This is a genomic window from Cellulophaga sp., from assembly GCF_039943695.1.
Taxonomy (GTDB): domain Bacteria; phylum Bacteroidota; class Bacteroidia; order Flavobacteriales; family Flavobacteriaceae; genus Cellulophaga.
Genome location: NZ_JBDVAA010000025.1, coordinates 1 through 53,623 on the forward strand (window position 1 = coordinate 1; position 53,623 = coordinate 53,623).

Sequence of the window (53,623 nt, forward strand, 5' to 3'; positions counted from 1 at the left end):
CAACAACAACAACAACAACAACAACAACAACAACAACAACAACAACAACAACAACAACAACAACAACAACAACAACAACAACAACAACAACAACAACAACAACAACAACAACAACAACCCTAAAGGTAAAAGGCCAAAACCAAAATCAAAGCCTAACCCTAACAACAAGGAAAATAACGCCAAAAGCCCGGCTAAAAAAAGACCTGTTGCAAACAAAAAAAACAATAACCCAAATAGCAACAACAACACTAACAAAAAAAGACCCACAAAAAATGCTAAGAAATAGTTTTATCATTTTTTTACTTGTACTCTTAGGAGCTTGCAACTCTAATATTGTAGAGACCAAATACAAGGCAACCAAAAATGGTGTCTGGAATAAAGATGAACCCGTAGATTTTTCTTTTAGTGCCCCAGATACAATAAACAGATATAATGTTTTTATCAATCTAAGAAATGACAACACATTTCCTTACAGTAACTTATTTTTAATATCAGAATTAAGTTTCCCAAATGGAACCATTATAAAAGATACTTTAGAGTATCAAATGGCACAACCAAACGGCGAATGGCTAGGTAAAGGCAATGGCAGCGTTAAAGAAAATAAACTATGGCTTAAAGAAAACATCGTTTTTCCAGAAAACGGCGTATATACATTACAAATATCACAAGCTATGCGTAAAAACGGAAGCGTTAATGGCGTAGCAAATTTAGAAGGCATCACAGATGTTGGGTATCAAATAGAAAAAATTAAAGAATAGCAATGGCAAAGGCTGTAAAGAAAAAAGAGAGTAAACCATTTTTAAAATTTGTAAAATGGTTTTGGATATTATTTGTAGTAGGTATAGTTTCTGCCGTACTAGTATTTCTATTAGCATCTATGGGTGCATTTGGAGAATTACCAGATTTTGAACGTTTAGAAAACCCACAAACAAATTTAGCTAGTCAAATTATATCTTCTGACGGAGAACTTTTAGGTAAGTATTATTTAGATGATAACAGAACAGATGTTGCTTATGACCAATTACCAAAACACTTGGTAGATGCCCTAGTTGCAACTGAAGATGCTCGTTATTTTGAACATTCTGGTATAGATGCACGTGGTACCTTAAGAGCATTTTTCTATTTAGGAAAAAAAGGTGGAGCTAGTACCATTTCTCAACAATTAGCTAAACAATTATTTACCGGCTTAGCTGCTAGAGGATGGCAACGTTACACTCAAAAAATCAAAGAATGGGTTATTGCAACTCGTTTAGAACGCCAATACACAAAAGAAGAAATTATAGCTATGTACTTTAACATCTATGATTTTGGCAACAATGCAGATGGTATACGTTCTGCTTCTCGTATTTACTTTGGCAAAGAACCTAAAGATTTAGATGTTAAGGAATCTGCTATGTTAGTAGGTATGTTTAAAAATTCATCTTTATACAACCCTACTCCTAAAAGAAACCCAAAGGGAACTTTAAACCGTAGAAATGTAGTTTTAGCACAAATGGCTAAATACGGCTACATTACCCAAAAAGACAAAGACTCTTTACAACAAATACCTTTAAGCTTAAACTTTTCTCCTGAAAACCACAAAGAAGGTCTTGCCACATATTTTAGAATGTACTTGCAAGGTTTTATGAACGACTGGGCGAAGAAAAACCCTAAACCAGCTTTAAAAGGAGAAAGAGAAAAATGGAATCTGTATTTAGACGGATTAAAAATCTACACTACTATTGATTCTAGAATGCAAAAAAATGCAGAAGTAGCTGTAGAAAAACATATGACAAAACTACAGGCTGAGTTTTTTGTTCAAAACACACCTGAACGCAATAAAAATGCTCCGTTTTTAGACCTAAATAAGAGCGAAATTAATAGGATTTTAGAACGAGGCATGAAATCTTCTGACCGATGGAGAGCTATGAAAAGAAATGGCAAATCTGAAAAAGAAATGAGAGCCATTTTTGAAAAGCCAATTCCAATGAAGGTTTTTAGCTGGACAAGCAAAACAAAAAACAAAGACACAGTAATGTCTCCTTTAGACTCTGTTAGGTATCACAAATCTTTTTTAAGAACAGCAATGATGTCTATGGAACCACAAACAGGACATGTTAAAGCTTGGGTTGGCGGTATAAATTACAAGTATTTTCAGTATGACAATGTGTATAGTGGATCTAGGCAAGCAGGTTCTACATTTAAACCATTTGTTTATGCTGCCGCTATAGACCAATTGCGTTTATCTCCTTGTGATTCTATTATGGATACACAACATTGTATTGCTGCTGGCAAGCACGGCAATACAGATGCTTGGTGCCCTAAAAATTCAAATGGTAAGTATTCTGGAGAAATGATGACACTTAAAAAAGCTCTAGCAAATTCCGTAAACTCTGTTACAGCAAAACTAATAGATGAAGTTGGCCCTGTTCCTGTAGTCCAAATGGCAAAAAAATTAGGTATTACTAAAGAATTGCCAGAAGTACCATCTATTGCTCTAGGTACCGCAGATATGAGTGTTTATGAAATGGTTGGCGCATATGGTGCTTTTGCAAACCAAGGTGTTTATGTAAAACCAGTAATGGTTACAAGAATTGAAGATAAAAACGGCACTGTTTTATATGAATACACCCCACAAACAAAAGACGTTATGAGCAAAGATGTTGCCTATGCCGTTGTAAACCTAATGGAAGGTGTAACCAACGAAGGCTCTGGAGCCAGACTTAGATCAGGTCATTCAAACGCAAAATTTTACGAAGAAGTTATGACTGGCCACCCTTATAAACTTAGCAATCCTATAGCTGGTAAAACAGGAACTACACAAAACCAAAGTGATGGTTGGTTTATGGGTATGGTGCCAAACCTAGTTACTGGAGTTTGGGTTGGTGGTGAAGATAGAGCAACGCACTTTAAAGGCATTAAATATGGACAAGGAGCTACTATGGCCTTACCAATATGGGGAATGTATATGAAAGCAAATTATGCAAACAAAGATTTAGGCATATCAGACAAAGCATTCACCAAACCCAAAAACCTGTCTATTAATGTAGATTGTGCTAAGGTTAGAAAAGAAATGCAACAAGATCAGCGCGTTGATGACGATTTAGAAGATCTTGATTTTTAATTAATTCTTATTTAAAATGATTAGAAAAACAGTAGCAAACGTTAAAGAAGCACTTAAAGGCGTAAAAGACAATATGACTTTTATGGTTGGTGGTTTTGGCTTATGCGGCATTCCAGAAAACGCAATATCAGAATTGGTTGACCTGAATGTTACAGGCATAACTTGTATATCTAACAATGCAGGTGTAGATGATTTTGGTCTTGGTTTATTACTTCAAAAACGTCAAGTAAAAAAAATGGTATCTTCATATGTAGGTGAAAATGATGAGTTTGAAAGACAAATGCTAAGCGGTGAGTTAGAAGTAGAATTAACACCACAAGGCACCTTAGCAGAAAAATGCAGAGCTGCGCAATCTGGCTTCCCTGCATTTTATACTCCTGCTGGCTACGGTACAGAAGTAGCAGAAGGGAAAGAAACAAGAGAGTTTAACGGCAAAATGTATGTTTTAGAGGAAGCCGCTAAAGCAGACTTTGCTTTTGTAAAAGCTTGGAAAGGTGATGAAGCTGGGAACCTTATATTTAAAGGAACTGCTCGTAACTTTAATGCAGTAATGTGTGGCGCAGCTACAATAACTGTTGCAGAGGTTGAAGAGTTACTTCCAGCAGGAAGTTTAGACCCTAATGAAATTCACGTTCCTGGTATATTTGTGCAACGAATTTTTCAAGGAAAAGACTATCAAAAAAGAATAGAACAACGTACTGTTAGAGCTAGAGAGTAATACAAAAATTGCTTATGAAACTATCGTATAGATGTCCTTCTTGCAAAGCAACAAATTACTACACACCAGTAATAGCAACCAGAGGAGATCTGCATATGAAAATCGGTGATAATTTTGACACCAATTGTAAAAATTGTAACTCTAAGGAAAAAGTACACATTAATAAAATTACAGCAGTACAAGACAAAAGGTTAATTGTTATAGGAGCTATAATTGGTCTTATAACCGCAATAATTTTATGGTCTATTTTTGGAGCTATTGGAACAGTTGCATTTGGAATTCCCATAATTTTTATGTCTGTAGAAAGTAGCGCAACTAACACCTTTAACAAATATATGATAAGACGCAGGTAGCTTATCAACTTAAATAATATTCAATTTTATAGTAACTATTATGCTAGATAAAAACGGAATAGCTAAACGTATAGCAAAGGAAGTACAAGACGGGTTTTATGTAAATCTTGGTATTGGCATACCAACGTTAGTAGCCAATTTTGTAAATAATGATATTAGTGTTGAGTTCCAGAGTGAAAATGGCGTATTAGGCATGGGGCCTTTTCCTTTTGAAGGCGAAGAAGATGCCGATATTATTAACGCCGGCAAACAAACCATTACAACGCTTCCTGGAGCTTCTTTTTTTGATTCTGCCACTAGTTTTGGAATGATAAGAGGACAACACGTAGACCTTACCATTTTAGGCGCTATGGAAGTTTCTGAAAACGGAGATATTGCCAACTGGAAAATTCCAGGTAAAATGGTAAAAGGTATGGGGGGCGCTATGGATTTAGTTGCTTCTGCAGAAAATATTATTGTTGCAATGATGCACACCAATCGCGCTGGCGAATCTAAATTACTAGACAAATGTACATTACCATTAACAGGCGTTGGTTGTGTAAAAAAGATAGTAACCAACCTTGCCGTTTTAGAGGTTACAAAAGACGGTTTTTTACTTTTAGAACGAGCACCAGGGGTGTCTGTAGAGGAAATTAAAAAAGCCACAAAAGGAACATTAATTATTAATGGCGATGTTCCTGAGATGGATATTTAAACAAAAAACTAGGCGCTTGCAACAAAAAAAAGCCATTTTACAACAATTGTTTTACAATTTTAAAGTATGCACATATATTTACATTTTATAAAGCTTAACCTTAAATTACAACTTTAAACAATATAACTATGAGTACCCAAATTTATCCTACAACACAGAAAGTAATTTACAAGAAGAACTTTTTTTCTGGAATTATTAGCCTAACAAAAAAACTATTTATGATATCATAAATGAGTTTAAAGCAAAGACATTAAAAGGAGCTGCATTTAAAATGCCGCTCCTTTTCTATTTTAAAACAGTTTTCAATAATAGATTTTTTACAATAAAAAGACAATACACCCTTTTACTACCTTCAATATAAAGAGAAATAAGAATTACCTACCTTTACTACACACACAAACTTAATTACATCACAAAATAGCCTTAAAACGCTTGATTATGTTACCTAGAGGATATAACTTAGTATAAAATTCAGTTAAAATGAAAAAAATCACACACACAACACTAATGCTAGCACTTCTCTTATTTGTTACATCTGTTTCTGCACAAATTCCAAAAGACCACAACAACAGAGAACGCTTACTAGGCAAAATTAGCAAGTCTGATTTAACACAAAACTCATTTGCAAATTGGTTTACACCTAATTATAATGACTACAAGGTAGACACAAAAACACTAAACACAATAAAAAAAGATTTAAAAGAATACAAAATAGTTGCTTTTATGGGCACTTGGTGCGGAGATAGCAAAAGAGAAACACCTCCTTTTTATAAAATACTAGAAGCCGCTAACTTTCCAATGGAAAATTTTAGCATAGTGGCTGTAGACAATGCAAAAAATAACTACAAAAAAAGTCCTGGAGGAGAAGAAAAAGGATTAAACATTACACACGTTCCCACGTTTATTTTATACAAAAATAATAAGGAAGTTAACCGAATAGTAGAATCGCCCGTAATAAGCCTAGAAAAGGATTTAAAAGCTATTGTAACAGGCAGTACTTACATTCCCAATTACGCCGATTAAAAAGCAAAACATAAAAAATCCCAAGCTGTACATACAACTTGGGATTTTTAATTTTATGTAAATAGTTACACTGTAACTTATTTTAGCTTATCCTTTAATGTTTGCAGATAAAAATTCACGGTTCATACGTGCAATGTTCTCTAAAGAAATTCCTTTAGGACATTCTACCTCACAAGCACCTGTATTAGTACAGTTACCAAAACCTTCTAAATCCATTTGAGCAACCATATTTTTAACACGGTCTGTTGCTTCTACTTGTCCTTGTGGCAATAAAGCATACTGAGATACTTTAGCTCCTACAAACAACATAGCCGAAGAGTTTTTACAACTTGCAACACAAGCACCACACCCAATACAAGTTGCAGCATCCATAGCTTCATCTGCAGCGTGCTTAGAAATAGGAATTGCGTTAGCATCTTGTGTATTACCAGAAGTGTTTACGGATATATAACCACCTGCGTGTTGTATACGATCAAAAGCACCTCTATCTACAACTAAATCCTTTAATACAGGAAATGCAGCTGCTCTAAATGGCTCTATTGTAATAGTATCACCATCTTTAAACATACGCATGTGTAATTGACAAGTAGTTACCCCTCTATCTGGTCCGTGAGCTTCACCATTAATGTACATAGAGCACATACCGCAAATACCTTCGCGACAATCATGATCAAAAGCTACTGGCTCCTCACCAGAGTTAATTAACTGTTCGTTTAAAACATCCATCATTTCTAAGAAAGACATATGTTCTGAGATCTCAGTCACTTTATAATCGACCATCTGACCTTTAGATTGAGCATCTTTTTGACGCCAAATTTTAAGTGTTAAATTCATAATGTCTATCTTATTTGTATGAACGTTGTTTTAATTCAATTTCGTTAAACTCAAGGTCTTCTTTGTGTAAAATAGCATCTCCAGGTTCTCCTTTATATTCCCAAGCAGAAACAAAAGCAAACTCTTTATCATTACGCTTAGCTTCACCCTTTTGCTCACCATCTAACTCTACAGACTCTTCTCTAAAGTGACCACCACAAGACTCTTCTCTTTCCAAAGCATCTTTTGCAAACAACTCTCCTAGCTCTAAGAAATCTGCTACACGACCAGCCTTCTCCAATTCGCTATTTAATTCATTTGCATTACCTGGAACACTAACGTTTTTGTAAAAATCTTCACGTAATTCTTTAATCTCTACCATTGCCTCTCTTAACCCTTGTGCGTTACGAGACATACCACATTTCTCCCACATAATATTACCTAATTTCTTATGGTAATAATCTACAGAATGAGATCCTTTATTATTTACAAAGAAGTTAATTTTATCTGTCACTTCCTTTTCAGCAGCATCAAACTCTGGTGTATCAGTAGGAATTTTACCTGTTCTAATTTCGTGAGAAAGATAATCTCCAATTGTATAAGGCAAAACAAAATAACCATCTGCTAAACCTTGCATTAAAGCAGAAGCTCCTAATCTGTTTGCTCCGTGATCAGAGAAGTTTGCTTCACCAATACAGTATAAACCGTCTACAGTAGTCATTAAGTTATAATCTACCCATACACCACCCATTGTATAATGTACCGCTGGGTATATCATCATTGGAGTTTTATAAGGATCTTGATCTACAATTTTCTCATACATCTGAAAAAGGTTACCGTATTTAGCCTTAACTATTGCAGCACCTAACTCATATATCTTATCTGCAGAAGCATTAGCTATATTATGAATTTTAGCCTGCTCTTTACCATATCTTTCAATAGCAGAAGCAAAATCTAAATAAACAGCTTCACCAGTTGCATTAACACCGTAACCAGCATCACAACGTTCTTTTGCTGCTCTAGATGCAACATCACGCGGTACCAAGTTACCAAATGCAGGATACCTTCTTTCTAAGTAATAATCTCTTTCATCTTCAGACAAATCGGTCGGCTTTTTCTTGCCTTCACGAATTGCTAAAACATCATCCATATTTTTAGGAACCCAAATACGACCATCATTACGCAAAGATTCTGACATCAATGTTAATTTAGATTGATAGTCTCCTGAACGTGGAATACACGTTGGGTGAATTTGAGTATAACAAGGGTTTGCAAAAAATGCTCCCTTTTTATGTATTTTCCAAGCAGCAGTTGCATTAGAACCCATTGCATTTGTAGACAAGAAATAAACGTTACCATAACCACCAGAAGCAATTACAACTGCGTGTGCAGAATGACGTTCTATTTCTCCTGTAACTAAGTTACGAGCAATAATACCACGCGCTTTACCATCTATTTTTACAACATCTAACATTTCATGACGATTGAACGGTGTAATTTTACCACGTGCAATTTGTCTGTTCATTGCAGAATATGCTCCTAATAATAACTGTTGTCCTGTTTGTCCTTTAGCATAAAAAGTTCTAGAAACTAATACTCCTCCAAAAGAACGGTTATCTAATAATCCGCCGTAATCACGTGCAAAGGGAACCCCTTGTGCTACACACTGATCTATAATATTGGCAGAAACCTCAGCCAAACGATAAACGTTTGCCTCACGAGAACGGTAATCCCCTCCTTTAACCGTGTCATAAAACAAACGGTAAGTAGAATCTCCATCTCCTTGGTAATTTTTTGCTGCATTTATACCACCTTGTGCCGCAATAGAGTGTGCTCTACGCGGAGAATCTTGGTAGCAAAATGTTTTTACATTGTAACCTAACTCTGCTAATGTAGCAGCAGCAGAACCACCTGCCAAACCAGTACCAACAACAATAACATCTATGTTACGTTTGTTAGCCGGGTTAACTAAATCTATATGGTTTTTATAATCGGTCCACTTAGTTTTAAGAGGGCCTTTAGGTACTTTAGAATCTAATACAGACATATGATACTATATTATTAATGATTAAAATAATGAAAAAGGGCTATAAAAATAAATCCTAAAGGAAGTATTATAGCATAAGCCTTACCAAAAGCCTGAAGCTTTTGTTTTCTCATAGAGCTAACTCCAGAAGATTGAAACGCAGAACTAAATCCGTGCATAAGGTGTAAAGATAAAAACACAAATGCCAAAACATAAGCGCCAACTCTTAATGGGTTAACAAACTTGTGCGTTAGCTCTTCGTAATAACGAAAGCCTTCGCCATCTGCTAATAATCCAGACATATCGCCTTGGATGTATTTTGTGTCTATTTCTGGTAACCAGAAATCAATAAAGTGAAGCACCAAGAAACCTAGTATAGCCAAACCGCTATAAATCATATTCCTACTCATCCAGCTAGAATTAGCTGCTCCATTATTTTTAGCATATTTTACTACTCTTGCTTGTCTATTTTTAAATTCAAGAATAAAGCCCATTATAAAATGATACATTACTCCAAAAATTAAAATCGGCTGTAATAAATACTGCACAGCCCAAAAAGTACCCATAAAATGAGAAGCCTCATTAAATGCGTTTGGACTAAATACCGATAAAATGTTAATAGCAAAGTGCTGAAGTAGAAAAAACATTAAAAATAAAGCAGAAAGTGCCATTGCATACTTTCTACCAATTGAAGATTTAAAAAATCCGCTCATTTGTTGTTAGTTTTTGTTCTACAAATTTACGACGCAATTAAGTTATCAACAAACTTTGCCCTGATTATGTAGCATATTTAGAATTAATTTAAAGAAAGTTAGAGTAACAATTCTCTTAATTATTATTTTTGACCGATATTCATAGAAAATTATTAAGATCTAAAAGATGGACATTGGGCTACTTTCTGTTAGTATGGCAGTATATTCTACCCGTAGAATTGCACAAGAAGCAGAAAAAAGAGGGCATTACATAGAGTTAATAGACCACACTAAGTGCTCTGTTAAACTTGGTGCAGATACACCCAAAGTATACCTTAATGAAGAAGACATTACAAATGAGTTTGATGCTATAATTCCTAGAATAGGAAACAAGGTAACAAGACACGGTGCTGCTGTTGTTAGAGAGTTTGAGTTAAATGGTGTTTTTACCACTGTAAAATCCTTAAGCATTATAAAAGCCCGTAATAAAGTAAAAACATTACAAATTATGTCTAGATGTGGTGTTCCTATTCCAGAAACATTGTTTTCTATAAATCCAAATAACATAGAATCTCAAATAGCATTACTTGGAGGAACACCCGTAATTATTAAACTGCAAGAAGGCACACAAGGTCTTGGTGTAATATTAGCAGAGACTAAAAAATCTGCCAAGTCTATTATAGATACGTTTTACAAGATGGATACGAGTATTCTAATTCAGAAGTTTATAGCAGAATCTAACGGAGAAGATATTCGCATTTTTGTTGTAGGCAACAAAATTGTTGCTAGTATGAAAAGAACTAGCGAGGCAGGTGAGTTTAGGTCTAATGTACACAGAGGTGCAACTGCACAAATGATAGAGCCAACAGCTTTTGAATGCAAAATAGCACTTAGAGCAGTTAAACAATTAGATTTAGGAGTTGCTGGCGTAGATTTAATACGATCTAAAAACGGTCCTTTGTTAATAGAGGTAAATGCATCACCTGGCTTAGAAGGTATAGAAAGTGCCACAGGAGTTAACGTTGCAGAGAAAATTATAGAATACGTAGAGAAAAATGCATTTAAAAGAAGAAAATAAAACCATTACTATTGGCACAGAAAGTGTTAAACCTGGACAAGAGAAACTGGTAAGCATAAAGATAGATAGACTACCAACAGGTACAATTATAGATATTCCTATTTACGTATTTAACTCTAAAAATCCGGGACCAACTTTATTGGTGCAAGCTGGTTTACATGGCGACGAAATTAACGGCATAGAAATAGTACGCAGAATGCTAGACAAAAAGTATTTTAATGTTGACAAAGGGAGCATTATTGCTGTACCAATTTTAAATATTTTTGGATTTATACATTTTTCTAGAGAGCTACCAGACGGTAAAGATGTAAACAGAAGTTTTCCTGGCTCAAAATCGGGCTCATTAGCAAGCAGAATTGCATATCATTTTTCTAGAGAAATTTTTCCTCAGATAGATTTTGGTGTGGATTTACACACAGGTGGTGGCAGAAGGTCTAATTATCCCCAAACAAGATATACCGCAGCAGATACAAACAGTAAAAAGTTAGCCACTATTTTTAATGCTCCTTTTACATTTTCATCAGACCTTATACCTAAATCTTTTAGAAAAACGGCTTTTACAAAAGGGATACCAACTATTGTATATGAAGCCGGTGAAAGTATGCGTATAGATGAATATTCTATTCAACAAGGTGTACAAGGTATTTTAAATATTCTGCATCACTTTAATATGCTAAATAAACCAGAAGCATTAATAGCAGAAAAAGAAGAAACAGTTTATTTAACCAACAGAAAATGGTTACGTGCACCAACAGCCGGAATGTTTTTACCAAAAATTAAAAATGGCAGCGACATAAAAAAAGGAGCTGTTATTGGCATTGTTACCGATGCTTTTTCTAAACGAAATAAAGAAATAAAAGCACCATTTACTGGTTGTGTTTTTTGTATTAATCACCAAGCTGTAGTTAACCAAGGGGAAGCCCTTTTTCACATAGGAGAATTAGCTTAATTAGGGCTAATTCTTCAATTTTAACGCCAACATCTTCAATTTTTTAATTTCGTTTTTACAAACTAATCAGTCTACTTATGCAATTAATTCAAGCTTCATCAATTTAAAACGTGTATTTTATCGATCTTAAACTGTATTCCCACAGGTTATATCTCCTCAGTCAAAATATATCAAAACAACAAACAAACTAGTTGGTTTGTTAACGAACATATGTTATTAAGAATAATTACAATTAATAACCTTTACTTAAAGTGTTAACGTAAAGACAAAATTAAGGTAATACAAACACCATAATGATTTAACAATATTGGTTGCGTTGTATAATAGTTTTGCCCTCGAGAAATAATAACCAACAACACTTTAAAAATGTACAAAAAATTATTAGTTAGGGCATTTGCATTTTCCTTAATAGGAGCAAGTATTATTAGCTGCGATCCTGAGGACGGAATTGACGGAACAAACGGAAAAGATGGTATTGACGGAATTAACGGTCAGGACGGAGAAGATGGTGAAGACTTTACACCTACTGCATCTATATTTGAAAACAAATCTAATATGAAGCCATTAATTGCCCTAGATGGACAATTTAACTTTGTAGAAGCATACTCCTTAGTAAGCTCTAGTGATGTGTTAAATTTTAACGGAACAGACTTTAGAATTGGTGGGGGCGCAGATGGTGCCGGACTAATTAAAAACGGAGAAGGATATGAGTATGTTGTAAATTTTGAAGATCATTTTGCTGTTGCAAGACTATCTTTAGATAAACAGTTTAATATTACAGATGCTACATATTTACTAAACTCTAGCGTTGCAGATTTTGCTCGCCAGTGTTCTGGCACAATGTGGGAAAAGGAAATTCACGGAGGCACAAAAGATTTGTTTTTATCTGCATCCGAAGCTTTTAATTTTGATGTAAAAGGAATAGACCCACTAATAGAAACCCCTACACCAACTGCTGATTTTGGCTTAGATGCATTGGGTGAATTTGCTTGGGAAAATGCTACACCATTACCACAAGGTGCATACGCAGGGCAAACTGTAATAGTTGGTGGCGATGATGATTCTTCTGGTTCTGAAGGTCAGGTTATTATGTACCATTCTACTGCCGGTGATGCAGATTTAACAGGAGGTAAAATATATGTTTTACGCTTAAAGCAAGTGTCAGATGGCGCTGGTGCCGTTATGGATGTAGCAGCAAATACGCAATACAACGAGGGCAACCTAGATTTTCAAGAAACGTATGATGTAGAATTTGTTGAAATAGTAAACGGTTCGAGCTTAACTATTGATGAAATGGAAACAGCTTGTAATGACGTTTTTGCATCTCAGTTTATGAGAGTTGAAGACGTAGATTACCAAAAAGGAAGTGATGCAAATGCTAGAAACGTATATTTTGCAGTTACAGGCCGTGGACCAGGAAGAGGCACATATAACGATTGGGGTACAGTTTACAAGTTAGAACTAGACCCAACTAACCCATTAGAAGGTAAATTAACGCAAGTTATAAGTGGTAATACAGATACAAATAATATGGATGGTAATTTAGCAATGCTACAAAGCCCAGACAACATTTGTGTAACAGAAAACTATATTTACACACAAGAAGACCCTAACTCTTTTAGCAGAGGACACGCTGCTTATATTTATCAGTCAGATTTAGAAGGAAACAACTCTAAAAAAGTACTAGAATTAGTTGTTAGAAACGACTTAGCTATTGATAAAACTACTAGCTTAAGTGGCGAATTTGGTTCTTTAATAGATATCTCTGATAAAATAGGCGAACCAGATACATTTATGCTAGCCTTACAGCCTCACTACTGGAAAAGTAATGATTTTGCTGGTGTAGACGGCGGAACTCAATCTTTACAACACCCTTGGTTAGGAGACACACCTTACTTAGAAGGATCTCAAATTGTAATAATAAAGGGGTTACCTAGATAAAAACAACACATATTTTTACTAAAAAGATCCCTGTATCATCTGGTACAGGGACTTTTTACTATAAAACCACAACAAATGCTTAAACACAGTTTTAAAATTATAGCTGTTCTATTTTTACTAATCTCCTCTTGCAAGCAGAAACAAAGTTATACCAAAACCACAACACCGGAAGATGTGAACTGGCAGCCGGCCCAAGAATATTACTTGGAGCAAATGACATTAGCCACAAATTTAATAGACTCTTTAAACACATTAAAGATTGATGACTCAATTGCAAAGCCTTTATTTTTTAAACTACGATTAGCTTTTAAAAAAGCAGAACCCTACGCAGGTGTTTTAAATTCGTCTGTAACACATAAAGCCAATGGCCCTGCTTTACCAATTTATAATGATGATAGTGGCAGAATAGTTGCCCCTATTGGCTTACAAAAAATTGAAGAATCTTTATTTACTGAAGAAGGCAACCAAAAAGACTTTTTAAGAGAACTCTATTACCAAAAAGGCTTTTTAAACAACTTAAAAGAAAATATTAAAAAAAGAGAATTAACACCTAAACGTTTTTTTATTGGCACACACCAACAATTAATGCGTATTGTTAGTTTGGCATTAGCAGGTTTTGACACTCCTGTTACAGGGCAAAGTATAACCGAGACTGCAGTTTCTTTAAAAAGCTTACATAAAGTATATCAATTATCATTGCAAGACTTAATTATATCTAACAATGAGCAGCTAGATCGTGATTTTTCAAAAAACATACAAAGGGCGGTAAAATATATTAATAAAAATACTGACTTTGCCTTATTTGATAGATACACGTTTATAAGGGACTATCTTAATCCAATTACTAGAAACTGGGTAGAAATAAGAAAAACATCAGAACTTTGGGACGGAAAAACAAATGCTTATCCTTTTAATTTTGATGCTCCAACTTTTTTTGAAGAAGACAGCTTTAATACCAATTACTTTTTAGATGTGAATGATAGAAATCCGTCTGAAGAAAAAATTGCACTAGGTAAAAAGTTATTTTTTGATAAAAACTTATCTAATAATCAAACAATGTCATGTGCTACCTGTCACCTACCAAGCAAAGGTTATGCAGATGGCTTATCTTTAGGCAATGACAACAACAAAGCTTTATTACAAAGAAACACCCCTACTTTATTAAACAGTATATATCAAAAAGCTTTTTTTTGGGACGGTAGAGCAAATACAATAGATGACCAAATTAGCGCTGTTTTTAAAAACGACAAAGAGTTTAATACAGATGTGCATCGTTTTTCTGGAAACATACTAAAAGACACCACTTACTCTAAATTATTTAAAAATGTTTTTGGCGTTGTACCCAATAGTAATCGAGAAACAGTAAGAGCAATATCTGTTTATGTATCTACACTAATTGGTTTTAATTCTAGGTTTGATAAAGATATGCGTGGCGAAACAAGCAATTTTACCACTCAAGAAAAAAATGGTTTTAATTTATTTATGGGAAAAGCTTTATGCGCAACTTGCCATTTTGTACCACTAACAAACGGCACAGTACCGCCTTTTTATAAAGAAACCGAAAAAGAAGTTATTGGCGTGCCAAAAACAAGCAAAAACAAAGCTTTAGATAACGACAGAGGATTTTATTGGGTATTTGAAGAAGACATACATGACAAAATGTTTAAAACACCAACTATTAGAAACATTACACTAACAGCACCATATATGCACAATGGTATTTACAATACTTTAGAAGAAGTTGTAAATTTCTACAATTTAGGAGGAGGAGCAGGTTTAGGTTTTTCTTTAGAGCACCAAACACTACCTTTTGATGAGCTTAATTTATTAGAAAGCGAGCAAAAAGACTTAATTGCATTTATGCATACACTAACCGACAATTCAGTTGCAGAAAAGAATTAAAAAAAACCAAAAACTAAATTAGTTTTTGGTTTTTTGCTTTTTATTTAAGTTTAAGTAGCCACCAAAAACAATGTTCCATTGTGAAAAGCCAAAACTTTGTTTTCCACGGTCAGAATCATTAGGTGTTGTTACAATACTAGGCAAATTTATATAACCACCTTTTAGCTCAGATTGAATAAAGAATACATCAAAAAAAGTAAGGTTTAAACCAGCTGTTGCACCAAGTCCATAACCAGACAAATGAAATTCATCGTTTCTTCCTCTGTTTAAAAAATTAGAGTTTGTTTTTGGTATTACAACACCTGCATTAACACCTACAAGCATATTAAGATCTATAATACCTCCTAAATTTGCAATAGCATCGTTTCTTCTTAAAGCTACATTTACATAATTTAAACCATCTGTGTGCTCAAGACTTAAAAAACTCTCACCATCTATCACAATATCATCATTATCATAGACACCATCATAAGCAGTTCCTGTGTTTTCTATATAGCCAGATATTTTCACTGTTTGCAAATCTCTAACAATATATTTCATATGGTCTGTACCAATAGAAACATCCCAATGGTCATTTAAAAAATACCCTACCCTAAAATTAAATTGAGGAATAGTTAACCTACTTGGGTTTAAGTGCTTGCCAACTTTCCATTCCAAATCTTCGTCCTTGGCTTTTACGTTATTTAAAACAAAATTATGATCACTTCCTTTAAATTCGATGTCAGAAGATGTGTACTCCGACTTATTCCAACCCCAATATAAATACAGTTTTCCTTTTTTAGAATCTGAGCTTATGGCAACAGCCTCTTGACCATGTGAAGCAACTGAACTTACAATGAAGAATAGTAAAAAAAATATACGCATTTTCTGTTATAAAGTTAATAAAATAAAGAGGTGCAAAATTAATGCTTTAAAAAATTACACCTCTCATTTTACACCTTTTTTAACATAAAAAAGCCAAGAAATTTATCTTGGCTTTTTAAAAATATAACAATTGGTATTTTATTTTATTTCAAAAGAGGTAGATGCCGATCCGCCATTACCAGATAATTCAATTTTATAAGTTCCTTTTGGCAAATACGTTTTACCGTCTTTAGCCTGTGTTAATTGTGCTTTATTCTTTTTTAAGTAGTTTGATTTTCCCGTCTTAGAAAAAGCAACATCGTAAGAAAGCACATTAAATCCTTTTTCACCATCTACAGTAACAGCACTAACTTCTATGTTATTCATAGTTAAAATACGAGCTTTAAAACTACCGCTTTTAGCTGCGTAAAAATTAACATCTACCCCTGGCGTATTTGGTCTAAACCTTGTTGAAGGAGCATTACCCCATCTACCTGAAAACTTAATACTTTCTGGTTTAAACAAGTGCAACTTATTAGACAACATTGCAGGAGTCATTTTTTGCAACTTAGCAATATTTGCCTTATATATACTTCTACCGTGCGTACCTACCAATAAATCTTTAGCTGTAGGCTGTATTACCAAATCATGCACTGCAACTGCCGGCATACCATTAGTAAACAATTCCCATGTTTCTCCCATATTAAAAGTAACATACAAACCGTTATCTGTACCAACAAACAATAAGTTTTCATTTACAGGATCTTCAATAATTACATTTACAGGAGATGCTGGTATGTTTTTACCAATGTTCTTCCAACTTTTTCCATAATCATTACTTAGGTAAACATACGGCGTATAATCGTCCCACCTATACCCATTTAAAGTTACATATACACGCTCTTGTTTGTGTGCAGAAGCTACAACTCTAGAAACCCAAAGCTCATCATTATTAAGGTTATCACTTATTTTTTCCCAAGATGCTCCTCCATTTTTAGTAAGTTGTATTGCACCATCATCACTACCAGTATATAATACTCCAAACTTAAAAGGAGATTCTGATATTGTAGTTAACGTACCATAAGCAACATTTCCTTTTTTACCACCATTAGTTAAGTCACTAGAAATAGTTTCCCAGTTATCGCCCTTATTAAATGAACGGTGTAACTTATTACCTCCTAAATACAAAATATCCTGATTATGAGAAGATAGTAAAATTGGTGTTTGCCAGTTAAAGCGATATGGGCTTTCACCTAAATTATGCTTAGGCTGAATGTATTTTTGAGAATCGTTTTCCCTATCTATTCTAAAATAGTTTCCAAATTGAAAACCTGTATACACAATATTTGCATTTCTGCTATCTACTTGTACCTGCATACCATCGCCACCCATTAAACTTTTCCAAGGGTAATGACCTGTTTGGTGCCACCTAACACTTTCTCTGGCATTATTTGCTCCAACCCAAACACCATTATCTTGTAAACCACCATACACATTGTATGGTTTTTCATCATCTACGTTTATAGCGTAAAACTGACCAACAGCTGGTGAATTATTTTTAATCCAGCTTTTACCATCATCGTAAGATATGTTTATACCACCATCATTACCATTAATTAAATGCCCTTTTAAATCTGGGTTAATCCATAAAGCATGATGATCTGAGTGCACATTGGCACCATCTATATTATTAAAAGTTTTACCACCATCATTAGATTTAATTAAAGGCACACCAGCTAAGTAAATCTCATCTTTATTTTTAGGATGAACCCTAATTTGAGCAAAATAATATCCATAACTATAAAATAAATTATCTATATGCTCCGTATTTGTTTTTTTCCAGGTTTTTCCTGAGTCATCACTTCTAAAAACTTCTGCGCCAACAACAGGAGTATCAAACAACATAGAATTAGCATCTTCTAAATACTTAGCAATATCTATAGGTTTTACTGTACCAACACGCACCATTTGCTTAACGTTTGGCGCTCTATGTTTTTCATGAAAACCATTTGTCTTTAAAAAGTTATTAAGTTTAGAATCTGACAATGCTAAAAACTCCTTAGTAGACATTGTTTTAAAATCATCTTTCACTAAATCATTAGATGCATTTTTCTTTTTAGCCACGGCAGGTCTTCTAAACTGACTATCGTGCACAGCATAAACAGTATTTTCATCAAAAACAGCTAGTCCAATTCTACCTACACCTTCGCCAACAGGAAAACCACTTTCTTTAGTTGTAATTTTGGTCCAGCTACTACCACCGTCAACACTTTTGTATATGGCAGAGTTTGATCCGTTACCAGAAAAGTTCCAAGCTTTACGGTCTTTTTCCCAAGCAGCTGCGTATTGCACACTAAAGTTTGTTGGCACCATAGCAATGTCTATAATACCAGTAACATCATTTACAAAAAGTGTTTTTTTCCAAGTTTTACCACCATCTATAGTCTTGTATATTCCACGTTCTTTATTAGCAGAATACAAATGACCTGTTGCTCCAACAACAACTTCATTACTATTTTTTGGATTAATTAAAATTCTGCCAATATGATGAGCATCTACCAAGCCCATATTTTGCCACGTTTTGCCTTTATCTGTAGACTTTAACAAACCAACACCAGCATAAGAAGATCTAGAAGAGTTATTTTCCCCTGTACCAACCCAAATTACCCCTGTTTGCCAGTCTACGGCAATATCTCCAATATTCTGAGTACTTGCATTATCCATAACCGGAGTAAAAGTTGTGCCATTATTATTTGTATACCACAAACCGCCAGAAGCATATGCCGCATAAAACTCTGTTGGCTTGTCTGGGTTTACAGAAACGTCTACAATACGCCCGCTCATAACCGTAGGACCAATATTTGTAAATGCAATGTTTTTAACTATAGAAGATTCTTGCATTTGTTTCTTTTGCTTAAGTGCACTTACTACAACATTCTGGGGAGTTGCCGCAGGTTGCGCCCAGCTTAATGCACCAGATAGCAAAAAGCAAAAAGATAAAATTTTTTTCATTTTTTAGGTTTTAGTTCGTTAGGTTTTGTTCTCTTAATTAGTCTTTGTTTTTAACCTACGGAAGTTATAAATAAAGGGCGTTATCCCAAAATAATTTTTATCTACCTAAAAACATATGTCTTTAATTATAGTTTGATGCTTTAAATACGTTAAAAGGAGGCTAAAAAATACCTTTTTCTATGCATCAAAATAGATATTCATTACTTTTGGTTGCATCTTGTAATTTTATGCGATTTTGCCACTAAAATTTCAATATAACAACCTGAAAAATTAAGAAATGAAGTACAATCAAATCGATTCTAAATTATTCGTAAAAAACCGCAAAAAGTTTATGGCTCAAATGAAGCCAAAAAGTATTGCCGTTTTTAATTCTAATGACATTTACCCAATTGGCGCAGATAGCGCAATGCCTTTTGAGCAACATAGAAATATTTTTTACTTAACTGGTGCAGATCAAGAAGAAACTATTTTAGTTCTTTTTCCTGATGCATTAGATAAAAAACACAGAGAAATTTTATTTGTTCGTGAAACCAATGCACATATTGCCGTTTGGGAAGGTGAAAAACTCACCAAAGAACGTGCAACAGAAGTATCTGGTATAGAAACTGTTTATTGGCTAACAGACTTTGATAAGGTTTTCTTTGATATAATGACAGAAGCAGATACTGTTTATTTTGACACCAACGAACATTACAGGCAAGCTGTAGAAACAGAAACAAGAGAAGATCGTTTTATAAAAAAATGTAAAGCAGATTACCCTGCTCACCAATGGGCAAAGAGTTTTCCAATAATGCAAAACATAAGAGGTGTTAAAGAGCCTGAAGAATTAGCATTAATGCAAGAAGCTTGTAATATAACAGAAAAAGGTTTTAGACGTTTATTAGGCTTTGTTAAGCCTGGTGTTTGGGAGTATGAAATTGAAGCAGAATTGCTACATGAATTTGTACGTAACCGTTCTAAAGGATTTGCATACACACCAATTATTGCCTCTGGCTACAACGCAAACGTATTACATTACATAGAAAACAACCAACAATGTAAAGATGGCGATGTTATTCTAATGGATGTTGCAGCAGAATATGCAAACTACTCTAGTGATTTAAGTAGAAGTATACCAGTAAGTGGTAAGTTTACTAAAAGACAAAGAGCTGTTTACGACGCTGTTTTACGTGTTAAAAATGACGCAACAAAAATGCTTGTTCCTGGAACACTTTGGGCAGAATACCATAAGGAAGTTGGTAAACTAATGACTAGTGAATTATTAGGTCTTGGCTTGTTAGATAAAGCAGACGTACAAAATGAAGATAAAAACTGGCCAGCATACAAAAAGTACTTTATGCACGGTACAAGTCACCATATTGGTTTAAATACGCATGATTACGGAGAATTAAAAACTCCTATGAAAGCAAATATGGTATTTACTGTTGAGCCTGGCATCTATATTCCTAATGAAAACTTAGGTATTAGATTAGAGGATGATGTTGTAATACAAGAAAAAGGAGAGCCTTTTAACTTAATGGCAAACATTCCTATAGAAGCAGAAGAAATTGAAGAATTAATGCAAGCTAAGTAGCATTAAAATTTGTTTTAATAGAAAACCTCTTCCCGCTAAAGGAAGAGGTTTTTTTTATACTTAATCTTTATCTTCTTCAAAAGCTGTATTTGCGTAGTTACTGTACTTGTTTTCAGAAACCACAAACTCAACCCTTCTGTTTTTTAATCTTCCTGTTTCACTATTGTTAGTTGCCAACGGAATTGCATCTCCATGTCCTTGCCACTTGATACGGTCAAAAGTTAAACCGTTATCCAATAAAAACTCACCAACGGACTTGGCTCTATTTAAAGAAAGTAACTTGTTGTACTTAGCATTCCCTTCATTATCTGAATGCCCAAATATTGTTACATTTAATTGAGGATTTCTTTTTAAATGCCTAACTAATTCTCTTAATTGACCTTTAGCCTCTGGATTAATTATATAACTATCAGAAGTAAATAACAAGTCTTTAATTACATAAATCTCATCTACATTTATACTTTCATACTCCTCAACAGAAACATTGTCTACATAATAATACGAAGCTTTACGCAACCTTTCATTAACAACCTTGGTCCTAGTTCTTTTGTCTCTTTTAAAATTACCTAGAGTTATAAAAGACTCTGTCCCATTTGCTATAAAAGTAATAGATACATTTGTCCATGTTCTGTTATTAACATATCCGCTAGCAGACCTTACTCTTAATAGCTTTATTTCCTCTGAGTTATTTACATAATCTATTGCTATACTTTTTTTGGTACTCCATTTTGGAGCTCTTTCTGTAAATAATATTTGAAATTCATCTACAGCTAATCCTGCCTTATCTGCTAGGCTAACCATAAATGAAACTTTATATTTTTTTCCTTTAATTAATGTTTGAGATAAAGATCCGGTAATGTACTCCCTATAATTATCTGGGCCAAGCATATAAAACCCTGCAAAAGCTTTGCCGTCATATACTTGTTGTCTTCCTATAAAGTTATGATTGGTACTCATTTCAGGACTACAATCACTATAATAATCTGTACTACCATCTGATGGTGTACGCCAGTCTGAAACGTCTTTTTGAAAATTACCTGGTCTCTTAGTACATTTTGTGGCAAATTCAAAACTTGGGTTTTTTACCAGGTTCTGCGCATTTGAGTTTATAAAAACCGTAAATAAAAATAAGTAGATAATGTTTTTGTAAGTAAGTTTTGTTTGGGGAATTGTATGCATAACTAAACATTTGGGGTTTGGTGTTCACGTGCTAATTAACACATATTTATTTGACCCTAAGCAATTTACACTACACATTGTTGTAGAAAGCGTAATTTTTGTATGTGAATTACTAAAAAAACGAGGTGTAAAAAAACACAAAAAACCCCATAAAAAGCAATTTTACGGGGTTTAAATGCAATATTTTATATCAAAAATTTATTCTAAAACAGAGTAATCTCCTATACTAATTGTCTCGTAATTGCCATTATATTTTACGTGATTACCAACCATTGCATTATCTAAATTTGCATTTTCGATTTTGCTATTAGTTTGTATTAGGCTATTTTTTATGGTAGAATTTTCTATAACCGTATTATCTCCTACAGAAACGTATGGCCCAACAGTAGTATTTTTAAGCACTACATTTTCTCCTATGTAACAAGGTTCTATAATGTTAGCATTATCTAGTGTTACAGATTTAGAAACCAATGCTTCTCCGTCTTTTTCTAAAAAACCTAACATACGCATATTGGTTTCTACAGTAACATTTTTATTTCCACAGTCCATCCATTCATCAACCTTACCAGAAACAAACTTTTTACCTTTTTGCATCATTTGCTTAATACCATCATTAATTTGGTATTCACCACCATTAATGATATTATTATCTAAAACGTGTTGCAATTCATTTTTCAAAACAGCAACATCTTTAAAATAATAGATACCAATTACAGCTAAGTCAGACACAAATTGCTCTGGTTTTTCAACCAACTCTATAATTTCATTTTTGTCATTTAATTTAACAACACCAAAAGCTTCTGGTTTTTCCACTTGTTTTACCCAAATAACACTATCTGCAGTTTTATCTAAATCAAAATCTGCTCTAATTAATGTATCTGCATATGCAATTACAGCAGGGCCACTTAAAGAGTCTTTAGCGCACATTATAGCGTGCCCCGTACCCAAAGGTTGGTCTTGCCTGTAAATAGATGCTTTAGCGCCTAAACTCTCTGCTAAAGCAGTTAAACTAGCAATAACATCATCACCAAAAAAAGCCGGATCACCTAAAATAAAAGCAACTTCTTCAATTGGTTCATCCAAAACCTTTGCTATATCACTAACCAAGCGGTGCACAATTGGCTTACCAGCTATTGGTATTAATGGTTTTGGAACTGTTAATGTATGTGGTCTAAGACGAGAACCTCTACCCGCCATTGGAACTATAATTTTCATTTTTTTCTTTTTTTTAAATCTAAGCACAAATCAATGCGCCTATATTAATAATGGTTTATGTTTATATTATTTTTTACTTAGTGCCTGTACTACCAAAGCCACCTTCGCCTCTAGCTGTTTCAGACAACTCATTTACCTCTACCCACTCAGCTCGTTCATGCTTTGCGATAACCAATTGTGCAATACGCTCACCGTTCTCAACTTTAAAATCCTCATTAGATAGATTTACCAAAATTACACCAATTTCACCTCTATAATCCGCATCTATAGTACCAGGTGCATTTAAAACAGTAATACCTTTTTTGGCTGCTAAACCACTTCTTGGGCGTACTTGCGCCTCATAACCAACTGGCAGCTCTATAAAAAGACCCGTTTTAATAATTGCTCTTTGTAAAGGTTTTAACGTAATAGATTCTAAAATATTGGCTCTTAAGTCCATCCCAGCAGAAGCCATAGTTTCATAACTAGGAGTTTCATGAGCCGATTTATTAATTATTTTTATTGTCATTTTTTCTTCATTATTTTTCTTAATACTTCATTTTCCATTTTATACACTAAGCCTACAAATAAGAGTAGAAAAGCACAACCTACCCAAAGGTTTCTGTCAAAAATGTAAAAAGACAAAATTGATAACACCACAGATAAACTAAAATAGAAAACTATTTTACGCATATTATATGGTATTGGGTAATTTTTTTTGCCGTACCAATAAGATAGCACCATCATACAACCATAAGCTAAAACTGTAGCTATAGCAGAGGCCATATAACTTAATGTAGATATAAGTGCCACATTAACAACTATAGTCACAATGGCTCCAATTACAGATATAAAAGCACCGTAACGCGTTTTATCTGTAACCTTATACCAAACAGATAAATTATGATAAATTCCTAAAAAGAAGTTTGCTAACACAATTAATGGCACCACTTTCATTGCCTCCCAATACTCAGAATTGTCTACAAACATTAATTTTAGCACATCAGCAAAAACTACTACTCCCAATAAAATTACACTGCCTAATATTACAAAGTAATTGGTAATTTGCGCATATGCTTTTTGAGGATTTTTAGAGTTAGAGTGACTAAAAAAGAAAGGTTCTATTCCCATTCTAAATGCTGTAGCAAAGAGAGTCATAAACAAAGCCAATTTGTAACAAGCAGCATATTTACCAACCTCAGATTCGGCTATGTCCTCTGGCAGAAGCCATTCCAATAAAATTTTATCAAAAACCTCATTAATTGTAAACGCTATACCAGCCAATAAAACAGGCCCTGCATACTTCATCATAGAACGCCACAATACTTTATCAAAAACATATTTGCTTTTAAGATATAAACCCAACATTAAAATTAATGTTACTCCACTAGCAATTAAGTTTGATATAAATATATATGAAATTTGAAAGTCTTCTTTATAAATTGATGTTAAGATAGAATCTGTATTACCAACAACAAGCTTAGGTAACAGCAATAAGAAAAAGAGGTTTAAGCCAAGATTGATGCAAATGTTCACAATTTTTATAATTGCATATTTCATTGGCTTTTCTGTAGCTCTAAGCCATGCGAAAGGAATAATTACTAAAGCATCTAAAACAAGAATAAAAATTGCATAAGAGATAAACTCCTCCCTAATACCAGCAAAACTTGCTAAAGGATTTTTTAATATTAATGCTATTACAAAAAAAGCTAAGGTAGAAACAGCTATAGAAATAAGCGATGTAGAAATTACCTTTTCTTTGTCTTCTGATTTATGGTAAAACCTAAAAAAAGCAGTCTCCATACCGTAAGCTAAAAACACATTAAAAATTGCAAACCAAGCAAAAATAACAGAAACCTGACCATAAATATCTGGATCCATTACGTCTGTATACACACGCACTAAAAGGAAGGACAGCATTCTAGGCAACACTGTTGCCAAACCATACACAAAGGTTTGCTTAAAAAGTTTTTTAAAAGGATTCAATAGTGTTTAATTAGAGTATAAAAGTAGTTATTTATACCCTAGCAAGCAAAGTGTTATTCTTTTGATCTAGTAGGGTAAATTAAAGCTTGTTTGTGCTTTATACCTGTTATCTTAACATAGTTTATTACATCGCCTTTATAGTAGCTTAAAACAGCTTCATCATAAGCCAACTCAAACGGAAAGTCTTTTTGTAATTCTTTTGTTGCAGGCGAGTTTCCAACTTCCTCTTTTGGATCTGCATGCATTACCATATCTTTAGGGGGCATAGCCTTTTTAGCCAACATTGTTGCTACAACAAATTTTTGACCTTCTTCATCCTGTATTTTAACATAAGATTGTTGACCTCTAAAAAAAAGAGAGTTTACTCTATAACCATCTAAATTAGCAACAGGTATTTTTACTTCTACACCTGCTCCTGACTCTTCTTTACCTCCATACCAATCTTGGCAATATGCCGTTCCTATTTCAAAAGGAGCAGAATCAACTAAATTCTTTTGAGAAGAACAACTGCTTAAAATTCCTAAAACTACAAGTATACTAAAGATTGAATTTTTCATAATGGGGGTGTTTTTGATATTTATAAAGATACAATGACAAATTTAATGCCAAGTATTTCTTTTAAAAGATTTCAAAAAAACAAAAACCTCACGAGAAGTGAGGTTTTTAGTTCTATTTTTCGTCTAGATACGTAATAAATCAGACTTACACCTTAAATTTATTTTAATATCTAAGATTAAAGCATCTTAAATTTTAGTTGTTTAACGCTTCTGCACCACCAACAATTTCTAATATTTCATTAGTAATAGCTGCTTGTCTTGCTTTGTTATACGTTAATTTTAACTGATCTCTAAGCTCTGTTGCATTATCTGTTGCTTTGTGCATAGCAGTCATACGAGCACCGTGTTCACTAGCAAAAGAATCTCTAACACCTTTATACAATTGTGTTTTTAAAGACTTTGGTATTAATTGCTCTACAATTTCCTTTTCAGATGGCTCGTAAATATAATCTGTTGCGTTACTAGAAGTTTCTTTTTCTGATGCTACAGCTACAATTGGTAAAAACTGTTCTGTCATTACAATTTGCGTAGCAGCATTCTTAAACTTGTTGTAAACAACCTCTATTTTATCATAAGTACCATTAACAAACAACTCCATTAAATCCTCTGCAATTGCAGAAACATTATCAAAAGTTAAATCGTCATAAACCGTACTGTGGTTTGCAATTACGTTGTAATTTCTAGAAAGAAAATCGTTAGATTTTTTTCCTATTGCAAGGAACTCAACTTCTTTACCTGCATATGTATTTTCTGCAAGAGAAACACTTTGCTTAAGAATGTTAGAGTTAAAAGCACCACATAAACCACGATTAGAAGTTATGGAAACTATTAAAACCTTTTTAATTTCTCTTTCCTCAGAAAACTTACTACCAGAATCCGCATCTAAATTAGCACTTAAGCTTTGTAAAAGCTCTGTTAATTTATCAGAATAAGGCCTCATTGCAGTAATTGCATCTTGCGCTTTCTTTAACTTAGCTGCAGATACCATTTTCATTGCGCTGGTAATCTGCATCGTTGAAGATACTGATGCTATTCTGTTACGTATTTCTTTTAAGTTTGCCATTTTTTCCTCTCCTAACCTCTCCAAAGGAGAGGGATTGATTAGTCTAATTAAAATTCCCTTGTCTTATTCTCTTTAAAGAGAAACAAGAGAGATTATGCTCTATATTTTGCTGAAAGATCTTTACAAACAGCTACTAAAGTATCTGTAACCTCGTCAGTTAATTTACCAGACTTTAAAGTATCTAAAACATCTCTATGCTTAGCATTTAAAAACTCTACATATTCAGCTTCAAATTCTTTTATCTTTTCTACTGGTACGTCTTTTAGTAAGTTTTTAGAACCTGCATAAATAACTGCCACCTGATCTTCTACAGTGTAAGGATCGTTTTGAGCTTGCTTTAAGATCTCTACGTTACGCTTACCTTTTTCAATCACATTTAAAGTAGATGCATCTAAATCTGAACCAAACTTAGCGAAAGCTTCTAGCTCACGGTATTGTGCTTGATCTAATTTTAACGTACCAGATACTTTTTTCATTGACTTAATCTGTGCGTTACCACCAACACGAGATACAGAAATACCTACATTAATTGCCGGACGTACACCAGAGTTAAATAAATCTCCATCTAAGAAGATTTGCCCATCTGTAATAGAAATTACGTTTGTTGGGATATATGCAGAAACATCACCTGCTTGAGTTTCAATAATCGGTAATGCAGTTAAAGAACCACCACCTTTTACTATTGGCTTTAAAGACTCAGGTAAGTCGTTCATATCTTTAGCAATAGCATCATCATTAATAACTTTTGCAGAACGCTCTAATAATCTAGAGTGTAGATAGAAAACATCACCAGGGTAAGCCTCACGTCCTGGAGGACGACGTAATAATAAAGATACCTCACGGTAAGCAACTGCTTGTTTAGATAAATCATCAAAAACAATTAAAGCTGGTCTACCAGTATCTCTAAAGTACTCACCTATAGAAGCACCTGTAAAAGGAGCATAAACTTGCATTGCTGCAGGGTCTGATGCATTTGCAGCTACTATTGTTGTGTAAGCCAAAGCACCTTTTTCTTCTAGTGTTTTAGCAATTAAAGCTACTGTAGAAGCCTTTTGACCAACAGCAACATATATACAATATACAGGCTTACCTGCATCGTAAAATTCTTTTTGATTTAAGATAGCATCAATACAAACTGTAGTTTTACCAGTTTGTCTATCTCCAATTACCAACTCACGCTGACCTCTACCAACTGGAATCATGGCATCAATTGCCTTAATACCTGTTTGTAATGGCTCTGTAACTGGCTCTCTATAAATAACACCAGGAGCTTTACGCTCTAAAGGCATTTCATAAGTTGTTCCTGCAATAGGACCTTTACCATCTATTGGGTTACCTAAAGTATCTACAACACGACCAACAATACCTTCACCTACTTTTACAGATGCAATACGGTTTGTACGTTTTACAGTAGAGCCTTCTTTAATCCCTATTGAACCACCTAATAATACAATACCAACGTTATCTTCTTCTAAGTTAAGTACTATACCTTCTAAACCACCTTCAAATTCTACTAATTCTCCGTATTGAGCGTTAGCTAATCCGTAAGCGCGAACAATACCATCACCTACTTGTAATACTGACCCAACTTCATCTAAAGATGCGCTAGCGTCAAATCCTGATAACTGTTGTTTTAAAATTGCTGATACTTCAGCGGCTTTTACTCCTGCCATGTTGTTTTAATTAATATTTACAAAGTCCGTAGTATATACCAAAGACTATAGACTGTTTGAAAATTCTCTTTTTAAACTATTTAATTTATTAGCTACACTTGCATTGTATTGCAAATCGCCAATTCTTAATACAAAACCACCAATAATACTTTCGTCTATAACATTTGTTATACCTACTTTTTTACCAGTTAACTTTGTTAATTGCTCTAAAATTTTTGCTTCTAATTCTTTAGTTAAAGTTACTGCTGTGGTTACAACAGCAGTTTCTTCTCCTTTAAGTTTTTCACTTAAAACAATATAGTGCTGAGCAACTTCTTTTAAAAGTGACACTCTTTTATTATCTACAAGCAAAGAAATAAGTCCCTCAGATATACTATGACTCCCTGTAAAAACAGCTAACAAAGCATTCTTTTTTATAGCTCCTTTAACCACAGGACTACCCAATAGATCTTGAAGTTCCTTGCTGTCTGAAATTGTTTGTACAACAGAATGCATATCTTTTTCAACTACATCTGTAGCCTTAGTTTCAACCGCTTGGTTTAAAATGGCTTTTGCGTATCTAATAGCTGCTCTAGACTCGTTCATTTTTCTTTATTAGTTTAGCTTAATATCGCCTACCATATCTTCAACCAACTTAAGTTGCTTGTCATTATTAGACAATTGCTCCTTAATAACTTTTTCTGCTATTTGCACAGATAAGTTAGCTACTTGGTTTTTAATATCTGCTACTGCTGCTTTCTTTTCACTATCAATAGTAGCTTTTGCTTGTGCAATTAATTTATCGCCTTCTATAATAGACTGCTCTTTTGCATCTGCAACAATTTTTTCTTTAATCTCACGTGCCTCTTTTAACATAGCATCGCGTTCTGAACGTGCCTCTTGCAATAACCTTTCGTTATCCGCATGCAGGTTCTGCATTTCTTTTTTAGCATTTTCAGCAGACTCCAACGCATCATTTATTGCTTCTTCTCTACCTTTTACAGCTCCTAAAATAGGCTTCCAAGCAAATTTTTTCAATAAGAAAAAGAATATGACAAAGATTAAAGTAGTCCAAAAAATTAAACTTTCTGGTGCAGTAAAGTTCATAACTATTATATTTATTTAATTATTTTTTAATTTAAAGTCTTCCCAAAACCAACCGTCAAGGGAAGACTTAATCTTTTTCAAAAATTATTTTGCAATTAACGCAACAACAATAGCAAAAAGAGCAGCACCTTCAATAAGTGCAGCAGCAATAATCATTGCAGTTTGAATTTTTGAAGCAGCTTCTGGCTGACGAGCAATTGCTTCCATCGCAGATCCACCAATTTTTCCGATACCTAGTCCTGCTCCAATAACAGCAAGTCCAGCACCAATTCCAGCTAATACCATAATAGTAAATTTATTTAGTTAATAATTAAAAAACTCATATTTAATGATGATCGTGCTCTGCTACAGCCTGACCAATATATAATGCCGATAACAATGTAAACACATACGCTTGCAAAACGGCTACTAACATCTCTAAAACACTCATAAACAATACAAACACACCTGATATTGGCGCTATAAAAATGCTCTTGAATATAAATATTAGAGATATTAAACTTAATATAATTATATGACCCGCTGTGATGTTAGCAAACAAACGAATCATTAATGCAAATGGCTTAGTAATAAGCCCTATAATTTCAATAGGAATCATAATAGGATATAATGCTTTTGGCACTGGCGGTGCAAAAACGTGTCCCCAGTAATCTTTATTACCGCTAAAAGAAGTAATTAAAAATGTAATTACAGATAGCACAAAAGTAAAGAATATATTCCCTGTTAAGTTAGAACTAAATGGGAAGAATGGAATTAAGCCTATTACATTATTTATCCAAATAAAGAAAAATATTGTTAATAAATACGGCATATACTTAGCGTATTTTTTTTCACCAATATTAGGTATAGCTATATCATCTCTTACAAAAATAACCAAAGGCTCTAAAAAACCAGCAATACCCTTAGGGGCCTTATCATTTTTCTTATATGACCTTGCAACTGCAAAGAACAATAAAAATAAAATAACTGAAGCCATTAACATTGAAAAGACAAGTTTTGTAATAGAAAAATCTAGTGGCCTTACATCAAGATTAAAGGCACCTTTTTCATCTTCTGATAAAGCATCAAACTTATCTTTATAAAAAACAACTTCATTATATCTAACAAATTCTTGACCATTTGCTTCTACAACATGATGACCAGTATTGTCGTGATGAAACTTTTCAGAAGAAAAAATAGTCAAACCATTATCTGACCACAAAATAACTGGAAGATAAAATGTAATTGGGTGACCGTCCCAATCTGCAATATGAAACTCATGAGAATCCCCAATATGTCCATTGATCAACTCACTTGCATCAAACTCCTTACCATCACCGTGACCTCCAACTTCCTCTCCTGCAACTGCAAACAAGGGAAGTAAAGAAAAAACTAATACTGCAATTAATTTGATAGGTTTTTGTGCTATCATCATACCTTTTTTAATAAAAAATTATCGTTCCAAAATTTCGGTGCAAATGTACGGCATTAATTATAATTTCAAAGCCACAAGGCAAAAAAAAATTTTTGATTTAATCCTCTCATTACTAGACGCTTTAAAACTTACTTTTTATTTATAATCTTAAGCACATAAAAGGTTTCTAAAAACAAGAATAGAAAATATGGAATAAAAAATGCAAAAACATCATTAATACCATATTGATCTTTAACCTGAATAAGAGGTAATAAAAACACAAACGCAGCCATCATTTTTAATAAACTACAACCCATAAACACAAAACCAGTTTTATCTGGAAGTATTTTATCTACAAAAAGAACAAGGACATAAATGATTAGTGTAACTAAAAAATGAAATAGATATATGCTCCACGTATTATAAAAAAAAACCCCTTGTTGCTCCTTTACAAGACCTACAATATAAAATTGAATTCCAAAAAAGAGTAAAGTAAAAGGAATTAAGACAACTATAAAAGACTTTAATTTGGCACTCATTTTTTATCTTTATTTAAACTAATAACTTTTTTTATCACTAAATACATTGCAAAAATAACACCTAACAATGAAAAAATTACAGTATTAAGACTATAGCTATTAGGAAATTTTTCATCAAGCCAAACTCCAAAATATGAAAAAACACTAATTACTGCAATCATCTGAAATGCTATCCCAGAAAATCGCAAATAAGTATTGATTTGACTCCTCTTTTGACCGCCCTCCAACATTATAGAACTTTATTATTAAATAATTAATTGTTAATTTACAATTAACAACAAGAATACAACAATGTATCTATTATAAACATTAAACTCCACAAATGAATAGCATCCCTTTTCTATACAAATAAGAAAAGGGATGCTATTCATTTTTTATCCTCTATAAATTACCAACTAGCTTTTAGCTGGTTCATTTGCTTTTTTTAAATTAGAAACACCATTTTTACCTCCCATAACACATGAAGCATTAAATGTTGCTCCAGGCTCCACAGCTAGCTTAGAAACAGAAACTGTACCCTCTATAACTGCTGAAGATTTTAATGATAATAAATCTGACACCAACAACTCTCCGTTAAAACCACCTTCTATGTCTGCATTAACACACTCTACTTTACCGTGTATGTAACCATCTTTGCCAATGACTACCTTTCCAGATGTTTTTACGTTACCATCTAACTTACCGTCTATTCTAAAATCAGCTTCTGAAACTATATCACCTTTTATTTTGGTGTTTTTTCCAATTCTGTTAGGCTGGCCGCCCATATCTACAACATCTCTAGGTTTACTCTTATCTGAAAACATATTTTTTTTACGGTTTTGGAGTTAATAGTGTGTTTTTATACTCGTTTAATTTTTTATGCACTTGTACAACTTTATAGTTGTTGGATAAAATTACAAAATTCTGATGACCAACCTTGTAATCTTTATTGTTTTTTAATAATTCTGCATACCCTAACGCAAATTCTTCTGATGCAAACCCATGCACCACAACAAATTGCTGCTCTAAATTGTAAATATCTTTAGACGCTTTATTTTTATATTTTAAATCTTCAATAGACTTTTTCACTAACTCTAATAGGTCGTTTGCAGCGGCATCATTACTTCTACTAAAAGGAAAAACAACTTTCCAAGTCCCCTTTACATTTCCTGATTGATTTACAAAATCTGAACTTTCTAATTTAGGAATCTGAAACTTAATCATTTCCTGAGCTCTTTTACCCTCTGGATTGTTTGGATAATTTAATGCCACATAGTTTAAGCCTTCTTTAAAAGCTTCAAAGCCTTCAATTCTTCCCGTAGCCATTGCTTTTAGCATCTCAAACTTAGGTGCAATTTCATCTCCTGTATACCTATTAATATTTTCTTCTGCACCTGTTATAACCTGCAAATATTGCTGATTTTGAAACATTTTATACAACTTTGTATACCTTGCATCTGGTGTATCTGTGCTACCTTCTAAAATAGCTTGCGGATTTAACAACACTTCTGCATACCTAGATCCTTTGTGGTTGGCTATAATATCTTGCTTCATTGCTGAAGCTAAATTACTACCAGATTCTTCATAAATCTTATACAAATTATATTTTGATGGTAATATTAAACGCTCTTCTGGGTTAGACTTTAAAACCGTCTCTAACTTGCCAGCAGCCAACAAATTCTCTTTAAATTTCTCTTTATATATTAGCCCTAATTGGTAATTAGCAAAATTTCTTTCTTTTTTTAAGCTATCAATTACAGTAACATCTGTAGGTAGCTTATCCATATAATAACTTACCTTGTACTCTTGCCCTTCTTCTGCTAACACATCTGTATTGGCATTAGCTATATCTGTATCTTCAGTCTGTATTACAATGTTTTTATTAGACCAACGCCAGTTATCTTCTAACTTACGAGAACCCCAAGCTGTTTTAAAATCGGTTTTACCGTAGCCTAAACTTGTAACGTTATAAAAGTAAAACTTTCCTTTGTTTTGTTTCCCTGCCTTCGTATTTGCAAAAGCCGCAATTCCTGCATTTTGACGTTCTTTTTCTTTTTTTGCAGCCGCTTCTTCTTTAGCCTTTTTATCAGCAATATATTTTTCAAAATAAGCAACCTGTTTGTCTTTTGGCAAACTATAAATTGTAACCACACTGTCTGTATATTGCACTATATCCTCATATTTTACAACATCCTCTAAATTGTCTAACTTCTTTTTTATTAACCTGTGTTTTTTACTTGTCTCTACTAAATTAGTAAGCGTGCTATCAAAATAAGCGCCTGCGGTTTTATAGTTGTTTTCATCAAAATAAAACTCACCTAAATTCTCGTAATTAAGCGCATTTAATCTGTTATCGTTTGTGGTAGCGCGCAAAGACTTATCAAAATAAACCAAAGCCATACTATCTTGTGCTTGATTTAAAAAGAACTGTGCTTTTTGCCTGTATATTTTATCCAAAAACGGTCTGTTTTCTCTGTTCTCTTCTAAATCTGTTAAATACTCAAACATTTCTTCTTTGTTGTCTGCAGTAACAGTTGTGTTCATTATTTTTTGCAAATGCGCATTAATAAAGTACACCCGAGGAGATTTTCTGTTTAAATCTATAATTTTATTAAAAGCATAATTGGCACTATCTTTTTTATTAAGCTGATTATACAATTGCCCAATAATAAAATAATACCTTCCTTTTTCTTCTTGTTTTTTTGTGTAAACAGACGCTCTTTTTAATTGCTGAATTGCAGTGTCTGGAGCATTTAAATTAATATATGCCTGTGCCATAACAGCTCTTGCATCTGCATATTCTTGGTCTGATAAATCGTCGTACTTAAAAAGTTTTTTTAAGTTTTTAATGGCAAGTTCTTCATTTTCTAAACGTACATTGGTTTTTTCTCTCCAAATACGCGCCTCGTTAAACTTGTCACTTTGTATGTAATTTTTAAGCACATAGTTAAATGCTTCTTGTGCCGGAATAAAACGCTGATCAAAATAACGGGCTTTACCTAAAAGCAAAAAAGCCTCGTCCGTTTGCGGATTACGCTCTCTGTCTTTAATTACCATACTGTGTTTTTGTATGGCTTTAGTTGCTTTTTCTTCAGCAATAACAAAGTTTGGATTGTTATTTTCTGAGTCTAGTTTTACATCATCTGTAACCTCCAAACGCTCTATTGGCAATAAATCCCAGTAATTATCTTTGTAGTTGGCATTTAACTCTTCTCTGCCTTTTTCAAAAGCAATATTACCGTTGTAGAGTACATTAAATTTAGTATTTAATGCATGCCACTCTCTGTTTACAAAGGCGTTCTTTTTAGTAGAACAGGCATTAAAAACTAATGCTGCTAGCGCTACTGTTCCTATAATTTTAGTTTGAAGCTTCAAAATTGTATCTATTCTTACCTAAACAAAACAGAAAAACCGCACTATTATTATGTTTAAGGTGCATAAATTTACTATTTATTTTTTATTATCTAGTTTGATGAGCTGCTGAAAGAAAAAGACCCATCAATTTATACGCAAATTGACAGGTCTCTATTTCATAAAATAACAGCTTTGTAATAACTGAAACTATTTATTCTTCGTCTTCAAAAACAGCAACTGCTGCGTCTGGTGCTTCTGCTCCAGAGAAGAAAATTTCTAGTTCTTTTAATGTAGCTGCAGATGTTTTTATATCTTTTATCAACTCACCTTTATCTAGCACCACAATACGCTCACAAACCTCTGTAACGTGACTTAGATCATGACTAGAAACCAATACTGTTGTATTTTGATTTGCTGCTAAATTCTTAATTATACCTTTTAGTCTTATTTGCGTAGTAGGATCTAAATTTGCAAAAGGCTCATCTAAAATAACAACCTCAGGACTACCAATAAAAGAAGCTACAATACCAGCTTTTTTCTGATTTCCCTTAGATAAATCTCTTAAATACTTTTTCTGATTTAATATTTCTCCGTGAAAAAAATCTTCAAAACTATGTACTAGCGCATCTACATCTGCTTTGTTTTGCCCTCTTAACTCACCTATAAAATAGAAGTATTCTTCTGGTGTTAAGTAACCAATTAAAAAAGATTCATCTATAAATGCAGATGTAAAAGGTTTCCAGGCTTCACTAGCATCTACCTGCACATCATTATTAATAATATTACCCGTAGAAGGCTGAATAAGGTCTAGCAGCAAGCTAAAGAATGTTGTTTTACCTGCTCCATTATTACCTACTAAACCAAAACATTGGCCTTTTGGAATTTCTAAATTTTCTATATTTAAAACCGTAGCTGTGCCGTATGTTTTTGTAAGGTTCTGTGCTTTTATCATGGTTTTTATTTTTTATGGTTATACTCCTTTTACAGAGTTACTTTTTATGCTTTTTGTTTGTATGCGTGTATAGTTTTATACTTCTCTTTTTTGTAGATTTTTTCAATCTTATCAAAAACTATATTTCTAAATGCCATTCCTAAAATACCTGCTGCTGCAACAAGTATGTATCCTGTTGTTGCATTTACTAAGTAATATCCTGCAGCAAAAATGACCATTGGCAATATTAATTTAGGAAGCGACAATAACATTGTTTTCATATTAAAAGCCTGCTTGTCTCCAAATGCTTTTTTATTAGACGTTAAGTCTATTGGCATTTTTATAAAAGCACCTCCTAACAATACTAAGTGCGAGTTTACACCTATATTATAAATAGCACCTACTAATACCGCTAAGTATGCGTTTATGCCAAAAAACAAATAAAATGAAGCCAAAACAGTACTAACTAGCGTTGCAATTACTACTAAATACCATTTTGAGGTTATGTAGTCTCTGTATTTAATATTCTGACTCATCATTAACTGGTAATAAGCACTATCCCAACTTGGCACAAACTGTCCAAATGTGAATAAAAATCCGCCTGAAACAAATATTCCACCAAATATTTGCCAAACTGGTCCGTCATAAACCTCTACTACTCCAGAGCCAAATAACAAGCCATAAAACAAAAATAGAAAACTCATTAAACCAGCTGTTTTAGGTCTCTTATTTCTTTTTATAAGTTTAATATCATTCTTTAAAAATGTTCCTGTATTTCCAAACCTATCCAAGAAAGATAAATCTTCTGTTTTAGCAACGGTTTGTTTGCCCTTTAAACCTGCATCTAAATACATGTTCTTTTTAAAATAGCTAAATGCTGCAAAGTACAAACCTACCAAGGCTACCCAAGGCAAAGCAACCATCCAAGGTGCATTATATAAGCCATTAAAAAATGTTGCTGTGTAATTAGTAATATCAAAAATACCAAAGTACTGACAAGCACCTAAGGCAACAAAAATTGCAATTACAGGGTAAAAAACACTGTCTTTATTATTAACTAAAACATTAATAAAGTTACTACAATAAATAAGTGCAAAAATACCAAAGTGCCAAGCTACAACGCCAAGCGGATTATAACCCTCTATTAGCAATACAATAGAAAATGGTAAAAAGAAAAATGCGTAACCCCAATTAAAAAAGGAAGCCACTGTTTTACCTAAAGAATAATTTACAACTTGTCCTTTTTTTAATGGTAAATAAAGTAAAGGCTTAATATTAGTTACAGGCATTTTCTGTATCATATACCTAATTAGCAAATCTAACACAAAAAGGTATATCATATATTTATTTACTATTTCTAAAGGGTCTCCTATTTCTGCTTTTTCAATAAGATAATAAGAGCCAACGCCCATAAACAGAAAAGCAACTATAAAATACAGTGCAAAAAAGCCCATAAATATTTTAAGTGCCAAGTTGGTTTTAAAAGAGGCTGACCTAAAAAAGGACTTCCATTGAAGGCTTAAAAAGTGTTTTAACATAATTTAAGGTTGATTAATTATATTTTGTTAGTGGCAACAAATACTAATTTGTTACACTATTTTAAATTAAATTGTATTCTGGATACGTTTCTTCTAACAATTCTTGAGCTTTGCTAGGCATTACATAAGCTGTAATGTAAAAAGTTAAACATAACAAAGTAGCAGCAATGGCAATAAGTGCCAACCAGTAACTATGAAGCTCACTAAAATTAAAGCGCATAGCGTTTAGAATATTAAAAACATTAGTAAATGTTAACACAGAAAAACCATTTCTGGTATCGCCAATCATAGCTTCTAGCATAAATACCTTTTCTTTTTTCTGCTTTTGTGTTTTCTCTTTTTTTCTTCTTTTAAATTGATGGTAAAAATCTACAGCTACTAAAATTAGTATTGAACCCATTAATACATATGATGCTTGCTTTAAATGAAGTACCAGAAAAAAGCCCATAAAAATTGCAATAGTGGTTAACAGCTTTGGCAACTGAAACCACTCTTTAACAAACCTAAAAAGTATTTTTCTGTAACGTTTGTTCATAGCTTTTTGGCGTTTTTCTACAACATCCATAAAACCAAAAACACCAAATTTTTTAAACTCAACCCCTAAAGCATCATCAAAAGATAACTTTGGGTTTTGTTGCCATTGTTCTTCTATACCATTACTTAAATGATCTACTAGCTCGGTCTGCAAATCATAATGCATTACATAATGCTTGCGGGTAAATGCGTATAATTCTTCTATTTGTTCTTTAGTTAGTTTCATACGAGTTTCTTATGAATTGAATTGTATTTTTTAAGTTGATTAACATATAATTGAATAGCTGTGTAGAAAAAAGGAAACAACAATGCTAAAACTAGAACTATATAAGTAAATGCCAATTGCTCACCTTTATCTAAAAAAATTTTGGGTCCTAATAAAAACAGATTGACAAAACTTATACCAGAAATACTAGACATATAAGCAGCATTAATTGTTAAAGATTTTAACGTATTTTTAAGGTTAAATAAAGCAATTAAAATGGGAGTTAATGACATAACCATTAATAACAACAATACAGTCTTATGCATTATTTTTACAGTAAAAAACTCTTTGGTATATAAAAATGTAATAAGCACACAAGCGTATAGCATTAGTGACTTGGCTCTTGTAAAAAATAGCTTTAACGCTTTTCGTTGAAGTTTCGCAAAGCCCTTAGCTAACCCTTGTCTTTTTTCTTCAATAAACTCTTTATAACCAGACGAATCTGCATACAAACTAGGAAAAGTATCCCAACCGGTATTTTCCTTGTTAAGTCTTTTTATGGTCAAGTCATTACCAAATTTTACATGAACTGCTTGCATTGCATTGGTAAAACTAGATCCTACTTTCATTAGAGCTTCTACCTCATTACTAATATGGTCTAAAAGCTCCATACGAACATCCCAGTACTTTACCTTATTTTTAATAAGATAATCATCTATAAATTCTATTTGTTCTTTGGTTAGTTTCATTTTTAAGCAATTTGATAATTAGCAGTTTTCTTGTGATCAAAAAAAGTTTTTATCATAAAGAAATTCATAATAATTATTGCACTTGGCCAAAAGAGGTCGAGAAAGTTACTATTAACAACATCGAATTTAATAGACCCCTGCCAAAAAGGGTTAAAAAGAAATAATGCAATCCAGTGTGCTCTTCCGCTTACTTTTAAAAAATACTGATAGGTACTTTTTATTTTAGATTTTGCAGTTATATATATAAAATATAGTGCAACCAAAGTAGATATGGTATACACAAAACCAGCAATAAAACCTGCACTTTCAGCATATAATCCGGTTGGTATTAAATTGAAAAAACAAAGTAAAACAAGTGTAATTAACAACCCTCCAATAATTGACTTTAAATACAGTTGCTTTATCAAGTTTACACATCTTTTTATTACTATTCTTGGCCCGACTTCAGTATAACCAAAAAGAAAATGAGAATACGGCTTAAACTCCTGTTCCCAATTTTTTAGTTCTTTAGAAAAAGCATATTTAAATGAAAGCTCTTCATTTGTCATTGATACTTCAACACTATTAGCTATATGATCCAAAATTTCATATTTTAAATCAATGTAGTCTAATCCGCGCTCTGTTAGAACTTCATCTATATGCCGTATTTCCTTTGCGGTTAGTTTCATATTAAGCAATAGCATAATGGTTGGTATATTTTTTATGAAGATCTAGAATCACCGCAATAAAAGCAGTAGACAACCCCAATAAAAGTGCAAAAAACAAGCTAAAATAGTAGTCGTTTGTAATTACAGATTTTTCATTAAAAAAAGGGTGTTGAAAAGCGTTATATAGTTGAAAAATTAAAGTAAGTATAAGTCCAGCTCTTTCAATTCCAGAGAAACGTTGCTTACGCTTTTTTAGCACTACAATGTAATATACTAGTAAAGCAATTATTAAAAAACCAAATGGTATAAATTTTACAAACTTTTTATCCCCTAAAGGAAAAAACTGTATTAAAATGAAAAAGCTGACCACCATAACACCTATATTTAGTGGTGCTATAAACTTTTTAAAAAGCGATTTAAGGACTATTTTATCTGTAGTTTTTTTAAACTGCTTATTGTACTTTAATAAATCTTTTTTATGCACAACCATATACGCCTTAAAAGCGTCATAAAACGTAAGGTTTTCTTCTTCTATTTTTTCTAATACCGCAGTAGCAACATGGTCTACCATTTCTGTTCTAACATCTGTAAACATAATATCAGAATTTTTAAGATAGGTGTCTATAAATTGTATGTTTTCTTTGGTTAGACTCATACTAAAACATCATTTAAAAATTTATATTCTCTTTTAATCTTCTTCTGCTTAAATGTTACCTCAACTAAAGCCGCAATATTAAGTACTAAAGCAAAACCGATATATCCTAAAAACAATGGTGGATACTCCAAGAAAAAGTCTTTAAATGGAGTAAACATATAAAGTAGTAAATGAGGTAAACTAAAAATATTAAAGAGGTAATTAGAACTTAATAATTTTATTTTAAGTCTATTTTTACAATGATTGCATAAAAAGAAAATAAACTGAAAAATAATTACACCAAAAAAAGGAAACAGAACAGCCTTTTCAAACAATTTTAGACTAAGAATTGTATACAATTGAAAATAGACAAAGGCTATAACAAACGTAATTAAGTAGAAACAAGGCGATTTTACAAAAACCAAAACTCGCTTCCAAAGATCTTTTTGATATCTCCAATGCATAGTCTTAGCCTTAGCTTCACTAACTTGTTTACACCAACTAATTCTTTTAACTAAAAAACTATTTAAATCTGGGCAATTATCCAGAGATTCATACTCAGATACCAAATGGTCTATTAGCTCAAACCTTACATCTGCAAACTTTATATCTTTCTTTTCTAGATAAGTGTTTATATTTAATATGTCTTCCTTGGTCAATTTCATATCGCTACTCTATACTCCATTTAGGGTTTACTAAATTTTGCATACTACGTATAAACTCCTCTAATTCTGCCAATCTGTTAACGGTTTCTTTTTCACCTGCTTCAGTTAGCTTGTAATATTTACGCAAACGATTATCAACCTTCGCTACCTCAACATCTAAAAGTCCTTCCGCTTCTAATTTATGTAAGGCAGGGTATAATGCACCTTCCGTAATTTTAAGTTCTCCTTTGGTTAACTCTTTTACTTTTTGTGTAATTTCATATCCATACATCTTGCCTTTTTCTTCAAGCAACTTTAAAATAATAGTGTTTAAACTACCCTTGTATAATTTAGAATTTCCCATTTTTTTGTTCTCTTATTTTGCTCTTAAAACAAACATCACCTATTTATATAGCAACTTTTAGCAGTAAAATTGCTTTAGCGAATATATACATAATTTTCTTATGCATAAGATTTCTATGTATTAAATTTTAGTGAACTAGGTTTTTTATCAAAAGGGCAATGTGTATTTTTGTAGAAAATATTTTTTTTATGAATCATTTTCATCCGTTAACGGTACAACATATAAAGGCTTTAACTCCTAGTTCTGTAGCAATAACATTTGCTATTCCTAAAGACTTAATTCAGACTTTTAAGTTTATATCTGGCCAATACATTACTATAAAAAAAGAAATTAAAGGTAAAGAATTACGTAGAGCGTATTCTATTAGTTCTTCTCCTAAAAAAGATTGTATTACCATTGGTGTTAAAAAGGTAGATAATGGTGGCTTCTCTGACTATGCACATTCTAAACTTAAAGAAGGTGACGTTTTAGATGTTATGGCTCCAGAAGGCAGGTTTGTTTTTAAACCTACAGATGCCGTTAAAAATGTTGCCGCTTTTGCCGCTGGTAGTGGTATTACACCTATTATTAGTATTGCTAGGTCTGTTTTAGACAGCAATCCAAATAATAAATTTGTTTTAGCATACGGTAACAAATCTTTTGAAGAAACAATGTTTCATACAGATTTAGCAAAGCTTCAACTAGAATATAATAACCGATTTTTTGTTCACTTTATATACAGCCAAGAGCAAGATGAAAACTCAATTTTTGGCAGAATAGACAGGTCTACAGTAAACTATATTACCAAAAACAAGCATAAAGATATTGCTTTTGATGATATTTACTTGTGTGGACCAGAAGCTATGATTAATACAGTTTCTGATACTTTAAAAGAAAACGAAGTTAGCGAAGACAAAATACATTTTGAGCTTTTTACAACTACAGAAATTAAAGATGAAATGCCTGTAAAAGAGGGCGGACAAACATCTGTTACTGTTACTGTAGATGATGAAGATTTTACTTTTGAAATGGATAAAAGCACCATTGTATTAGATGCTGTTTTAAAAGAAAATATAGATGCACCATACTCTTGTCAAGGTGGCGTATGTAGTAGTTGTATTGCTCGCGTTACAGAAGGTAAAGCAGAAATGGTTAAAAACCAGATTTTAACTGATAGTGAAATTGAAGACGGACTTATTTTAACGTGCCAAGCACACGCAACAACACCGACTTTAAAAGTAGATTTTGACGATGTTTAAAAGCTAGTTAATTAAAATAGACAAAGCTGTTCTGTAAAGAGCAGCTTTTTTTGTTTTAAAGTGGTTGTTTTAGTTCTTTTTCAAAAGACCTACAAGCGGCATCATAACCAATAACAAAGGCTTTTTCTATGCCTTTACGGTCTAGCAACCCAATACGTTCTATTTCACGAGACTCTAATAATAAATTACAGGCGCTTAATTTTTTCTTTGCTGATGCGTATATCATTAAACCTGTAACCCTACCCGTAAGTTGCAGTGAGTTTTTAAGGTCTTTTTGGTCTAACCTACCCACAATAGACACATTACTGCCAATAATATAATCGCAAGTATTTAATAATGGCTCCAAAGGAAAATTATTCATTATACCACCATCTGCATATAAATTACCGTTAATTTCTATAGGAGAAAAAACAGGAGGTAATGCTGCAGAAGCTAACATTGGTCTAATTAACTCTCCCTGACAGAAAAATTCTTCATCACCATCCTGAAGATTTGTAGCTACAATATGTAATTCTTTTTTTAATGCCGAAAAAGCATTCTCTGGAAAGTATTTGCCAAACACATCTATATACTTTTCCGTATCTAAAAGTCCGGCTTTTGCAATGGTTAAAAAATGATAATGAAAAAGAGGTGTTTCTTTAAAAAAACGAAGCATATCATCAATAGAGTTTCCATTAGCGTACAAAGCTCCTACAAGTGCACCTACGCTACTACCAGAAACTCTGTTTGCGGTTATACCAAACTCGTTCATTGCTTTAATTAAGCCAATATGTGCCATACCACGAACACCACCACCAGAAAGCACAAGACCAATAGATTTTGATGTAGTAATTTTAGCGTCCATTTTACCTGTTTTTCATCAAATTTACTATAAAATGCCATTACAAAGCACTTCTTTTTTTAAACCGATTAGTTTGTAGACTACCTTGTAAGACTATTTTGAATATCAATTTAGTGCAATCAACCAAAAAAAGCCAACGCTTATAGACATTTTATATTGTTTGACGGCTTTATAAAATAGAAGAACCAACTACATAGTTGGTTCTTCTATTTATTTAAAAAAATTAAAAAGTACTTAGCTCACAAGAATTTCACGTGATTCATTAAGTAATTTTATTCTTTTTTCTAATCTTATTTCTAGTGGTAATTGTGCTAAACCTATAATTCTACGCAGTATTTCTATTGCCATAAATTTATAACAAAGTACATCATCTAAATCTGCCAAAGACTTATATCTTTTTACAGCTTTTTCAATAATTATTGATGATTGATTTGCCATTTTTAAATGCGCTAACATAACACCAATTTCAAACTCAGCCTTACCAAAAAAACAAAACTCAGGATCTATAATTTTTAAGCCACCAACAGTTGCCAACCAACTACCCGGAAAATAATCGCCATGCAATAAAATATCACCATCCTCCAAATACAAATCTCCTAGTTTTTTTATCTCTGCCTTTAATACATTATCTGCCTTTAAGCGGTTTGCCTCTTTTTGTAAACCGGGTAGTATATCATCTAGATTAATACCATTATTAACTGCGTATGGGTAATTAAATATATGCTCGTGATTTAACTTGCGCATTTTAGTGTTGGTAATTATATGCGTCTGGGTTTCTGTAGTAATACTTGTATGCAAACAAGCTGCAAAGTCTATGACTGCAAATAAATCTTCCTCTAAAAACTCTTTTCCTAATTGGTACAGGTATGTAAAATCAGACCCATTACCAAGATCCTCCATAACCATAACGCTATTATCCTTGTCTAAACCAATTAGAGTAGGCATCATAGCTTTTAAACTAGGTACACTTTCTATAACCTCATAAAACTCTGCCTCACGCAATACTCGTTCTGCTGGCGCAGCTACTTGCGGGTACTTTTCTACATAGTCACGACTTTGTTTTACTATAAAAGATCTTGTTTCTGTTAGTATACGCAGCGTAAAGTTCATATTTCCTTCGCCAGGCTTTTCTACAGCAACAATGGACTCGTTTTCTTTTAACCAATCTTTAATTTGTAAATACTTAGTTAAATCCTCTATGTTGTTGTTTAATTTAATCACTTTGCTAGTTTTTAAATGTTGCCATTAATTTTTGATGATATCCAGGTACTACATCATAACAATATGTTACGGATGCGCCACCTTCTTTGGTACACAATAAGTAAGATTTGTAAACCTCATTATTGTTATCTTTTACGGTATCGTCTAAATTAATCTCTAAACGCGCTTGTAAAGGCTCTGATATTATGTCTTGTGGAGCAATAATATAATGACTCGCCATAACATCAAACGGATTAAAACCGTCGGCTCCTTGATTTTTCCACTGCTCTATCCAAGGTTGTGATGCTGTTGCCAACCATTTCATACCTGGAGTAGTATTTTTTAGTATCTCTAAATCTTCTTGCTTTACCCAAACCTTACTAGATATTTCATACGGACAAAAAACAAGTGGCACATTGCGCTCTAATAATATACGAAAAGCAGTATTATCTAAATCAAAATTTAAATCTTTAGCTAAAACACCTTTGTTCCCTATTTTAAAATAATCTAAGGGCGTTCTGCGACCAGCAACTAAAACAATCTCAACAATTTGAGATTGTAACTCTGGATATTTTAATAGCAACAAACCAACATTAGTTGCGGGGCCAATTGCCAAAATAGTTAATGGCTGCTTTTTTAATGCTGCAGCCATAGCCTCTACTGCATCATTAGTTACCACACTGTCTAAATTTATTGCTGTACTTGCACCTTTATAAACCTTAATTTTTTGTGCTGCAAACTCCTTACTTATATAGTTGCCAATAGCAAAAGCATTTTCTACGCTATTGTTACCAAAAACAGTACTTAGACCATTAATTTTTACATTATCTGCTTGTAATAATTGTAAAACCGCATAACCATCATCTACATCAGAATAGCCAGGTTTTCCTATATTCTTTTTTCCAACAGCTAAATCTGCGTCTATCCAAACTTGTTTTACTCCGTTTACAATTCCCTTTGGCTTTGCTTTGCCTGTAGCTTCTTTTTTGGGCTCTTGTTTTACTTCTTCTACAACATCTTTAGCTTGCTCTTTACAAGCCAAAAACACTACAAACATTAGTAAAATACCAATTAGTTTAATTTTTTGTTTCATATTTTTTATTTTATTTTTCCCACCAGCCTTTACTGTTTATATTATCTCCTCCAATACGCTCCACAGCTACTTTATAATTTTCACTATTTGTTGCTTGTTCAGATTCTGGATACAAATACCGAACGGGATATTTATCATTATTAAAGTTGTCTGGACCAGCCTCTAAATTTGGAATTCCTGTTCTACGTACATTAAACCAAGCCTCGTGACCAACATTAATTAAGCTTAACCATTTTTGAGTTAGTATTTTTTCTAAATCATTTGCAGTACCATCTAATACTATTTCTGTTCTTGTAAAATAGTCTGTAGGCAGCACAGTATTATAATACTCAAAACTAGCTGTTACTGCATTTTGGTAATACATATTTGCATCTCCTGTAATATAACCCCTTGCTGCTGCTTCAGCAAGTGCAAATTGCACTTCTGAATACTGCATATATTGTGCATCTATACCACCTGCAACATCTCTAAAAATAGACCCAAATAAAGATATGTTATTTAAGTCTATACCATTTGCATTTATGGTACTACTAGATTGTCCGTTTTGCAATCCTTTGTATTCTGGCGTAGCAGAATTTTTACTTGCCTCTGTAGGCTTATAAAGCACTGCAACACGAGGATCATCCCATGCAGTTAATACAGTTTCTACTGTTTTTGTCATTGTATGCTCTTGGTACAACCCTAAAGCTGCGTTAAACATAGGAAACTGGTTAGGAGCAGAGGCCAAATAAGGCACTACAGCGTTGTCTGCATTAGACTGCATTAATTTACCAGAATCTGCCAAAGTTTGTAAATCTGTAAAGTCTGTTGTTCTTTTACTAATACGTAATAAGTAACGTACTTGAAGTGAGTTTGCAAAACGTACCCACTTGTCTAAATCTCCTTGAAACATAATATCACCCTGAATAACGTTATTTGTGTTTTCAAGCGTATTAACAGCTTTTTTAAGTACTGCTAATATTCCTGTTTCTGGATCTGTATAAATACTTTCTTGTGTATCATACTTAGGAGAAAAAGTACCTTCTAAAGCTGCTACTGCTTCTGTGTAAGGCACATCATTCCAAAGGTCTGTTAACTGAGAAAAAAGGTAACTCTGCATGATATCACCAACAGCCACGTAAGCATCATTTGCCGCTGGTGAGGCTTTCATCGATTTAATATCTGATAATAATCTAAAAATAGCACTCCAATACTCACTATTAGATCCCATTTCATAACGGTCTATACGCTCAAACTCTATACTTGCTGCAAATTGCGCTAAATAATTAGCCTGCCTAAACCCTTGTTGATACGCGCTAAGGTCTGATGATACAGAAACCACATTGGTTAACAAAAACTGTGGATCCACACTTTCTGGCGCATTAGGGTTGGTGTTTTTTTCTTCAAAATCGTTAGTACAAGCAGTAAAAACAATGCTTGCTACTGCTGTTGCTACAAATAGCTTTATATATTTTTTCATCTTTTTTACTTCTTAAAATTCGGTTTTTAAACTCACTCCAAAGCTTCTGGTAGACGGGTATGAAAAATCTTCTACTCCGTATGTAATACTCTGTTCTTGTAATGCATTTAGCTCTGGATCAAAATGTGGGTTCTCTGTAAACAATAATAAATTACTACCTACCAAACCTATTTTAATTTTATTAAAACCTATGGCATCTACAATTTTTGCAGGAAAATTATAGTATACACTTACTTGTCTTAATTTTACATAAGAAGCACTGTAAAGCGCACTTGCCTCGTTACCACGATCAAAAAATGCATTGTTGTAAGCTTGGGCTGCCACTACTGTAGTATTTGGTGAGTATTGCGGATTATCTGCTGTACCTGTATTTACAACACCGGCACCTATAATACCAGATTCTCTACCCTCTAATGTTTCTTTTAAAACTCCAGATGTACTACCTAAGGCCTTTGTTCTAGAAACAATGGTTCCGCCTTTACGCCAATCGAACAAAAAGGTAAAATCTAATCCTTTGTATGAAAATTTGTTATTAAAACCCATTGTAAAATCTGGATTATAATTCCCTAGTAAACGTAAGTTGGGATCTTGAACAGGAAACCCGTTAGAGTCGTGCACAATTTGCCCATCTACCTCAACAAAACCAGTACCGTACATATCACCAACACGACCATCTTTTTTTGCAATGTAAAAAACGGAGTTAGATCCGCCACCACCAGAAAAGATATTTGCCGTACCAGTTACAAACTGGTCTACACCACTTGGCAACTCCTTAACCTTACTTCTAAATGTTGAAAAATTAACCGAACTCTGCCATTGAAAATCGGCATTTTTAATTACTGTACCACTAAGTAAAAGCTCTAAACCTGTGGTTTGTACTTTACCACCGTTTACGTTAAAACTACCAAAACCACTAGATTCTGATATTGGCCTAGATATAATTTGATCTACACTTGTGTTTTGGTACGCTGCAGCATCTAATTGCAACCTACCATTAAAAAACCAGGCTTCTAAGCCAGCTTCAAACGCATTAAGACGTTCTGGCTTTAGATTTGCATTTTTTAAAACCGTCTCATTAGTTACTCTAAAATTAGAACCATAGTTCTGGTTAAATAAGAAATTTTGAGTGTTTTGGTACGGGTTGGTATCATTACCAACACTAGCCGCACTAAACCTAAAATTTAAGTAAGAGATTGGCTCTGGTAATTTTAAAAGGCTACTAGCTACAAAACTTAGTCCGGCAGAATAATACCCAAACGAATTGTTATTAGATGGCAATGTACTACTCCAGTCGTTACGATAGGTAAGGTCTAAATACAAAGCATCTTTATAAGATAAATTACCTGTACCATAAACACTATTAATTCGTTTTTCAAACAATCTACTATCTCCTTTAAGCGGAGTTCTAGAATTTGCTAAGGTATAAATACCAGGCAATGCTAGTTGTGAAGCTTCAGCATAACTGTATTTAATTTCTTGATCAAACCTATTTGCACCTACAGAGACTGTATACTTTAAATCATCGCTTATAGCATCTTTATAAGACACCAAAATATCTGTATTTAATTCTCTAAAGCTAATATCATCTTCTCTAAAAGAGCCTTGCGGGTTAGCATTTGTACTCACCGCTCTTCTAAACTCGCGTTTGTCTGCATACGTATCTAAACCAGCACGCACTGCAACATTTAGTTTGTTTGTAATATCATAAACAGCAGAAACATTACCTAAAACTCTATTTTTATTAAAGCTGTTGGTGTTTTCGTTAACCGTTAAATATGGATTCGTAAGCCATAAGTAATTAATATCATAATGCTGCACTCCCTCCTGACCTGCTTGCCAGTAATTTTTTAAAGCAGAAACATCTGCCTGCCTACCTGTCCAGTTAAAACCATACAAAGGATTCTCATAACCATAACCAAGGTTTGGCCTGTTACCACTACGTGTATTTATATAATTTACAAAGGCGTTTACATTTAATTGCTCTGTTAATTTCTGATGTAGACTAAGCGAAATACCATCACGATCTAAATCGGTATTTGGCACAATACCTTCATTTCTTAAGTTACTATAAGATAATCTACTACTTCCGTTTTCGCCTGAAGAGTTAATGGCTATATTGTTTTGTTTGGTAATACCTGTTTCAAAAAAATTACGCACATTATTTGGGTTAGACACCCAAGGAGTTGCAGTTATAGGCGTAAAACTACCATCTGCATTTGTACGTGCAATAACATCACCAGCACGCACAGGATTGCCGTTAATATCTACAGAAGGACTGTTAAACTGATTTACCAACAACCCTTGATCTAATCTTGGTCCGTAGCTACTTAAGCCACCATCATTAACACCAGCTCCTTTACCGTTCTGAAAAGAATATTGACCGTTAGAACCACCACCGTATACATTTTGGTAATCTGGTAAGGTAAGTAAGGTTTCTACCGTAAGCGAATTACTTGTTGTAACACCAAAACCTTTTTTGTTTTTACCGCGTTTTGTAGTAATAACTACAACTCCGTTTGCAGCTCTTGCCCCATAAAGTGCAGCAGAACCAGCACCTTTTAATATAGATATTGATGCAATATCATCTGGAGAAATTTCAGAACCACCGTTTCCAAAATCTACTTCTTGCAAAGCACCGTTGTTTACCAAGTCGCTCGTAATTTGTTCGTTGCTAATTGGCACACCGTCTACCACAAATAACGGCTGATTGCTTCCGCTTAAAGAATTTTCCCCACGGATAACAATTCTAGATGAAGAACCCACACCAGAAGAACCATTTGTAATTTGAACTCCTGCAACTTGCCCTGCTAAACTGTTTACCACATTAGTTAAAGTAACCTCTGTTAATTTATCTGATGATACTCTTGTTACAGCAGAAACAAGCGATTGTTTTTCTCTTTCTATACCCAAAGCAGTTACTACAATTTCTTTTAACTGTTCGTCTGATGGCATTAGTGTAATACTCGCCGGAAAATTACCGTTAGTAATAGTAATTTTTTTGCTTGTAAACCCTATAGACGACACTTGTATTACAAAACTAGTAGAGCTAGTTTGCAATGTAAAGTCACCATCTATGGTTGTAGTTGTGTAATTTTCTTTGCCTATTTCTTTTACCGTAGCAAAAGGTATTGGTTGGTTGTCTGTATCTAATATTTTAGAAGTATATGTATTTGATTGTGCAAATACCGTTAAGGCAAATAGCTGCACTACAGCTATTATAGCTATTTTCATATTTAAGTGTAATAAAGTTGATAAATTATTTTATAAGCAAGTACAACCAATTATAGTTACAATTGGTTTTTACTCATAAAAATGCCGATTTAAATAATTTATAAACTAGGAGGACCTCTACGTAAAAATGAAGATGTGTAAAAAGAAGAAACTATATTGTTGCTTGTTTTTATTGCTTTTTTAGATCTCTGTCTCAAATAAGCAATTATAAAACTAGCTAAAACTGAATTAGGATTTGCACAGGCGTATTCTATAGCTGATACCTTTGTATCTATATCCTGAAGCGACTCCAAAACCGTGAAAGGCACATTTTTGGCAACAGCCAAAGAATGTATTTTATTAGATAATTTAGAAGTTAACCAGGGTAGGTTTTTAAAAGCGTCTTCATTAAAAATACTTTTATGAACCCCAAACAAGTATATACCACCATCTATAGACGGCCCAAAAACTACTTTTTTAGTAGCCATTGCATCTACGGCTTGCTGTATATGACTTGCTGTTAAATTTGGTGTATCATTACCAATAGATATTACATTGGTATAGCCTTGAGTGTACAAACTTTTATAAGCGTTAGTATAACGCTCTGCAAAAGTGTTACCGTGTTGCTGTGTTTCATCTAACCAAACAACGTCTACACTACTTTTATTTGCAACCTCTAATGTGTTCTTAATTAATAAGTCAAAAAACTGAGTAGAGACTTCTTGTTTTTTACCACCAAACAAAGGTTTCCTTTCTGCTTCTATTTTAGCGGAAAGAGAAAAAACTAATAAAACAGTTTTGTTCCGGTTTGGTTTCATTGTGGTTGCTTGGTCGTTAAAAAATAGAAACCTTAATTTCTTTTATAAAAATAACATAGAATTTTTTAATTAGACACTTTTTGTAAGACTAATACTATAATTACAACACAAAAGCAGCTAATTTTTAGATTTATTGCATCTTTTACACAATAATAAAACAAACTAAGTAGTTTATATAGTTGTGTAAACTATATTTTTATTTTCAATACTATGTAGTTTATCGTTCCACCAACCATTTATAACCCATAAAATATATTTTGATGCAAAAAAGAGAACCTTGCAACAAACTAACTAGTCTTTTTATAACAAAAAGAAGCTAAAATGGAAAAGAACTTAAAACGCATGGCTACAATGCAAAGAATGCAATCTGTTGGCCTAGAAATATTTTATAAAAATGGGTATTATGATACCAGTGTAGATGATGTTTTAAAAGAACTATCTTTATCTAAAGGTGCGTTTTATTATCATTTTAAATCTAAGGAAGAATTTTTTATAAGTATTCTACAGAATATTATTTTCCCTAAAGTATATAGCGAGTTAATTGCTCCTTTTGAAGGACTAGAAAACCCTGCTGTAATTTTAGACAAATGCTTTGACAATGCTCTTGAAACGGCAGAACACAACCAATTAGACAATGGCTTTGTGTTAAGTAATTTTATGACGGAGTTTAGTGGTAAAAACGAAACAATTGTAAAGCTCCTTAAAGAAATGTTTAAGGTGTGGGAAGTAAATTTGATTACCAATTTACAAAAAGGCAAAACAGATGGCTATATAGACCGCCACGTAGATAGTGAAGCTGTTGCTAGCTTTTTAATGTCTTCCTATATGGGTGTGCGTTTATTAATGGTAGAAGGCAATGCTAAGTTACTTCGTTACAAGTACATTCAGCAATTGCGTAGTTATTTTAAAACTATTGCTGTGAAGCGGTAATACTGTTTTGCACAAAAATTAAACAAAAACTAAAAATCTATTAGGTTCTCAGTTTCATATAAAAAATTAATTACCTATACACAAAATGTCACTAAACAATAACCTCTAAAAAAACTCTCTTTAAAACTCCATTCTTTTCAATATGATGCGCGCGTATTTTGATTATACCTTTTGCTCTATAAAATATTCTAGAATGAATGAGTTTTATATACCCTAGAAACAAATCATTTTTATATACACTTACAGCATATCTATCAAAATCATTATCCTTCTCTAATTTATAAGATAATTTATCTCCTATAGATAATTTACTTGAATCTATTTTAGATTTTGACAAGCCTGCAATTTCAGTAATAAAATTTAAGCCTTTTTTAGGATTAAAATCAGTTAAAAACTCAAAGTTGTCTATTGGGAGAAGACCTTGTGTTTGAGATAACATATAATAAGGATCTTGTTTTCGATCTTTATCGACTCTCCAAAATTCATAAAAATCACTTAAATCATTCCTTTCAGATTTAGATAACCTCTGAGCAAAAATTTCAATCACATTTTCATTATATTTTTTCTCTAATTCAGGGAAACCAGTGTAGGGAATAAAACCCTGTTCTTTAGCTTCTATAAGATTGTCCTTGATATATTCAAAGCGAGCGCCTAGCGAAAAATTTCTTTTTATTTCACCAACTGGAATTCTTCTAGCCCCTGGTCCCTTACGCCAAACTAAAAATATGTTACCAATTTTACTCACTTAATTTTTTTAATTTATTAATACGCAAATCTATTAATTTTATCATCAACTCCTTACGTAATTCTGGTAATTTATATTTAATTAACTCTTTCGGCAATTCAGAATCAATATTAAGAATTAAATCCCTTAACATTTCATAATCATAATTTTTATTGACTTTATCAATAACCTGAATAAATACACTTTCATAATCATTATTTAATTTTTCAAGCAATTCAAAATGAGGTATTTTTTTACCTTCCTTATATCTAACTTCAGATTTACCTTTTCGAAGATAAGCTTCAAGCATTTGTGGATCATTAAGCATCTTTTTTATTTTCTCATCTAATAACTCGCGTCCTAAACAACAACCACTATCATATATCGGCGAAAAATTAGTTTGTACAATCAAAGCTTGATTTAATAAAGACAACTTTTTAGGTTTTTTATTTTGTTCTTCTTCTAATTGCCTCTGATTAAGAGTATTTTTTGTGACAAATTTTTTAAAATTTGGTATTATCTTACCTATGAGATTTTTTTGAGTTTTTATCTCTTTTTCAATTTCTTGCATTGTCTCCCTAAATTTTGAGATAAAACCCCAATTTTCTTGATGCCTGTCAGAATTACCCACAATAGCATCAAAAATTAGCATTTCAATGAATTTAGGCTCACACTCTGTTAATTCAAAATAATTTAAAGTTTGTTTTATAAAATTAAAAGTATAACGATATTCATCAGTATTAGGATTGTATTTTGAATCAAATCCCATTAAATAATCAATTCCCTCAGATAGTTTATTTTCGGAGTATTCCACCATTGACTTAGATAAACAACCTATTTGTTGATCATTATTAAAATCAAAGGCTATATTATAATCCAAAATTTTAAAACCAAGCCAATTTCCTATTTTTGAGGAAATAATTTCACTCCAAAATTCTGTTCTATATTTAAAAGTTCCGTCCTTAAGTTTTTTTGACCCTTTGAAGAAATACTCATCATCATTTTCGTCAATATATATTTTTTTTGCCCTAGTACCCCCAGTACTTGAATATGGTTTTTTATTCCAATTTGTGATATTGGTAAAAGTAGGTTTTAATCTTAAAATATCAATCATTTATTAAAAGTTAAAATATAAATAACC

Annotated in this window: 49 protein-coding genes and 1 pseudogene; 14 read left to right on the plus strand and 36 right to left on the minus strand. The window is 33.0% G+C overall.

The features are described from left to right. From ABJD66_RS02010 to ABJD66_RS02040, 7 genes and pseudogenes are all read left to right on the plus strand, one after another. Positions 1-286, plus strand: a pseudogene (locus tag ABJD66_RS02010) (hypothetical protein); the annotation flags it as partial. Beyond that, positions 273-758 carry a gliding motility lipoprotein GldH gene (locus tag ABJD66_RS02015; RefSeq protein WP_348127616.1) on the plus strand — a complete coding sequence of 162 codons (486 nt, stop codon included), beginning with the start codon at positions 273-275 and terminating at the stop codon, positions 756-758. The pseudogene ABJD66_RS02010 and the gene ABJD66_RS02015, both read left to right, overlap by 14 nt. Positions 759-760: 2 nt before the next feature. Then, positions 761-3,103 carry a transglycosylase domain-containing protein gene (locus tag ABJD66_RS02020; RefSeq protein WP_303539770.1) on the plus strand — a complete coding sequence of 781 codons (2,343 nt, stop codon included), beginning with the start codon at positions 761-763 and terminating at the stop codon, positions 3,101-3,103. A 16-nt stretch (positions 3,104-3,119) separates the two neighbouring features. After that, the gene (locus ABJD66_RS02025) at positions 3,120-3,821 is read left to right on the plus strand and encodes a CoA transferase subunit A (protein ID WP_348127620.1); all 702 of its coding nucleotides are present in this window, start codon (positions 3,120-3,122) and stop codon (positions 3,819-3,821) included. Positions 3,822-3,835: 14 nt separating this feature from the next. Continuing rightward, entirely contained in the window at positions 3,836-4,174 is a 339-nt protein-coding gene (locus tag ABJD66_RS02030; RefSeq protein WP_100894306.1) for a hypothetical protein, read from the plus strand. Between the two features lie 40 nt (positions 4,175-4,214). Next, complete coding sequence (locus tag ABJD66_RS02035) at positions 4,215-4,868, plus strand: 3-oxoacid CoA-transferase subunit B (protein WP_100894307.1); 654 nt, start codon at positions 4,215-4,217, stop codon at positions 4,866-4,868. Between the two features lie 480 nt (positions 4,869-5,348). Next, positions 5,349-5,891 carry a thioredoxin family protein gene (locus ABJD66_RS02040; protein ID WP_348127625.1) on the plus strand — a complete coding sequence of 181 codons (543 nt, stop codon included), beginning with the start codon at positions 5,349-5,351 and terminating at the stop codon, positions 5,889-5,891. An 87-nt stretch (positions 5,892-5,978) separates the two neighbouring features. On the opposite strand, the gene ABJD66_RS02045 is transcribed toward ABJD66_RS02040, so the two are convergent. From ABJD66_RS02045 to ABJD66_RS02055, 3 genes are read right to left on the minus strand one after another with little or no spacing between them, the layout of a single operon-like run. Continuing rightward, the gene (locus ABJD66_RS02045; protein ID WP_100894309.1) at positions 5,979-6,725 is read right to left on the minus strand and encodes a succinate dehydrogenase/fumarate reductase iron-sulfur subunit; all 747 of its coding nucleotides are present in this window, start codon (positions 6,723-6,725) and stop codon (positions 5,979-5,981) included. 10 nt (positions 6,726-6,735) lie between these two features. Then, complete coding sequence (locus ABJD66_RS02050; protein WP_100894310.1) at positions 6,736-8,751, minus strand: fumarate reductase/succinate dehydrogenase flavoprotein subunit; 2,016 nt, start codon at positions 8,749-8,751, stop codon at positions 6,736-6,738. Positions 8,752-8,765: 14 nt separating this feature from the next. Then, positions 8,766-9,443 (minus strand): succinate dehydrogenase cytochrome b subunit, encoded by a 678-nt coding sequence (locus ABJD66_RS02055; protein WP_100894311.1) that lies wholly within the window; start codon positions 9,441-9,443, stop codon positions 8,766-8,768. Positions 9,444-9,609: 166 nt separating this feature from the next. Here ABJD66_RS02055 and ABJD66_RS02060 point away from each other — a divergent pair, with 166 nt between their 5' ends. From ABJD66_RS02060 to ABJD66_RS02075, 4 genes are all read left to right on the plus strand, one after another. Beyond that, positions 9,610-10,500: a RimK family alpha-L-glutamate ligase gene (locus ABJD66_RS02060; protein ID WP_348127630.1), complete on the plus strand. Its 891-nt coding sequence runs from the start codon at positions 9,610-9,612 to the stop codon at positions 10,498-10,500. After that, positions 10,478-11,449, plus strand: a complete 972-nt coding sequence (locus tag ABJD66_RS02065; protein WP_303539756.1) for a succinylglutamate desuccinylase/aspartoacylase family protein — start codon at positions 10,478-10,480, stop codon at positions 11,447-11,449. The genes ABJD66_RS02060 and ABJD66_RS02065 overlap by 23 nt, the downstream gene beginning before the upstream one ends. 366 nt (positions 11,450-11,815) lie before the next feature. Further along, positions 11,816-13,390, plus strand: coding sequence for a hypothetical protein (locus tag ABJD66_RS02070; protein WP_348127633.1), 1,575 nt, complete (start codon positions 11,816-11,818; stop codon positions 13,388-13,390). A 75-nt stretch (positions 13,391-13,465) separates the two neighbouring features. Continuing rightward, positions 13,466-15,292, plus strand: coding sequence for a cytochrome c peroxidase (locus tag ABJD66_RS02075; protein WP_348127636.1), 1,827 nt, complete (start codon positions 13,466-13,468; stop codon positions 15,290-15,292). Positions 15,293-15,310: 18 nt separating this feature from the next. Here the strand turns inward: ABJD66_RS02075 and ABJD66_RS02080 are convergent, their stop codons facing one another. Next, positions 15,311-16,156 (minus strand): hypothetical protein, encoded by an 846-nt coding sequence (locus ABJD66_RS02080; protein WP_348127639.1) that lies wholly within the window; start codon positions 16,154-16,156, stop codon positions 15,311-15,313. Positions 16,157-16,294: 138 nt separating this feature from the next. After that, positions 16,295-19,147, minus strand: coding sequence for a glycosyl hydrolase (locus ABJD66_RS02085; RefSeq protein WP_348127642.1), 2,853 nt, complete (start codon positions 19,145-19,147; stop codon positions 16,295-16,297). 277 nt (positions 19,148-19,424) lie between these two features. On the opposite strand from ABJD66_RS02085, the gene ABJD66_RS02090 reads away from it, so the two are divergent. Then, positions 19,425-20,720 (plus strand): aminopeptidase P family protein, encoded by a 1,296-nt coding sequence (locus tag ABJD66_RS02090; RefSeq protein ID WP_348127645.1) that lies wholly within the window; start codon positions 19,425-19,427, stop codon positions 20,718-20,720. A 60-nt stretch (positions 20,721-20,780) separates the two neighbouring features. Here the strand turns inward: ABJD66_RS02090 and ABJD66_RS02095 are convergent, their stop codons facing one another. The 23 genes from ABJD66_RS02095 to ABJD66_RS02205 form a co-directional block, all read right to left on the minus strand. After that, positions 20,781-21,899, minus strand: coding sequence for an OmpA family protein (locus ABJD66_RS02095; protein WP_100894319.1), 1,119 nt, complete (start codon positions 21,897-21,899; stop codon positions 20,781-20,783). A gap of 198 nt (positions 21,900-22,097) precedes the next feature. Continuing rightward, a complete protein-coding gene (locus tag ABJD66_RS02100; protein WP_303539742.1) occupies positions 22,098-23,114 on the minus strand; it encodes a sugar phosphate nucleotidyltransferase in 1,017 nt (338 codons plus the stop codon). 73 nt (positions 23,115-23,187) lie between these two features. Next, positions 23,188-23,622, minus strand: a complete 435-nt coding sequence (dut, locus tag ABJD66_RS02105) for a dUTP diphosphatase (RefSeq protein WP_348127649.1) — start codon at positions 23,620-23,622, stop codon at positions 23,188-23,190. Next, positions 23,619-25,079, minus strand: a complete 1,461-nt coding sequence (locus ABJD66_RS02110; RefSeq protein ID WP_348127652.1) for an oligosaccharide flippase family protein — start codon at positions 25,077-25,079, stop codon at positions 23,619-23,621. Before ABJD66_RS02110 ends, dut begins: the two co-directional genes overlap by 4 nt. Positions 25,080-25,132: 53 nt before the next feature. Beyond that, entirely contained in the window at positions 25,133-25,636 is a 504-nt protein-coding gene (locus tag ABJD66_RS02115) for a hypothetical protein (protein WP_348127655.1), read from the minus strand. A 193-nt stretch (positions 25,637-25,829) separates the two neighbouring features. Beyond that, positions 25,830-26,699, minus strand: a complete 870-nt coding sequence (gene atpG / locus ABJD66_RS02120; RefSeq protein ID WP_348127722.1) for an ATP synthase F1 subunit gamma — start codon at positions 26,697-26,699, stop codon at positions 25,830-25,832. A 92-nt stretch (positions 26,700-26,791) separates the two neighbouring features. Then, on the minus strand, positions 26,792-28,372 hold the full coding sequence (gene atpA, locus ABJD66_RS02125) for a F0F1 ATP synthase subunit alpha (RefSeq protein WP_348127658.1): 1,581 nt from the start codon (positions 28,370-28,372) through the stop codon (positions 26,792-26,794). Positions 28,373-28,417: 45 nt separating this feature from the next. Beyond that, on the minus strand, positions 28,418-28,957 hold the full coding sequence (gene atpH, locus ABJD66_RS02130) for an ATP synthase F1 subunit delta (RefSeq protein WP_348127661.1): 540 nt from the start codon (positions 28,955-28,957) through the stop codon (positions 28,418-28,420). A 9-nt stretch (positions 28,958-28,966) separates the two neighbouring features. Continuing rightward, positions 28,967-29,458 carry a F0F1 ATP synthase subunit B gene (locus ABJD66_RS02135; protein WP_348127664.1) on the minus strand — a complete coding sequence of 164 codons (492 nt, stop codon included), beginning with the start codon at positions 29,456-29,458 and terminating at the stop codon, positions 28,967-28,969. An 84-nt stretch (positions 29,459-29,542) separates the two neighbouring features. Further along, positions 29,543-29,743 (minus strand): ATP synthase F0 subunit C, encoded by a 201-nt coding sequence (atpE, locus tag ABJD66_RS02140; RefSeq protein WP_072304158.1) that lies wholly within the window; start codon positions 29,741-29,743, stop codon positions 29,543-29,545. Between the two features lie 40 nt (positions 29,744-29,783). Beyond that, entirely contained in the window at positions 29,784-30,869 is a 1,086-nt protein-coding gene (gene atpB / locus ABJD66_RS02145; protein ID WP_348127725.1) for a F0F1 ATP synthase subunit A, read from the minus strand. 131 nt (positions 30,870-31,000) lie between these two features. Then, complete coding sequence (locus ABJD66_RS02150; protein WP_348127668.1) at positions 31,001-31,390, minus strand: DUF6168 family protein; 390 nt, start codon at positions 31,388-31,390, stop codon at positions 31,001-31,003. Then, positions 31,387-31,620: an AtpZ/AtpI family protein gene (locus ABJD66_RS02155; protein ID WP_348127671.1), complete on the minus strand. Its 234-nt coding sequence runs from the start codon at positions 31,618-31,620 to the stop codon at positions 31,387-31,389. Before ABJD66_RS02155 ends, ABJD66_RS02150 begins: the two co-directional genes overlap by 4 nt. A 165-nt stretch (positions 31,621-31,785) precedes the next feature. Continuing rightward, positions 31,786-32,193, minus strand: coding sequence for a polymer-forming cytoskeletal protein (locus tag ABJD66_RS02160; RefSeq protein ID WP_348127674.1), 408 nt, complete (start codon positions 32,191-32,193; stop codon positions 31,786-31,788). Between the two features lie 7 nt (positions 32,194-32,200). After that, positions 32,201-34,744 (minus strand): hypothetical protein, encoded by a 2,544-nt coding sequence (locus tag ABJD66_RS02165; RefSeq protein WP_348127676.1) that lies wholly within the window; start codon positions 34,742-34,744, stop codon positions 32,201-32,203. 190 nt (positions 34,745-34,934) lie between these two features. Continuing rightward, positions 34,935-35,675, minus strand: a complete 741-nt coding sequence (locus tag ABJD66_RS02170; RefSeq protein WP_100894331.1) for an ABC transporter ATP-binding protein — start codon at positions 35,673-35,675, stop codon at positions 34,935-34,937. Between the two features lie 44 nt (positions 35,676-35,719). Next, a complete protein-coding gene (locus ABJD66_RS02175; RefSeq protein ID WP_348127679.1) occupies positions 35,720-37,192 on the minus strand; it encodes a DUF5687 family protein in 1,473 nt (490 codons plus the stop codon). A gap of 61 nt (positions 37,193-37,253) precedes the next feature. Further along, a complete protein-coding gene (locus ABJD66_RS02180) occupies positions 37,254-37,952 on the minus strand; it encodes a hypothetical protein (RefSeq protein ID WP_348127682.1) in 699 nt (232 codons plus the stop codon). Next, a complete protein-coding gene (locus ABJD66_RS02185; protein ID WP_348127685.1) occupies positions 37,949-38,680 on the minus strand; it encodes a hypothetical protein in 732 nt (243 codons plus the stop codon). Before ABJD66_RS02185 ends, ABJD66_RS02180 begins: the two co-directional genes overlap by 4 nt. Positions 38,681-38,682: 2 nt before the next feature. Beyond that, positions 38,683-39,348: a hypothetical protein gene (locus tag ABJD66_RS02190; RefSeq protein ID WP_348127688.1), complete on the minus strand. Its 666-nt coding sequence runs from the start codon at positions 39,346-39,348 to the stop codon at positions 38,683-38,685. Position 39,349: 1 nt separating this feature from the next. Further along, positions 39,350-39,982, minus strand: a complete 633-nt coding sequence (locus ABJD66_RS02195; protein ID WP_348127690.1) for a hypothetical protein — start codon at positions 39,980-39,982, stop codon at positions 39,350-39,352. Next, on the minus strand, positions 39,979-40,626 hold the full coding sequence (locus ABJD66_RS02200) for a hypothetical protein (protein ID WP_348127693.1): 648 nt from the start codon (positions 40,624-40,626) through the stop codon (positions 39,979-39,981). Before ABJD66_RS02200 ends, ABJD66_RS02195 begins: the two co-directional genes overlap by 4 nt. 4 nt (positions 40,627-40,630) lie before the next feature. Continuing rightward, positions 40,631-40,969, minus strand: a complete 339-nt coding sequence (locus tag ABJD66_RS02205) for a helix-turn-helix transcriptional regulator (RefSeq protein WP_038505492.1) — start codon at positions 40,967-40,969, stop codon at positions 40,631-40,633. Between the two features lie 188 nt (positions 40,970-41,157). Here ABJD66_RS02205 and ABJD66_RS02210 point away from each other — a divergent pair, with 188 nt between their 5' ends. Next, positions 41,158-42,207 carry a ferredoxin--NADP reductase gene (locus ABJD66_RS02210; RefSeq protein ID WP_348127696.1) on the plus strand — a complete coding sequence of 350 codons (1,050 nt, stop codon included), beginning with the start codon at positions 41,158-41,160 and terminating at the stop codon, positions 42,205-42,207. Between the two features lie 55 nt (positions 42,208-42,262). Here ABJD66_RS02210 and ABJD66_RS02215 read toward each other — a convergent pair whose 3' ends face one another. The 6 genes from ABJD66_RS02215 to ABJD66_RS02240 all read right to left on the minus strand — a co-directional run bounded on the left by ABJD66_RS02215 (position 42,263) and on the right by ABJD66_RS02240 (position 50,828). Next, positions 42,263-43,051 carry a patatin-like phospholipase family protein gene (locus tag ABJD66_RS02215; protein ID WP_100894337.1) on the minus strand — a complete coding sequence of 263 codons (789 nt, stop codon included), beginning with the start codon at positions 43,049-43,051 and terminating at the stop codon, positions 42,263-42,265. Positions 43,052-43,282: 231 nt separating this feature from the next. Continuing rightward, positions 43,283-44,269 carry a phosphotransferase gene (locus ABJD66_RS02220; RefSeq protein WP_348127700.1) on the minus strand — a complete coding sequence of 329 codons (987 nt, stop codon included), beginning with the start codon at positions 44,267-44,269 and terminating at the stop codon, positions 43,283-43,285. A 4-nt stretch (positions 44,270-44,273) separates the two neighbouring features. Next, positions 44,274-45,341, minus strand: coding sequence for a nucleoside hydrolase (locus ABJD66_RS02225; RefSeq protein WP_348127704.1), 1,068 nt, complete (start codon positions 45,339-45,341; stop codon positions 44,274-44,276). A 10-nt stretch (positions 45,342-45,351) separates the two neighbouring features. Continuing rightward, complete coding sequence (locus tag ABJD66_RS02230) at positions 45,352-46,800, minus strand: SusD/RagB family nutrient-binding outer membrane lipoprotein (RefSeq protein WP_348127707.1); 1,449 nt, start codon at positions 46,798-46,800, stop codon at positions 45,352-45,354. Positions 46,801-46,812: 12 nt separating this feature from the next. Continuing rightward, on the minus strand, positions 46,813-50,031 hold the full coding sequence (locus ABJD66_RS02235) for a SusC/RagA family TonB-linked outer membrane protein (protein ID WP_348127710.1): 3,219 nt from the start codon (positions 50,029-50,031) through the stop codon (positions 46,813-46,815). Between the two features lie 98 nt (positions 50,032-50,129). Next, positions 50,130-50,828 carry a DUF2064 domain-containing protein gene (locus ABJD66_RS02240; RefSeq protein WP_348127713.1) on the minus strand — a complete coding sequence of 233 codons (699 nt, stop codon included), beginning with the start codon at positions 50,826-50,828 and terminating at the stop codon, positions 50,130-50,132. Positions 50,829-51,149: 321 nt separating this feature from the next. On the opposite strand from ABJD66_RS02240, the gene ABJD66_RS02245 reads away from it, so the two are divergent. Continuing rightward, the gene (locus ABJD66_RS02245; protein ID WP_100894343.1) at positions 51,150-51,758 is read left to right on the plus strand and encodes a TetR/AcrR family transcriptional regulator; all 609 of its coding nucleotides are present in this window, start codon (positions 51,150-51,152) and stop codon (positions 51,756-51,758) included. A 91-nt stretch (positions 51,759-51,849) separates the two neighbouring features. Here the strand turns inward: ABJD66_RS02245 and ABJD66_RS02250 are convergent, their stop codons facing one another. Next, the gene (locus ABJD66_RS02250; RefSeq protein ID WP_348127716.1) at positions 51,850-52,503 is read right to left on the minus strand and encodes a hypothetical protein; all 654 of its coding nucleotides are present in this window, start codon (positions 52,501-52,503) and stop codon (positions 51,850-51,852) included. Further along, entirely contained in the window at positions 52,496-53,596 is a 1,101-nt protein-coding gene (locus ABJD66_RS02255) for a hypothetical protein (protein WP_348127719.1), read from the minus strand. Before ABJD66_RS02255 ends, ABJD66_RS02250 begins: the two co-directional genes overlap by 8 nt. Positions 53,597-53,623 lie beyond the last annotated feature (27 nt).

Bases quoted from the DNA above. Each gene is read 5' to 3' on its own strand.
- ABJD66_RS02235 (WP_348127710.1), bottom strand. From the start codon at position 50,031: ATGAAAATAGCTATAATAGCTGTAGTGCAGCTATTTGCCTTAACGGTA.
- atpH (WP_348127661.1), bottom strand. From the start codon at position 28,957: ATGAACGAGTCTAGAGCAGCTATTAGATACGCAAAAGCCATTTTAAAC.
- ABJD66_RS02200 (WP_348127693.1), bottom strand. From the start codon at position 40,626: ATGAAATTGACCAAGGAAGACATATTAAATATAAACACTTATCTAGAA.
- ABJD66_RS02075 (WP_348127636.1), top strand. From the start codon at position 13,466: ATGCTTAAACACAGTTTTAAAATTATAGCTGTTCTATTTTTACTAATC.
- ABJD66_RS02135 (WP_348127664.1), bottom strand. From the start codon at position 29,458: ATGAACTTTACTGCACCAGAAAGTTTAATTTTTTGGACTACTTTAATC.
- ABJD66_RS02035 (WP_100894307.1), top strand. From the start codon at position 4,215: ATGCTAGATAAAAACGGAATAGCTAAACGTATAGCAAAGGAAGTACAA.
- ABJD66_RS02015 (WP_348127616.1), top strand. From the start codon at position 273: ATGCTAAGAAATAGTTTTATCATTTTTTTACTTGTACTCTTAGGAGCT.
- ABJD66_RS02255 (WP_348127719.1), bottom strand. From the start codon at position 53,596: ATGATTGATATTTTAAGATTAAAACCTACTTTTACCAATATCACAAAT.
- ABJD66_RS02230 (WP_348127707.1), bottom strand. From the start codon at position 46,800: ATGAAAAAATATATAAAGCTATTTGTAGCAACAGCAGTAGCAAGCATT.
- ABJD66_RS02045 (WP_100894309.1), bottom strand. From the start codon at position 6,725: ATGAATTTAACACTTAAAATTTGGCGTCAAAAAGATGCTCAATCTAAA.
- ABJD66_RS02070 (WP_348127633.1), top strand. From the start codon at position 11,816: ATGTACAAAAAATTATTAGTTAGGGCATTTGCATTTTCCTTAATAGGA.
- ABJD66_RS02245 (WP_100894343.1), top strand. From the start codon at position 51,150: ATGGAAAAGAACTTAAAACGCATGGCTACAATGCAAAGAATGCAATCT.
- ABJD66_RS02180 (WP_348127682.1), bottom strand. From the start codon at position 37,952: ATGAAACTAACTAAAGAACAAATAGAAGAATTATACGCATTTACCCGC.
- ABJD66_RS02050 (WP_100894310.1), bottom strand. From the start codon at position 8,751: ATGTCTGTATTAGATTCTAAAGTACCTAAAGGCCCTCTTAAAACTAAG.
- ABJD66_RS02175 (WP_348127679.1), bottom strand. From the start codon at position 37,192: ATGTTAAAACACTTTTTAAGCCTTCAATGGAAGTCCTTTTTTAGGTCA.
- ABJD66_RS02190 (WP_348127688.1), bottom strand. From the start codon at position 39,348: ATGAAACTAACCGCAAAGGAAATACGGCATATAGATGAAGTTCTAACA.
- ABJD66_RS02040 (WP_348127625.1), top strand. From the start codon at position 5,349: ATGAAAAAAATCACACACACAACACTAATGCTAGCACTTCTCTTATTT.
- ABJD66_RS02195 (WP_348127690.1), bottom strand. From the start codon at position 39,982: ATGAGTCTAACCAAAGAAAACATACAATTTATAGACACCTATCTTAAA.
- ABJD66_RS02065 (WP_303539756.1), top strand. From the start codon at position 10,478: ATGCATTTAAAAGAAGAAAATAAAACCATTACTATTGGCACAGAAAGT.
- ABJD66_RS02170 (WP_100894331.1), bottom strand. From the start codon at position 35,675: ATGATAAAAGCACAGAACCTTACAAAAACATACGGCACAGCTACGGTT.
- ABJD66_RS02210 (WP_348127696.1), top strand. From the start codon at position 41,158: ATGAATCATTTTCATCCGTTAACGGTACAACATATAAAGGCTTTAACT.
- ABJD66_RS02095 (WP_100894319.1), bottom strand. From the start codon at position 21,899: ATGCATACAATTCCCCAAACAAAACTTACTTACAAAAACATTATCTAC.
- ABJD66_RS02150 (WP_348127668.1), bottom strand. From the start codon at position 31,390: ATGAGTGCCAAATTAAAGTCTTTTATAGTTGTCTTAATTCCTTTTACT.
- ABJD66_RS02020 (WP_303539770.1), top strand. From the start codon at position 761: ATGGCAAAGGCTGTAAAGAAAAAAGAGAGTAAACCATTTTTAAAATTT.
- ABJD66_RS02215 (WP_100894337.1), bottom strand. From the start codon at position 43,051: ATGGACGCTAAAATTACTACATCAAAATCTATTGGTCTTGTGCTTTCT.
- ABJD66_RS02115 (WP_348127655.1), bottom strand. From the start codon at position 25,636: ATGAAAAATTCAATCTTTAGTATACTTGTAGTTTTAGGAATTTTAAGC.
- ABJD66_RS02100 (WP_303539742.1), bottom strand. From the start codon at position 23,114: ATGAAAATTATAGTTCCAATGGCGGGTAGAGGTTCTCGTCTTAGACCA.
- ABJD66_RS02240 (WP_348127713.1), bottom strand. From the start codon at position 50,828: ATGAAACCAAACCGGAACAAAACTGTTTTATTAGTTTTTTCTCTTTCC.
- ABJD66_RS02080 (WP_348127639.1), bottom strand. From the start codon at position 16,156: ATGCGTATATTTTTTTTACTATTCTTCATTGTAAGTTCAGTTGCTTCA.
- ABJD66_RS02090 (WP_348127645.1), top strand. From the start codon at position 19,425: ATGAAGTACAATCAAATCGATTCTAAATTATTCGTAAAAAACCGCAAA.
- atpA (WP_348127658.1), bottom strand. From the start codon at position 28,372: ATGGCAGGAGTAAAAGCCGCTGAAGTATCAGCAATTTTAAAACAACAG.
- ABJD66_RS02060 (WP_348127630.1), top strand. From the start codon at position 9,610: ATGGACATTGGGCTACTTTCTGTTAGTATGGCAGTATATTCTACCCGT.
- atpE (WP_072304158.1), bottom strand. From the start codon at position 29,743: ATGGTATTAGCTGGAATTGGTGCTGGACTTGCTGTTATTGGAGCAGGA.
- atpB (WP_348127725.1), bottom strand. From the start codon at position 30,869: ATGATAGCACAAAAACCTATCAAATTAATTGCAGTATTAGTTTTTTCT.
- ABJD66_RS02055 (WP_100894311.1), bottom strand. From the start codon at position 9,443: ATGAGCGGATTTTTTAAATCTTCAATTGGTAGAAAGTATGCAATGGCA.
- dut (WP_348127649.1), bottom strand. From the start codon at position 23,622: ATGACAATAAAAATAATTAATAAATCGGCTCATGAAACTCCTAGTTAT.
- atpG (WP_348127722.1), bottom strand. From the start codon at position 26,699: ATGGCAAACTTAAAAGAAATACGTAACAGAATAGCATCAGTATCTTCA.
- ABJD66_RS02025 (WP_348127620.1), top strand. From the start codon at position 3,120: ATGATTAGAAAAACAGTAGCAAACGTTAAAGAAGCACTTAAAGGCGTA.
- ABJD66_RS02205 (WP_038505492.1), bottom strand. From the start codon at position 40,969: ATGGGAAATTCTAAATTATACAAGGGTAGTTTAAACACTATTATTTTA.
- ABJD66_RS02225 (WP_348127704.1), bottom strand. From the start codon at position 45,341: ATGAAACAAAAAATTAAACTAATTGGTATTTTACTAATGTTTGTAGTG.
- ABJD66_RS02085 (WP_348127642.1), bottom strand. From the start codon at position 19,147: ATGAAAAAAATTTTATCTTTTTGCTTTTTGCTATCTGGTGCATTAAGC.
- ABJD66_RS02030 (WP_100894306.1), top strand. From the start codon at position 3,836: ATGAAACTATCGTATAGATGTCCTTCTTGCAAAGCAACAAATTACTAC.
- ABJD66_RS02155 (WP_348127671.1), bottom strand. From the start codon at position 31,620: ATGTTGGAGGGCGGTCAAAAGAGGAGTCAAATCAATACTTATTTGCGA.
- ABJD66_RS02160 (WP_348127674.1), bottom strand. From the start codon at position 32,193: ATGTTTTCAGATAAGAGTAAACCTAGAGATGTTGTAGATATGGGCGGC.
- ABJD66_RS02185 (WP_348127685.1), bottom strand. From the start codon at position 38,680: ATGAAACTAACCAAAGAACAAATAGAATTTATAGATGATTATCTTATT.